The organism is Janthinobacterium sp. UMAB-56, from assembly GCF_900095265.1.
GTDB lineage: Bacteria > Pseudomonadota > Gammaproteobacteria > Burkholderiales > Burkholderiaceae_D > Janthinobacterium.
The window spans coordinates 140,672-188,368 of sequence record NZ_LT607651.1; the positions used below are offsets into that span (position 1 = coordinate 140,672).

Here is a 47,697-nt window from a genome sequence, read left to right on the forward strand (position 1 = left end):
CGCCGCTGTCATCGCCGATGGTGAAATAGCCGGGACAGGCCTGCGCAGTGTCATAGGTGGCATTGCGTTCCATCAAACTATCCGCGCCATACAGCAGGACCTGCTCGCCGTAGATGCCTTCCTGCCCATCCTGGAGAAAACTCAGATAGTAGGTCGGCAGGCTGCGGCCTAGCGATTGCTCGAACGCGTCGATATCTTGCCCGCTCACGCGGCGCCCTTGCGCCGTGCTTCCCACTCGCGTCGCAGCAAGCCGTACAGGGCAGAGTCGCTGACGTGGCCGGCCACGATCCAGCGTTCAGGCAGAAAACCTTCCTTGTTGAAACCCTGGCGTTCCAAGGCACTGGCCGAGCCGGCGTTGAGCGGGTCGATATCGGCTTCCAGGCGGTTCAGGTCGCGCTCGACGAAGGCGAATTCGATCAGCGCGGACAAGGCTTCGTGCATATAGCCCCGCCCCCAGTACGGGCGGCCCAGGGCGTAGCCGATTTCAGCGCGGCGGTTCTGGCGGTGCTCGGAAAACAGGCTGCAACTGCCCAGGTATTCGCCCGTCGCCTTCAGCTCGACGGCGAAGCGGAAAAATTCCTCTTTCTCGAAGGCGGCGCTGTCTTCGGCGATCTGGCGCGCGGCGCGGCCGACATCGGTCCACGGCGGCTCACTGAAATAGCGCATCACCTCCGGATCGGCATGCATGGCGAATTGTGCCGCTTCATCGGATGGCTGCGGCTTGCGCAGGATCAGGCGTTCGGTATTAAGGATTTTCGTGTAAGCCATGCGACTCCAATCGAAGGTGTATACGGGTGATGCTTATTATTCCATGCAACTATAACGATGTGGCAACTTTGTGGCACGGCTTTTTAATGTAGTATGGCAATGTATTTCCATATCATTGATACAACTCCAGCATCCACGGATGCACGCAGCAACATATGCAGCCAACGCCAACCATGTCCATCGCTAGAATCCACCTCACCCTGCCGCTCGCCATCATCGCCTTGGCCGTCTGGCTGGGCTTGAGCATGGGCGGCCGCTGGCTGGAATTCGCCGGCTACGCCTTGCCGGGCGCAGCCGTCACCGGCCGTATCGGTCTGTCGTGGGCGCTGGCCGCCCTGTTCGCGCTGGCGCTGCTGCTGGCATCCAGCCGGCGCCGCGCGGCGGGCCTGTGCGCGCCTCCGCTGAAAACGCTGTGGCTGGTCTGGCCGCCCCTGTTGTATGCCTTGCTGATGCTGTTGCTGGCCTGGGCCGGTGGCTGGCCGCAGCCGCGCGTGCTGCTGATCGTCGCCTGCAACGCGGCGCTGGTAGCCATCTCGGAAGAGCTGATGTTCCGCGCCATCTTGCTGCAAGGTATGCTGGACCGCTACGCCGTCTGGCCTGCCGTCTTGCTGTCCTCGGCACTGTTCGGCCTGGCCCATACGGCCAATGGCTTAACCACCGGCGACGTCAGTGGCGCGATGTGGCAAGCCATCGCCGCCACGCTGCAAGGCGTCGGCTATGCCGCCATCCGCCTGCGCACCCGCTCGGTATGGCCCATGGTCCTCGTGCATGGACTGTGGGACTACGCACTCGTGACGGCCACCTTGCCGCATCCGGCCGAAGACGGTGCGTCTATCCTGCCGACTATCGCCCTGCTGGCCGTGCTGCCCTTGTGCCTGTACGGCGTCTACCTGCTGCGCACCAGCCAGCGGGCGGTCCTGTCTCAACTGCCACTATAGGAATGTGCATGGCGTTTTTTTCACGTGATTACGAGGTATTCCTGCTACTGGCCGCGCCCGATGCACCGCCACTGTGGAATGCGGCGCAATGGATACCGTTTGCCGCCAGCCTCGATGGCCTCGTGGCGCAAGCGCGGGGCAAGGCCGGCGTGCGCAGCCATCAATACAATCCCCAGGGCAAGCCGATTGCCTTTGGTCGCCTGGGCTGGGATGAGAAATCGCACGCCAAGTGGACGCACACGCCGGAAACACGCGAAGCGCGCTTCATGAGCCTGGAAGCGTGGGCGCCCACCTGGACCCTCTGCGAAAAAGACAATCTGGCGCCCGATGTGTTCCTTGCCCTGGCCAATGAATCGCTGCTGGGACTGGAAAACAAACCCCTGCAGTTCGGCCAGCGCCTGGTGTGCGCCATCGCCACGGACATGGGTCTTGATGCGGCCGCTACCTTGCGGCAATCCCTGGCGCAACTGGCCACGCAGCAAGACGCCGTCATCTTCGCCCATACGCGGCGCCAGTGGGGCCGCGCCGCGTATGGCGGTTTCACGGGCGCCATCCAGGATATGCTGATCGGTGGCCTGTTCCAGCCAGACGACCCGCATGCGCGACCGCTCGATGCGGCCACGTTCCGTGAAAACTGGACCTTGCTCGACATCCCCCAATCCTGAACGGACTCCCATGCAACGCCTGACCTTCGCCATCGTGCTGTGCTGGAGCGTCCATGCGGGCGCCTTCGAACTGAGCGGCACCATCCGCAGCAACGGCCCACCGCTGCCGCCAGCCATCAGCATCGTTGCCGAGCGCATGCACGGCGAGCCGCAGATACATGGCACGGTCGAGAATGGCCGCTACCGCATTGACGTACCGGAAGGCGCCACACTGGCACTGTTCCTGCAATCGCCCGACTGGGAAGCGGAACCCAAGCTCATCTTCAGCGCGGCCACGGCGGACGCGCCGGACTTCCTGCTGTATCCGGCGGCAGTGCCCGAAGCGACGCTGGCAGCCGAATTGCGGACCATGGAGCTGGAAGACCAGGCCCTGCGCGCGGGATTCCCGCCAACGGGGCCGGACCTGGCCACACGCCAGCGCATGCTGGCCACGGATGGCGCACGCGAGCAACGCTTGCGGCAAATCATCGCCAGCAAGGGCTGGCCCACGCAATCGATGGTGGGCTACAAGGCAGCGGGCAGCGCCTGGCTGATTGTCCAGCACGGCTCGAAACATTTTCTGAAAAGCAGCCTGCCGCTGATGCGCGCAGCAGCGGCACGGGGGGAGATCACGCTATCAAAGCTGGCACTGGCGATCGACCGCGACCTGTGTAACGACAATCAGCCGCAGCTGTACGGCAGCCAGTTCCACACGGATAGCACCGGCAAGACGGTCCCCTTCCCCATCGACGATCCGCAGCGGCTGGATCAGCGCCGCGCCAGCATGGGGCTCGAACCCTATAGGCAATACCGGCAGCAATTCGAACAGGACAATTGACAACGCCATCGATTGCATTGCATGCTTACCCCATGCCATCGCCATTCCCGCCCCTGCCATCGATTATTGCCGCCATTCGAACCATGGTGGCTGGGCAGGAATGACATTGACCAAGCCGCCTGCAAGGCGGCTAGGCTTCATCTGGCGTCTCGCAGGCTGTGTTTCCCTCACCTGAAAGCGCGACCATGCAAGCCACTTCCAGTACCACCGCCGTCCCCACCACCACCGCCACCCTGCACCTGGTGTGCGGCAAGATTGCTTCCGGAAAATCCACCCTGACGGCCCGGCTGGCCAGTGCGCCGCAGACCGTACGCATCAGCGAGGACAGTCTGCTGGCGCAGCTGTATCCGGGCCAGATCGCCAGCCTGGCCGACTACGTGGCTTGCGCGGCGCGGCTGCGCGCGGCCATCGCCCCTTTGGCCCTGCAGATGCTGCAGGCAGGTGTCTCCGTCGTGCTCGATTTCCCCGCGAATACGCCGGCCAGCCGCGCCTGGATGCGCGCGTTATTCCAGCAGGCAGGCACGCCGCACGTGCTGCATTACCTCGACGTGCCGGACGACGAATGCAAGGCGCGCTTGCGCCAGCGCAATGAAAGCGGGCTGCACCCGTTCGCCACCAGCGAGGCGCAATTTGATGCAATCACGCGCCACTTCGTGCCGCCCGACGCATCGGAAGGCTTTCACATCGTGCGGATTGCCGCTTAAAACGTTCCCGGCAGCAGGATTTTCTTGTCCACATGCTGCAAGTCGCGCAAGCCGCAAAACGCCATCGTCAAATCGAGTTCATTGCGGATGATGTCCAGGCAGCGCGTCACGCCCGGGCCGCCCATGGCGCCCAGGCCGTATAAAAATGGGCGGCCGATGTACACGCCTTTCGCGCCAAGCGCCACGGCCTTGATCACGTCCTGGCCCGAGCGGATGCCGCCATCCATGTGCACTTCGATCTGCTTGCCGACGGCGTCGACGATGGCGGGCAAGGCTGCGATCGACGATTGCGCGCCATCGAGCTGGCGCCCGCCGTGGTTCGAGACGATCAGCGCATCGGCGCCGCTTTCCACTGCCAGGCGCGCGTCTTCGGGGTCCATGATGCCCTTGATGATGAGCTTACCGCCCCAGCGCTGCTTGATCCATTCCACGTCCGCCCACGACAGGCTCAGGTCGAACTGCTGCTGCGTCCAGGCCGACAAGGACGACATATCGGACACGGACGTGGCGTGGCCGACGATATTGCCGAAGCCGCGGCGCTTCGTGCCCAGCATGCCCGCCACCCAGCGCGGCTTGGTGGCCATGTTGAGGATGTTCGGCAGGGTCAGCTTCGGCGGCGCCGACAGGCCGTTGCGCAAGTCCTTGTGGCGCTGGCCCAGCACCTGCAAGTCCAGGGTCAGCACCAGCGCGCCGCACTTGGCCGCCTTGGCACGGTCGATCAAACGGTTGATGAATTCGCGGTCTTTCATCACGTACAGCTGGAACCAGAACGGTTTCGTCGTGTTCGACGCCACGTCCTCGATCGAGCAAATGCTCATGGTCGACAGGGTGAACGGCACGCCGAATTTTTCAGCGGCCTGGGCCGCGAGAATTTCACCATCCGCATGCTGCATGCCCGTCAAGCCCGTGGGCGACAGGGCCACCGGCATGGAAACCACCTGTCCGACCATGGTCGAGGCCAGGCTGCGGTTTTCCAGGTTGACGGCCACGCGCTGGCGGAACTTGATCCTGGCGAAATCGCTGTTGTTGGCGCGGTACGTCGATTCCGTCCAGGAGCCGGAATCGGCATAGTCGTAAAACATGCGCGGCACCCGTTTCTGGGCCAGCACGCGCAAGTCTTCGATGCAGGTGATGATACTCATGCGTTTCCTCGGTCGATGGCAAGTCGAACCATGATCGTGCATTTGCCGGCAATTGTCTATCCGACAGGCAAGACTGACGGACAGGGCGTGGCTTACCAGTCGCGCGCGCCGAGGATTTTCTCGCCCAGCACAGTCAAACGCGCCTGCGGATAGCGCAACTTTTCCTTTTCCTCGGGATCGCCGGGAAACGCGTAGCCCTGCGGCGCGCTGCGCTCGCGCCAGCTTTGCACGCGCCAGTCGCGCAAGGCTGGCTTGTCTTCCTGGGCGGGCGTAAAGGAAATGTATTGCGCCAGGCGCACCTGATCCGTGGAGGTGTTCGGACGGATGCCGTGCGCCAGCAGACTGTTAAAGATCAACAACTCGCCTTTCTTCATGGCGATGAATTGCACCGGGTACGGCACCGTCGCCAAGTCAGGCTGCCATGGGTTGCGATCAAGAGGCACGGTCTTGCGCCATGCCAGCAAGTTGTTGAACAGCTCCGGATAACATTGAAAACCGCCGCTCTCGAGGGAGGTGTCGGACAGGGCCAGCACGCCCTGCACGTTGACGGGCAGCGGGTCGAGCGTGGTATCGGCATCCCAGTGGATGAAGCCGCCAAACTTGCGCTTGCCCTTGTTCGGCGTGTTCAGGTTGGCGCGGTCGATGGTCACCCACAGGTCTTCGCGGTCCCAGATGTCGACAAAGGCGTCAACTACGCGCGGGGTCTGGCGGTTATCCCACAGGGTCTGGTTGTGATAGGCCTCGACCATGCCGGAACCGTTGAGCTCTTTCATCGCGTGGTCGCGCAACTGGTCCCGGTTCCAGGTGGAGGCATCATGCTGGTCGAGTCCCTGGAATTGCCACAGAAAATCCGTCGTGCGCTGTACTTGCTCTGGCGACACCGCATCCTTGACGATGACATAACCATAGGTTTTCCAGTGCAAAAAATCGCTGTCGGACAGCACGCGCAAGGGCAGCTGTTTTTGTATGTCGCGCAACTGGGTCTGTGCCGTATAGGCCACGGACGGATTGCCTGGACGGTCTTGGCCGTATTGGTATGGGTTCTGCATCGCTGTCTCCCGTGTTGGTGTGAGACAGATTGTGCGATGGCACGGCCAGCTGAAATACACGCCGAGCGGCCAATACTGATACTATCCTGACTATTGATAGCATCAAAACGTCATCATGACGCCTTTATTTGAACAAGTCACAATCCCGACAGGCCACTCCTGGGGCTTGCTGTGGCGCAAACTCGACACCATTCCCTTCCTCTGGCATTACCACCCGCAGTTCGAGCTGACCTTGACGGTCAATGCGCGAGGGCAACGCTACATCGGCGACCACTTGGGCGATTTTGAGCCTGGCGACCTGGTGCTGGTAGGACCAAATTTGCCGCACACCTGGTCGGCCAGCGAGCGCATCGACAGCGCGCAGCCCATGCTGGCGGTCGTCGTGTGGTTTTCACTCGAGTGGGTGGAACAGCTGGCGAGCTGTTTTCCGGAATTGTACGGCTTGCGCCAACTGGCGCGCCGCGCCGGCCCTGCCCTGCATTTTTCGCCGGCAGCGAGCGCGCGCAGCGCAGATAAACTGCTGCAATTGAACACGCTGGCTGTGCCGCAGCGCCTGCCGCTGTTGCTCGACGTGCTGCTGGACCTGGCGGGCGATGCAGACGCGCAACCGCTGGCATCAGCGGCGCAGGCGCCGATGCCCGATGGGCAGCACAAGCGCATGGCCGCCGTGTTTGACTTCATGCACGCGCATTTCCGCGAAGAGATCGCACTCGAGACCCTGGCGCAGCTGGCTGCCCTGTCGCTGGGCGCCTTCCACCGCTGCTTCAAGCGCCACGCGCATTGCACGCCGGGCGAATACTTGGCGCGGCTGCGCATCGGCCGCGCCTGCCAACAGCTGATAGAAGGCAATCTCGCCATCGCCGTCATCGCGCAAGAGGCGGGCTACCGCAACCTGGCGCATTTCAACCGCCAGTTCCGCGCCGCCAGACAAGTCACGCCGCGCGCGTTTCGCCGGCAATACCGGCGTAGCGCCACAGGCGCAGCGTAAATCCATGCAGAAACGAAAAAGGGGATCAGATTTTACAATCTGACCCCCAATATTCTGGTGCGGCTGGCAGGAATTGAACCCACGACCCCTTGGTTCGTAGCCAAGTACTCTATCCAGCTGAGCTACAGCCGCCTAAGACAAGATTATAGCAGGGCTTTGCAGAATGGCAAAGGGCGCCGTGTGGATATTTCACAATTGCCCAGGCCGCCAGCATGGCTCCTGCCTGCCCGATGTCATGACGAAAAAAAACCCGGAAAGCGAGCTTTCCGGGTTTTTTCTTTACTGCTAATACTGGTGCGGCTGGCAGGAATTGAACCCACGACCCCTTGGTTCGTAGCCAAGTACTCTATCCAGCTGAGCTACAGCCGCGCAGGCAAACATTATAGCGTATTCATTTCGCTTTGAAAAGTTCGATTTTTCAATCGCTTAGCTGATTTTGCAGAATACCGCCCCGCACCATCAAGCACCTTTTCACTACCGAAAAGCCGACGCCTTTCATCGATGGACGCAGCTGCTTTCACAGTGGCGTCCAGCGCATCGAGAAGTTGCTGTCTCGAAAGAAGCGGGATTATAGGGACTGCTTTACAACCTGTCCAGTGCTATCTGCAGGCGGCGCGCAAGCGTGCGGTGGGGCGCGCTGCTTGGGGCTACAATACCAGCCAGACAGGGGCGTTTGCGCGTCCCATCATTCATGATGGCTGGCAGTTCCATCATGCCCCACTAACTGAGCTCAGCGACGGCGGCCCGGCCGGGCAAAAGCCCGTGCGGCAGCCTCACTGTTGCAGGATGTCCGATGGCCAAGCATGACCGCAAGCAAAATCTGCTGCCCCCATCAGCGCCGCTGAGCCTGTCAAACGAGCGCCTGGTCAACTTGCTAGAGAGCATCACCGATGGCTTGTGCCTGCTCGACCGCGACTGGACCATCCGCTACCTCAATGCGCGCGGCGCTGACATGCTGGCGCCGCAGCACGCGCCTGGCGCCAGCCTGGCGGGCAAGAACTTGTGGCAAGCCTGCCCCGACCTGCTGGGAACGGAACTGGAAACGCAGTACCGGCGTGCCATGGCGCAGCAGCACAGCTGCAGTTTCGAGCTGCCATATCCGCTGCTGGGGCACTGGCTGGAAGTACGCGCCTTCCCTTGCAGCGATGGCTTGACTACGTATCTGCAGGACATCAGCCAGCGCAAGGCGGCCGAGGAGAGCTTGCGCCACAGCGAGGAAGACTTGCGCGCGCTGGCCAATTCCATCCCCCAACTGGCCTGGATCGCCAGCTTCGACGGCACCATTGCGTGGTACAACCAGCGCTGGCACGACTACACGGGCACCAGCGCCGAACAGATGGCGGGCGATGGCTGGAGCATCGCCTATGACGCGCAGTACCTGCCGCCCATGCTGCAAGCCTGGAAGGCCGCCTTGCGCGATGGCACGCCCTTTGAAATGGAATTTCCCATCCGTGGCGCCGATGGCCAGTACCGCTGGTTCCTGACGCGTGCCAATCCCGTGCGCGACCGTGGCGGCCAGCTGCTGCGCTGGTTTGGCACGAGCACCGATGTCGACCAGGTCAAGCGCGCGCAGGAAGCCTTGCGCGATGAGACGCGCGTGCTCGAGTTGCTCAACAATACGGGCGCGACCCTGGCCGGCACCCTCGACTTGCCGGCCCTGCTGCAGGCAAGCGTCGATGCGGCCACGCGCATCAGCGGCGCGCGCTTCGGCGCCTTTTATTATGACGATGCGGGAGAGTTCCACGACAGTCCCGCCGCCCTGCCCTTGGCGCGCGCCGTCAACGGCATCAGCCTGGGCCAGGCCGATGCCATTGCCACGGAACTGCGCCAGGGAGCTGCCATGCGCCAGAACGATTTGCTGGCCGCGCCTGACGCCAGCGCCGACGGCACGCCGGCGCTGCGCAGCTGTCTGAGCCTGCCCGTCAGTTCGCGCTCGGGCCTGTTGTTGGGGCGCTTGCTGCTGGGCCATCCGCAAGCGGGCATGTTCAGCGCACGCAGCGAGCGCATCGTCTCGGCCATCGCGGCCCAGGCCGCCGTCGCGCTCGACAATACGCGCCTGTACGCGGCCGCCACGCGCGCCGCCGAAGAGCGCAAGGTGCTGCTCGACAGCGAACGCGAAGCGCGCGCCGAGGCCGAGCGCACGAACCAGCTGAAAGATGATTTTCTCGCCACCCTGTCGCACGAATTACGCACGCCGCTGTCGGCCATCCTGGGCTGGGCCCAGGTGCTGCGGAGCGGCACGCGCGACCAGGCCGACCTGCACCGCGGCTTGCAAAGCATCGAACGCAATGCACGCGCACAGGCGCAGCTGATCGAAGACTTGCTCGACATGAGCCGCATCACTTCAGACAAGGTGCTGCTCGACCTGCAAACCATCGTGCCCGCCAGCATCATCGCCTCGGCCATCGAAACCCTGCGCCCGGCGGCCGACGCCAAGCACATCGCCATTCACACCAGCATCGCCAGCGATGCGGGCAGGATCACGGGCGACCCCAGCCGTATCCAGCAAATGATCTGGAACCTGCTGTCGAATGCCCTGAAGTTCACGCCGCAAGGGGGCCGGGTCGATATCGGTGTGCGCCGCGAGGCCACCCGCCTGCTCATCACGGTGAGCGACAACGGCGTCGGCATCAAAAAGGATTTCCTGCCCCACGTGTTTGACCGCTTCCGCCAGGCCGACGCCTCGACCACGCGCCGGCATGGCGGCCTGGGCCTGGGACTGGCCATCGTCAAGCATCTGGTGGAGCAGCATGGCGGCACCGTCACGGCCAGCAGCGCCGGCGACATGCAGGGCGCCAGCTTTACCGTCCGCCTGCCTCTGGGGACGCCGGCCGCGCCCGTGCGCCAGCCATGACTTGCGCGGCGTCACTGTGCTGCTGGTCGATGACGAAGCCGATGCGCGCGAAATGACGGCGCGCATCCTGCGCGAGCATCATGCCGAAGTGCATGGCGCCGGCAGTGTGGCGCAGGCGCTACAATTGCTGCAGTAGCTGCGCCCGCATGTGCTTGTCATCGACATCGCCATGCCCGATGCCGGGGCTGTCGACTTGCTGGCGCAGATCCGCGCGCACGCCTCCCCTGATGCGGTGCGGCTGCCCGCGCTGGCACTGACGGCGTTCACGCCAGCGCAGGACCGCCAGCGGGCGCTGGCCGGCGACTTCCAGTCCTGCGTCTCGAAACCGCCCGACCCGGACGAACTGTTGGCGGCCGTGGCGCAACTGGCCGCAGCGCGCGTGACCGACCGGCCGTCCTGACCGCCCGCGCACGTCGGCAAAAAATCCCGAGAAAAGATGGTGCAAAGAAATACATAGTGCAGTACAAAATGACTATTTTCATGGGTGAGCCTTCCTACTTTCAGACGCGGCACTGTCCTACAAGCAACTAAGCTGAAATTTGCTACACTTAAATGCAGAAGCACACCTGCACGGCAGGCAAGAGACCGGCAACCTTGGCTGCCCTCAGTGGCAGAAGCGAGTTCAAGCGCTGTTGTGCGCCCTATCTTGTTGCAAGGCGCTACTATCTTCCCCACTGCCGTCAGCCGCGCCGCCGGCCCTTGGCTGCGGTACAAGCCAGTGTTGCATAGACCGTATAACCGAGACCCTACATGCCCAGCCAAGATGAGATTTTGAAAGCCAAAATTTTGGTCGTTGACGATTCGCCCGACAATGTCGACCTGATGCTGGAAATCCTGCGCGATGCGGGCTATACCAACGTCATGGCCACCATGCGTCCGGCCCAGGTCTGCCCCCTGCACCGCGAACATTGCTACGACCTGATCTTGCTGGATTTGCAAATGCCGGAACTCAATGGTTTCCAAGTCATGAAAGGCTTGAAGGAAATCGAGCATGGCGGCTACCTGCCCGTGCTGGCCCTGACGGCGCAGCCGAGTTTCAAGATTGCCGCCCTGGAAGCGGGCGCGCGCGACTTCATCAGCAAGCCCTTCGACCTGATGGAAGTGCACAAGCGCATCCACAACATGCTGGAAGTGCGCCTGCTGTACAAGGAACTGGCGCAATACAGCAAGCAGCAGCAGGAATTGGCACTGCACGATCCGCTGACGGGCTTGCCCAACCGGCGCCTGCTGGAAGACCGCATAGAGCATACCCTGCAGCAATCGGCCCGCAGCCGGGGCAAGTCAGCCATCCTGTACCTGGACCTGGACGGCTTCAAGGCCATCAACGACAGTTACGGCCACGGCTATGGCGATGACATCCTGAAAATGGTGGCGGCGCGCCTGGTGGGCGCCTCGCGCAAGGAAGACACGGTGGCGCGCATCGGCGGCGACGAATTCGTCATCGTGCTGGGCAACCTGGCGGGCAAGGGCGACGCGCGCGAACCGGCGGCCAAGCTGATCGAAGTCATTTCCGATCCTTATTTCATCAACGACCTGACCTTGCGCCTGTCGACCAGCATCGGCATTGCAATCTACCCGGACGACGCCAGCACCGTCGAATCCCTGCTGGGCGTGGCCGACACGGCCCTGTATGAAGCCAAGCGCGCTGGCAAGAACCGCTTTTGCTGCTCGCCCCACGAAGTGCTCGCGTCGCAGGTGAACGTGCAAAAAAGCGGCATCCCCTCGATCGCCTGAACTTACTTTCCGTACGGCACAAAAAAACCGGCTAGCCCTCATCAGGCCAGCCGGTTTTTTATGTTCAGCAGGCTTTATTTCTTGCCAACCGACGCTTCTTGCTTGCCCGCGTGCTGGTGGTCCGTTTGCGCATTGACGGTTTCCGGCGGCACTTCGATGCGCGTGATGCCGGCATCGACGGAGATCGGGTCGCTGGCGGGGAAGGTCATTTCCACGGCGTCGTCGAGCAATTCTTCCTTGGCCCGCTCTTCACCGCTCATGCCCTCTTCATCGGCAAGGATGGCCAGCGCGCTGGCCCATTTGACGAAATTGAGGTTGGACAGTTCGCGCACGGTGTTCACGCCAAACGCTTGCTGCAAGGCCTTGGCGTCCTTTGCGCTGACGCCGCGCAGGGCGCTGATGGGGGCATTGACGATGTCGCGGAAGCTTTTGTCGGCGTATTCCTGGTCGACGATGGTATCGATATTCATGGCATGTCCTTTCGTTTCGGTAAGCGGGCCTGCGCTGCGCCCTGTGCCGCTGTGACGGCTATGCTGCATGGGGAAAATGCATGCCTCCACTATGGCAGCGCGCGGCGCCCCGGTATGTGCGCAGCCGTACGTAACGATGGGAACCGTGCGCACTGGCGTGAACGATAATCTTGCCTATGATATAAAAATGATGGAAGGAGATTAAAATTGCCGAAAAGACAGAAATTTTCCATCCATGCGCCCCGCGATGAAATCCTCATGTATGATCCACAACTTGAATTTGGTCCACCTTTCACCATTCACGGGGCGCTATGTCCGCACAAACAGATCCGAACAAGGAAGCGGCGCATGCCGATGCGGAACGCGCCGCCGACCTCAGCGAGTTGCTGGGCCATGTCAACACCAGCTGGGACAATGAACGGCGCGCCCTGTCGCGCCAGCTGCACGACAGCCTGGGCTCCTCGCTGACGGCGCTGACCATGCACCTGTCGCTGCTGACGCAAAAAATGCCGCAGGAAGCGGCCTTGCTCGACCGTGCGGCGACCATGAAGCAATTGCTGCTGAATGTGATTGAAACCAACCGGCAAATGCAGATGAAGCTGTGGAATGACAAGCTCGAGTTTCTCGGCGTGAACGTGGCACTGGGCGAGCTGGCCGCGCAATTTGCCGAACAACACAAGATTACCGTGCGCTGCAGCCTGCCCGAAGATGAACTGATTTGCCCCCGCAACGTGGGCGTGGCCCTGCTGCGCACCCTGGAAGAGGCGCTCAGCAACATCGCCACGCACGCCAGCGCCACGCAGGTGGACATCATCATCGACGACAACGACGAAGCGCTGATGATGACCGTCAAGGATAACGGCAGCGGCTTGCCGGCCAGCGAGCCCGTCGAAATGCACAAGCATGGCCTGCGCTCCGTGCGCGAGCGCGTGCAGTACCTGGGCGGCAGCCTGAGCCTGGCGGCCAATCCGCAAGGTGGTACGGCCCTGACCGTCGTCTTGCCGCGCATTAGCCCGAAAGAATAGTCATCGCGCGGCGGGACCGGGCCATAGCGCCGCCGGGCCGCCCTGCCCCGCTGAACGAGTCAACGACAGGAGATCGTATGCAACGATACGCAAGCACCCTGCTGGCAGCGCTGCTGGCCGTCGGCCCCGCCCAGGCCGCCGAAAAGGTCGTGGCGCCGCCGGAAACCGTGGACAAGCTGGCCTGGCTGGCCGGCTGCTGGAATGTCGACGGCGCCGAGCCTGGCTCCGGCGAACAATGGAGCACGGCCGCCGGCGGCACCCTCCTGGGCGCCAGCCGCACCGTCAAGGGCGGCAAGACGACGGCCTTTGAATTCGTGCAGATCCGCCTCACCGACCCGGGCCAGCTGGCCTACATCGTGCAGCCGTCGGGCCAGCCACCCGTGATCTTCAACCTGCTGCGCCAGGATAAGCCGAATGAATTCATCTTCGCCAACCTGGACAATGACTTCCCGAGCCGCATCATCTACCGCCACGACAGCGAACGCATCTTGCATGCCAGCATCACCGGCACCTTGAAGGGCAAGCTCACCACCATAGCCTTCCCCATGACGCGGGGCCGCTGCGAAACGGCGCCCAGCGCCCGCAGCAAAGTGCGCTGATGTAATAAAAAGGGGCCGCAAGGCCCCTGGTTTGCCACGGCGCCTAGCGCCTGCTGCAACTTGCCTAGTGCAGCTTGACCTGCGGCGTGCTGCGCTTGATGAGGAAGCGGCCCATGGCCAGGACGGCCGTGCGCACGCTGCCCAGCACGGCGTTGTGATGCATCAGGTGCAGGCTGACATACATCATGCGCGCGACAAAGCCTTCGACGAACCAGCTCAAGCCCTTCAATGAACCCATCAAGGTGCCCACCGAGGTAGTGCGGCCGAAGGAAACGAGCGAACCGTAGTCCAAGTATTCGTACGGCTTCGTTTGCGGCGGTTTGCCCTTCGCTTGCAGCAGAAAGGTTTTCAACAGGTAGTCGGCTTGCTGATGGGCAGCCTGGGCGCGCGGCGGCACCAGCTTGCCGTCCGGTCCCGCGCAGGCGGCGCAATCGCCGAGCGCGAAAATATTCGCGTGGCCTTGCACATTGAGCATGCCGCTCACTTCCAGCTGCCCGGCGCGGTTGGTCGGCAAGCCCAAGGTCGACAGGAATTCCGGCGCACGGATGCCGGCGGCCCACACGCAGATGTCGGCCGCATAGCTGGTGCCGCTCGCCACCGTCACCTTGTCGGCTTCGATCGTGGTGACGCGCGTATCGGTCACGACGGTGATGCCATGCTGGTGCAGCAGTTTCGAGGCGGCAATGGAGACGCGCTCGGGCAGCGGCGCCAGGATGCGCGGCGCTCCTTCTAGCAGGGTGATGCGCACATCCTTGATGGCGTTGAGACTCTGGAAACCATACGCGGCATACACGCCGCTCGCTTCGCGCAATTCGGCCGCCAGCTCCACGCCCGTGGCGCCGCCGCCGATGATGACGATGTCCACGCCCGGATGGCCCGCGTCGCCCTGGCGCTGCTCGGCCATGGCCAGCAGTTTGAGCAAGGTCAAGCGGAAACGTTCAGCGTCTTCCGTGGCATTCAGGGAAATCGTGTTTTCCCTGGCGCCGGGCACGCCGAAGTAATTCGAGGTGCTGCCCACGGCCAGCACCAGCTGGTCGTAGTGGATTGTACGCTGCGGCAAGAGCTGTTCATCCTTGTCAGTGGCGATGGCACCCACGGTGACGCTGTTCGACGCCGCATCGAGCGCGATCAAGGGGCCATAGACATAGGTAAAACCATTGTCATGCGCCAGCATCTGGTACGACAGGCCCTCTTGATGAATATCCAGGGTGCCGGCCGCCACTTCATGCAGGGACGGCTTCCAGATATGGTACAGGCGGCTGTCGACCAGGGTCACCTGGCCGGGGCCGAGCTTGCGGCTGAGTTTGCAGGCCAGCTCCAGGCCGCCTGCACCGCCACCTACGATAACGATTTTACTGTGCAAAGCTCCTCCTGCCTGTTAATCCCGGTGCCCGTTGCCGTGACCATTGTCATGGCCCTTGCCCGGTTTGTTGTCATGCTTGTCGCGCTTGTCAAAGTGCTTATCACGCTTATCATGCTTGTCATCATGACGGCCGCGGTCCGCATAATCGGGACGGCCATGCTCGCCATGCTGCTGGCGGTAGCGAGGCACATATTGATTGTTATACCAGCTATCCTGTACGAAATAGACCTCTTGGTTACAGGCGTTATACTTGCGGCAATGCTTGGACCAGTTCTTCGCATGGCCGGGCGGCACGCGCAAATAGATGGGACGGGCCGAATAGTATTGCGGACGCTGAACGATGACGGGTTGGGCATAGATCAGTTGCGGCGCAGGATAGTCACCCACGTCGATGCGGCCATAAAAGCCGGGCTGGCCGATGCTGACCGACACACCGACCTGGGCAACGGCGGCGGTGGCGGCCGACAGCAAGACGGCAGCAAGAATCAGGGTTTTCATGAGGACACTCCTTTTATCAGTTATGCCGTCATTGTAGACCTTGTACGCCAGGCTGTTTGTTCGCAAGGACACATAAGGAGCGCCGTGACCATCTCACCACAGCTTGCCCAAAGGCATGACCAAGCCGCTGAACAGCGACCAGTCCGGCGACGCCGCCGTCAAACCGCGCGCCATGCCGATATCGATGGCCAGCCGTGGCGTGGGACTGTAGGTGGCGGCCAGCAGCACCTGGGCCGTGGCTGGCGCGCCGTGCAAACGCGTGCCCGACACTTCCGCCGTGGCGCCCCAGCGATCGCTGACGGGCAGGGAAAAGGAGGCGGCCCAGCCCGTTTGCACCCTGCCCGCACCAGGGTCGGAAGCGCCCAGGCGCGTGGCGCTCACGTTGGCATCCACGTGCACGGCGCCCAGGTCGCGGCTGACGATGCCGTTCAGCGACACGTCGCTCTTGCCGCTGCCGATGCTGTCCTTGGCCGTCGGCAATTTCCAGCCCAGTTCCAGGCCCAGCGCCGTGGCGCTGTCGAGCAAAAAGGCGCGCTTGAGCACGAGCGTCGTGTCACCCACGCTCGTTTCGCGCCGGCCCGTGTCATCGCGCGCACGCACGTAGCCTTCGCCTGCGAGCAGCACGCCCCATTCCGGATTGAACGCCAGTTTGAAGGTGTATGGCAGGCTGGCGCGGCGCGTATCATCCGTCTTCGACAGCAGGCCGCCGGCCTCGAATTCCAGCTGGCCCGGCACAGGCAGCTGGGCGGGACTGGCGACGGAAGGACGATACGGCAGGACGGGATCGCCCTCCTGCGCCTGCGCCAGGGGCGCCAGGGCTAGCCACAGCAGGGAGAAACACAGCAAGCGGGGAGACGGCATGGAAGACCGGGAAGTAGTCAATACGCAATAGCGCAATAACGACAGCCTAGCACCAAGCCCGGGCGTCCGTGTTGCACAATCAAGCCAGGCGCCGCACACCCTGTCTGGCGGGCCGCACTGGCCGGCGCAGCGGCGTGACGTTGCTGGACGCTGGCACGGCGATGCGTTCGGCCTGGGCATGCAGGCGGAACACGCCCACCAGTTCCGTCAAAGTCTGCGCCTGGTCTTGCAGCGATTCGGCGGCGGCGGCCGCCTCCTCCACCAGGGCCGCGTTTTGCTGCGTCACCTGGTCCATTTGCAAGACGGCCTGGTTGACTTGCTCGATGCCGGCGCTCTGCTCGGCGCTGGCGGCCGTGATTTCCTGCATGATGTCGGCCACCTGGCGCACGCTGGCGACCACTTCATCCATCGTCTTGCCCGCGTCATGCACAAGTTTGGAGCCGACTTCCACCTGCTCGACGGAGTCGCCGATCAGGGTCTTGATTTCCTTGGCCGCCTGGCTGGACCTCTGCGCCAGGTTGCGCACTTCGGCTGCGACGACGGCAAAGCCGCGCCCCTCCTCGCCCGCCCGGGCCGCTTCCACGGCCGCGTTCAAGGCCAGGATGTTGGTCTGGAAAGCGATGCCGTCGATGACGCTGATGATGTCGACAATCTTGCGCGAGGATGCATTGATCGATTCCATCGTCTGCACCACCTGCCCTACCACGGCGCCGCCCTTGCCTGCCACGTCGGATGCGGCGCCGGCCAGCGCATTGGCCTGGCGTGCATTGTCCGCGTTCTGGCGCACGGCCGACGTCAGCTGTTCCATCGACGATGCCGTTTCTTCCAGCGAACTGGCCTGCTCTTCCGTGCGCGACGACAAGTCCAGGTTGCCCTGGGCGATTTCGCCCGAGGCCGTGTTAATGGTGTCCGTACCCGAACGCACTTGGCTGACGATGCCCACCAGTTTGTCGCGCATGCCTTTCATGGCAAACAGCAGGCTGGTGCTGTCGTGGCTGGCCGTGAGGATCTCCACGGTGAGGTCACCCTCGGCGATGGCGCCGGCGATCTTGACGGCATACGCCGGCTCGCCGCCCAACTGGCGGGTCAAGCCCCGCGTAATCAGCGCGCCCAGCGCCAGCCCGGCCGCCACGCTGCCCAGCACCAGCGCAATCATGAAGCTGCGGCTGGCCTGGTACACGCCGGACGCCTGGGCGGCGGCAGCCTTGGCACGTTCTTCTTTCTGCAGGGAAAGCTTATCCAGCACGCCGTCAAGTTCATCGGCATGCAGCCGCGTCTTGTTCAACAGCTCTGTCAACTGGGCGCTGCGCTGGGCCAGCGGCTCGCTTGCCGCCAGTGCCAGCGCCTGCTGCATGGTGGCGATATACTCCGCTTCCACGGCCGCAAAGCGGGCAAACAATTCCTTGGCGGCCGGCGTGACAAACAGCGGCTGTGCCTTGGCAAGATAGCTTTTGTTCAAATCGAGAAATTTGGCGATGTCGGCCTGGCGCGTGGCGCGCTCCTCGGCGGTGGTGGCCAGCAAGAAATTGCTGCGCGCGCGTCCCACCTTGATCAAGGCGATATTGGCTTCCTTGATGTACGACAAGCCCAGCAATTCTCCGGTGTACATCTGCCCCGCCATGGTATCGATCTTGCCCATGTTGAAGATGCCGATGCCCGCCACGATGGCCCCCAGCAACGCGACACCGAAAAATGCCGCCAGCAAGCGCGTTCCCACCTTCATCCGGTTCAACATGATTCCTCCCTAGACTCGCCGATACTCGATGCAACTGAAGCATGCTGGTCTGAATATAAAGAAAAAACACGGAAAAAAATACTCGGATTGTCACCAAACTACAATTCATTGATATGCAACAACATGCAAAACGGCTTGCCATGCTAGACAAGCCGTTCGCTGCTATCCCGTTAACGCCGGGACTTAATGCCCGCCATGGCCGGTCGGCTTGCGCACCGTCATTTGCACGCCGCCGGTAACCACCGGCTTGCCCGCCCCCTGGCCACGCACGGGTTCCGGCAAGGCGCCCGTCCATTCATAGGCCAGGCTGCCGGCCGGGTGCTTGTACCAGCCCGTGTCGCTGTAGTCGCCCGGCTTCTGATCCTTGCGCACCTTCACCGTGGTAAACATGCCGCCCATGCCGATGGCGCCGAAGGGCCCCTCGCCAGCCATCATCGGCAAGGTATTGTCGGGAATCGGCATCTGCATCTCGCTCATGTCGGCCATGCCCCGCTCGCCCATCACCATGTAGCCGGGCACGAGCTGGTTGATCTTCGCCGCCACGCCCTGGTGGTCGACGCCTATCATGGTCGGCACGTCATGTCCCATGGCATTCATCGTGTGGTGCGACTTGTGGCAGTGGAAAGCCCAGTCGCCCAGGTCGGTGGCGGTGAATTCCACGGCGCGCATCTGGCCCACGGCAATATCCGTCGTCACTTCGGGCCAGCGCGATTCGGGCCGCGTCCAGCCGCCATCCGTGCCCGTCACCTCGAATTCGTGGCCATGCATGTGGATCGGGTGATTGGTCATGGTCAGATTGCCCACGCGCACGCGCACCTTGTCGCCCTGGCGCACCACCATGGGGGCGATGCCGGGGAAGACACGGCTGTTGAAGGTGAACAGATTGAAATCCGCCATGGTCGTGATCTTCGGCGTGTAGCTGCCCGGATCAATGTCGTAGTTGCTGAGCAAGAAGACGAAATCGCGGTCCACCTTCATGAAGTTCGGGTCTTTCGGGTGCGTCACCCAGAAACCCATCATGCCCATGGCCATCTGCGTCATTTCATCGGCATGCGGGTGGTACATGAAGGTGCCGGGGCGCCTGGCGATGAATTCATAGACGAAGGTCTTGCCTGGAGCAATGCCTGGCTGGGTCAGTCCCGTGACGCCATCCATGCCGTTGGGCAGGCGCTGGCCATGCCAGTGCACGCTGGTGTGTTCCGGCAATTTATTGGTGACAAAAATACGCACGCGGTCGCCCTCCACCACTTCGATGGTGGGACCGGGCGACTGGCCGTTGTAGCCCCAGAGATTGGCCATCATGCCGGGCGCCAGTTCGCGCACGACGGGTTCGGCCACGAGATGAAATTCCTTGACGTTGTTGTTCATGCGCCAGGGCAATGACCAGCCATTCAGGGTGACAACCGGCTGGTAAGGGCGCCCGTTCGGCGGTGGCGGCGGCGCCTTGGTATCCGCGCCGGCCATGCTGACGGCTTCCGGCAGGGAAGCCGCGCCCACGCGGCTGACGGCCGCGGCACTCAAGGCGACAGCGCCCGCATTCATGAAAAAGTTTCTACGTGTAATCATCATTATTCCTTGTTGGCAGGGCCGCTGCCATTGATGGCCGATTGCAATGCCGTTTGGGCGATCCAGAAATCGCGCTGGGTCTCGATGGCGCTGTTCACGCTGGCAACTTGTTCGCGCGCGTCGGCCAGCAACTCGAACACGCTGGCCAGCATGCCGTTGTAGCGCAGCAATACTTCATGCGAGATGGCCTTGCGCAGTGGCACAACTTCATCGCGGTAGTGGCGCGCCAGGTCATAAGCCGTGCGGTAGCTCGAATACGCCTCGCGCACTTCGGAGCGGGCCCGCACCGCCGTGCCCGCCGTGCGCTGCAGCGACTGCTCATACAAGGCTTGCGCCTTGGCATTGCGCGCCGAACCCCAGTCGAACAAAGGCAGCTCCAGCGACACGGCATAGCCGTTCTCGCGCGGCGCCTCGCTCGTGCTCTTGTTCGTGTAGCCGACGTCGAGCACATTGATGAAACCCGTTACCTTCGACAGGCCCAGCGCGCTGGCCGTGGCGTGCGCGTCGAGCTTCGCGCTCTGCACGTCGAGGCGCTGCTCCATGGCTTGCGCCTCGATATTGCCGGCGTCCACTGCCTGGGCCGGCAAGTCGGGCAGGCGCGACGGCAAAGTAAAAGCCGTTTGCCTGCCCCACAGGCCCAGCAAGCGCGTCAGGTGCTCGCGCGTGGCGGTGGCCTGGTGGCGCGCGCGGGCCAGGTCGCCGACGGCGTCCGCATAAAACACTTGCTGGCGGGCCTGGTCCAGGCGGCTCCAGTTGCCCGCCTGCCGCAAGCGCGTGGCCAGTTCGGCACCCACCTCGGCCGACAGCAGCGCCCGCTGCATGAAAGCTTCCGTCTGCACGGCGGCCACGGCATTGAAGTAGGCGCGGCGCGTGTCTGCCGCCAGTTGCACGGCGCTGCTGGCGGCCTGCAGTTTGGCTTGCTGGAAACGGCCCCGCTCGATGTTCACGCGCAGCGGCATGGTCAGCAATCCGGCCAGGTCGAAGCTGACACTCCGGTCGATTTCATTGCCCTGGCTGCCATGCGAGCGGCCGAAGGACAGGCCAGGGTTGCGCAAACGCCCCGCTTGCACCAGATCCGCCTCGGACGCGCCCAGTTCGGCCAGTGCCACTTTCATGCCCTGGTTGTTCATCAGGGCAATGCGCACGGCGCTGTCGGCGTCCAAAGGCCGGGCCAGCAGGGATGCCAATTTTTCCTCGCCACCCTGGTCCGCCAGCGCTGCGGGGGCGCCCGTGCGGGCGTCGGCCAGCGCGGACACCGTCTGCATGCCGCCATCGGGGCTGAAGCTGGCGCAGCCGCCGAGCAGCAGGATGATCGCCAGCGCCAGCGGCGTGCGGCAATATGCTTGCTTGAAAGTGGCCATGTCAGTGTCCTTCATGCTGGTGTTGCGGGGCGGGCCGGGCGGCAGGTTCGGCGCTGGGCTTATCCATTGGCATTTTGTGGCCATCCATCTTGTGGCCCTTCATCTTCATCATGCCCATGTGGCCACCGGCCTTGCCGACTTTGTCGTTGCCGGCGCGCCAGGCCTGGTCGGGCGTGGCGTCGTCCTCGGCGGCGGGACGGTAGCCGGTGAAGGCGGAGCGGTAGGTGGCGGCGGGCACGGGTGCTTGCGCGTCTTGCGGGGCGGGCATGGTGGCGGCGGCCGGACTGGCGGCATTGACGGCCAGCGGCAGCGAAACGCAGGCGGCCAGCGCGAGGCTGAATAATTGCTTCATGGTATACCTTGAATAAGGGGTATGGCGCGGCGGGCGCGCGACTGGAACACTGGCGCAGCCGCTGCAAGTTGTTGTGACGTGCGACGGCAGCACCGCCAGGTTCAACGGGCGGTCAGGTGGAGCGCGTGCTTCTTGGGGGACGTTCCGGGCCGGACGGGATATGCCCGGCGAACAGGGAATCGGGCGCCAGGGCCGGCGGCGGCGCGCGCAGGGTCAAGGCTTGCAAGGCGGGCATGCCGGGCGGCGCCGTGGCGCCCACGGTGCACGCCCCATGGTTGCTGCAATCGTGGCCAGCGTGCGTGGCGCCGCCGTCGTCCATGGCCATCTTCATCTGCGCCGGCTGGTCCGCCATCTGCATGTCGGCCATGTCGTGGCATTGGGGTGCTTGTATCACCTGGACGGTGACTGCCGCCACCCGCTCATCCACGCAGCAGCTGCGCATGGCCGACGCAAAGCCCTGCAAAGGCAGCGTGACGGCAAGCAGCCAGAGCAGCGAGCGGGTGAAAAAGCGGAAAAAGGCACGGTTCATGGCAGGACTATAAACCTTCCCACATGGGGAAGGTCAAGTCCATATTAAGCGCGCCGGCCGTGCGTCAGCCAGATCACGTACACGCCGTAGTAGCCCTGCCCTTCAAAGATGGCCTGGCCATCGGAAAAATGTATTTTTTGCACTTCATTGATAGTGAAATAGGCGCGGCCATCGGCCGCCTCCACGTCGCCGCAGTAACGGGCGCGGGGCCGGCAGTAGCCGCTGGCGCGCCCAATGGCCGACATCAGGTCGCCGATCATGAAGTCGGCCATCATTTCGGCCAGCAGCGGCCGGTGGCCGGCCAGCATGCGCGTGATGTCGGGGTAGCCGGCGTCCCTGAGCGCGGGCAGGTCGCTTTCTTCGTACTGCAAATCGTCGACGCGGCAATCCTCGACGAAACTGTTGAACGGCTCGTCGAGCAGTCCCGCCAGCGCCTTTTCCGGCACGCTCAGGCGAAACGGGTGCAGCGGCAGCACGCTGTGCTGGCCGTAGTTGAGTTCGCGGCAGTCGAGGCAGGCCAGCGGGTGGAACTGAGCAGCGACTTCGCAGCGGATGCCAATTTCTTGCTTAAAAGTCATCGATATCCATCCCCGCCATGCCCCTGGTTCTCGTTGTACCGCATCAGGGCCACATGGTAAGCGCTGGCGGGCAAACGGGACGGCCCAGATACAACACGGCGTATCAGTGCATGCGGCGCGGCGCGCCTGTCAGGCGGGCTCCGTGATGCCCACGCGGTTGCGTCCATTTTCCTTGGCCACATACAGGGCAGCGTCGGCCGCCCGCAGCACGGTATCGGCGTCGCCGGCCTCCTGTTCCGAGGACACGACACCCAGCGACACTGTCACCGGGCCGGCGCCGGGAATGTCGGCGGCGGCCACCCTGGCACGCAGGCGCTCGGCCACCTGTAGCGCCACGTCCAGGTCGGCATCGGGCAGCAGCATGATGAATTCATCGCCGCCGTTGCGGCACAGCACGTCGGCATCGCGCGAGCAGGCGCGCATCAGCTGCGCCAGACGCAGGATGACTGCATCGCCCACGGCATGGCCCCAGCGGTCGTTGACTTGCTTGAAATGGTCGATGTCGAGGGCGATGACGGAAAACGGACGCGCCTGCGCCTGCCAGGCTCCCAGCGCCGCTGCCATGCCGCGCCGGTTCGCCAGGCCCGTCAGCGGGTCCGTCTGCACGTCGGTCTTCAACTTGCCGATTTTGTTCTGCAGCAGCCCCAGGCCCTTCAGCAAGGCTTTCTTGATCTGCGCCGCCTCCACATACCACGAGCGGATGGCGGCGATGTGCTCGGCCGTGCCAGGCGTGTCCATGCGCCGCGCGCCTTCGGCCAGCTGCACCAGGGGCCTGGAAATCAGGCTGGCCAGCCACCAGATGAATGGCAGGCTCAGCAAGGCGATCGGCAAGGAATACCACACCGTGTTGGCCATCAGCTGATTCAGCGGCGCCAGGGTCATGGCCGTCGGTCGTTGCGCGACGATGCCCCAACCCGTCGACGGCATGACGGCGTAGCCGGCCAGCATGTCCACGCCCAGGCTGTTGTGCATGCGCCGGTTGCCGCCGCCCTGCTGCGCAATGATGGTGTCGATGACGGCATTGCTGCCAGCCACGTCGCCCAGGCGCTCGGGGTCCGGGTGGTATAGCAGGCGCCGGTTCTGGTCGACCACGTACAGATACGAGCCGTCGCGGTAGTAATGCTGGCCCAGCATGGTGTACAGGATGTTTTTCTGTTTCAGGTAAATGCTGCCGCCCACATAACCGAGGTAGCGTCCATCTTTGCCCAGGATGGGATGCGAAATGAAGACCACCAGGTTACCGGCCGAGGACATATACGGCTGCGTCACCAGCGGGCGCCGTTCGCGCAAGGCCTGCACGGCGCCAGCCGAATCGAGCGTGCGGTTTTTCAAGGCCAGGGTTTCCGGCGACACGCCCAGCACCTTGCCACGGGCATCGACGATGAGCACGGAATTGAAGCTGTTCGTTTGCAAACGCAGGCGCTGCACCTCGTCCGTCAACCAGCGCTCGTCGGCCATGCGCGATGCCAGGCTGCCGGCGCTGTAGGCCAGTTGCTGGCGCGCCGATTGCAGGAAATCCTCGGCCGTGCTGGCCAGTTTGCTCGCGTACGCATGGTTCGCTTGCAGGGTGGTATCGATCAGCAGTTGGCGCTGCACGCTGTAGCTGGCATAAAACGTATTGACCAGGGACACCAGGGCGCTGGCAAAGGCCACGAGCACGATCAAACGGCGCAAATTCATGCGCAGAAAAGGTTTAGTCCACATGGCATCGGCAAGAGGGGCAATATTGCGCTAAAGAAAGGGCGCATTATACCGAGACACCCGTGCCAAACTTGAAATGTTGACACGCATGGTCAAAGAAAGTGTAGCGGCGGCAACGCAGAGCGCTGCCGCCCTGGCCTGCATCAGGCGTGGACGGCGTGCTTGCGTACCCAGTCCGTGTAGCGCTGCATCCAGCCCTGGAAGAAGCCGAGGCTGGCAGGGCCGATGCCGCCGTGCTCGTCAAACAGGCCTTCCTTGGCCTGGATAAACATTTCCGGCTGGCACAGCAGCGGCACGTCCAGGTAGGCCAGCACATTGCGCAAATGCTGCTGCGCCAGGGCCGTGCCTGTCGCTCCCACGGAGACACCCAGCACGGCGCCCGGCTTGCCACCCCATACGCTCTGGCCATACGGGCGCGAGCCGTGGTCGAGGGCGTTTTTCAGTACGCCGGGGATCGAGCGGTTGTATTCTGGGGTGAGGAAGAGCAAGGCTTGCGAAGCGGAAATGTCGGATTTGAGGCGCAGCACTTGCTCGGCTTGCGCGCCATCGTCATCCTGGTTGTACAGCGGCAAGTCACCGATGTCGATATGTTTAAAAGAAAACTCGGGCGGCGCCAGCTTGACGATGGCGTCAGCCAGCTTGCGGTTGAAGGAATCCTTGCGCAGGCTGCCGACGATGATTGCGACTTGATATTGACTCATGAAAGTCCCCGATAACGGTTAAAAGAAAGCCCTGGAGTGAAGCTCACACCAGGGCTATCTTGCCACACAATCATCGGTTTTGCGCTGCCTGGCGTGCGAAGCCCGCGCGCCTGAAAAAATGCTCAGGGCTAGGCGCCTTGCCGAAGACAGTACGCATGTACGGCAAGGCAAGGCAACAACGCCATGGGCGTTTTGGCAGGTGCGCTAACGTGCTAAGCCCCGGTACTCGCGGTAATAGCGTCCGCCCAAGTTAGTCAACACCTCATAGCCGATGGTGTTGGCCATGGCCGCCACGGCATCGACCGGGTGTTCGGCGCAGATCAGGTCGACCAGGCTGCCCGGCGCGACGCGCTCCTGCGCAATGGCGCTCACATCCAAAGTGATGGAATCCATCGAGATGGCGCCGATCTGCGGCACTTTCACGCCATCGACGATGGCCAGGCCCTGGTTGCTCATGCTGCGCAGCCAGCCATCGGCGTAGCCGACGGAAACGGTCGCTACCTGGCGCGGCTCGCTGGCCGTGTAACGGCGGCTGTAGCCTACGTGGTCGCCGGCGGCAATCGTGCGCGTCTGCAGGACCTTGCCTTGCAGGCGCACCACGGAGCGCAGGGGATTGGGTTCGCCGCCCTGCGGCGCGATGCCATACAGGGCCGCGCCCGGGCGCACCAGGTCGAAGTGATAATCGGGCGACAGGAAGATGCCCGAGGAATTGGCCAGGCTGGCACGGTACTGCGGCAAACGGGCGCGGATGGCGGTAAAACGAGCCAGCTGCTCGCCATTCATGGGGTTGCTGCGCTCGTCGGCACACGCCAGGTGGCTCATGATATAGCGCACCTTGATGCCGTCGAGAAAGCTATCATCCGCCAACCAGGCGTCGATTTCCTGCGGCGACAAACCCATGCGCGACATGCCCGTATCGACCTGTACGATGGCGTCCAGGGTTTTCCCCAATGCCCTGGCGTGCTGGCGCCAGCCCGCCACCTGTGGCTCGCTGTTGAGTACGGGTATCAGGCCATGGGCCGAGAATGCGCCTTCCGTGCCGACGGGCGGGCCGTGCAGCACGAAGATATCGGCGTCCGGCGCCACATGCGGGCGCAGGCTGATGCCCTCTTCCAGATGGGCCACAAAGAAATGGCGGCAGCCCTCTTCATACAGGGCCGCACCGACCTGGGCGGCGCCGAGGCCATACGCGTCGGACTTCACCACGGCCGAGCAGGCGGCCGGATGCGCCTTGTCGCGCAGCAAGCGGTAGTTGGCGCGCACGGCGTCGAGGTCCACCGTCAGGATGGCGCCGCTACGTTCTTTTGCAGGCATGCTGGCCCCCATCTCAAGCCACCGCGTGTTGCAGTTTGCCATGGGCCTGCGCGCCGCGATAGCGGCTGACGGACAAGTCGTCGGCCAGGATAGCCGGTTTTTTCGACGACATCAGGTCGGCCAGCAATTGCGCCGAACCGCAGGACATGGTCCAGCCCAGGGTGCCATGGCCGGTATTGAGGAACAGGTTGCGCAGCGGCGTGCGGCCGACGATCGGCGTGCCGTCCGGCGTCATCGGGCGCAGGCCCGTCCAGAAGGTAGCCTCGGCCGTGTTGCCGCCGCCAGGGAACAGGTCGTTGACGACCATTTCCAGGGTTTCGCGGCGGCGCGGGTTCAGCTTCAGGTTGTAGCCGGCGATTTCCGCCATGCCGCCCACGCGGATGCGGTCATCGAAACGCGTCACGGCAATCTTGTAGGTTTCATCGAGGATGGTCGACACGGGTGCCTTGGCCGCGTTGACGATCGGCACGGTGATCGAATAGCCCTTCAGCGGATACACGGGAATATCCAGCAGCGGCTGCATGAAGCCGGTCGAGTAGGAACCGAGCGCCACCACATAGGAATCGGCCTTGACGATTTCCGCGCCGCATTGCACGCCGGCGATTTCGTCGCCTTGCGTCAGCAGCGCGTCGATCGACACGCCATAACGGAACTTCACGCCCAGCGCCACGGCCATCTCGGACAGACGCGTGGTAAACAGCTGGCAATCGCCCGTTTCATCGTTGGGCAGGCGCAAGCCGCCAAACAGTTTATCCTTGACCGCTTCGAGGGCCGGTTCGGCGCGCGACAGCTCGTTGCGCTGCAGTACTTCATACGGCACGCCCGCGTCTTTCAACACTTCGATATCTTTGGCAGCGTCGTTGTATTGCTTTTCAGTACGGAACAATTGCATCGTGCCTTGCTGGCGGCCTTCATACGTGATGCCCGCCTCGGCGCGCAGCACCTTGAAGCAGTCGCGGCTGTATTCAGCCAGGCGCACCATGCGTTCCTTGTTCACTGCATACGCTTCCGGTGTGCAATTACGCAACATCTGCCACATCCATTTGAGCTGGGCGGCGCTGCCGTCGAGCGAGATGGCCAGAGGCGCGTGGCGCTGCATCATCCACTTCACGGCTTTCAGGGGAATGCCGGGCGCGGCCCATGGCGAAGCGTAGCCAGGCGAGATCTGCCCCGCATTCGCGAAGCTGGTTTCCAGTGCCGGGCCCGGCTGGCGGTCGATGACGGTCACCTCATGTCCTGCCTTGGCCAGATAGTAAGCACTGGTGACGCCGATGACGCCGCTACCCAGAATCACGATACGCATAGTTTCCTCATTATATTTTTTAGGCTGATGCCAGATTAACCGCTATCATATTGGGAAAGAGCCAGTATTTGTTCACGTATAAATCGAGATATTCAGCAATAAATCATGAGAATCCTTAAAGAATCGGCACGTGGCCTGGACAAGCTGGATCGCCACATCCTGCGCATCCTGCAACAGGATGGCCGCATCTCGATGAAAGACCTGGGTGAACAGGTGGGCCTGTCGATCACGCCCTGCATCGAGCGGGTCAAACGCATGGAGCGCGACGGCGTCATCACGGGCTACCATGCCAAGGTGAACCCGGCCGCACTGGGCGCCAAGCTGCTCGTTTTCGTAGAGATTACGCTCAATCAAAAATCCGCGTCTGCCTTCGAGCAATTCCGCCGCGAAGTACTGCAAATTCCCGAGGTACAGGAATGCCATCTGGTGTCGGGCGACTTCGATTACCTGATCAAGGCGCGCATCCATGAAATGGCCGAGTACCGCAAACTGCTGGGCGACATGCTGCTGCAGCTGCCCGGTGCCGCGCAATCGAAAAGCTATGTGGTAATGGAAGAAATCAAGGAAACGCTGGCGCTCTCGACCGACGTGCTGCAAAAGCGCTGAAGGTAGCACCAGCCAGTACCAGTGGCATCGAATTATGCGTCTTTGTATAATCTTGTAGCACATTCGTGGCAACACAAGCACACTCCAGTCCTGACATCACGCCCGTCCCCTCTGAGATTGGAAGCAGTGATGCACACTGGGAGTCCATATGAACACATTGATTAAACTGGCAGCTTCCTGCCTCGCGGGCATGGCCGTGGCCATGTGCACCGCCAGTGAATACAAGGTCAACCGTGCGCCGGACAACGGTGCCATCTATCAGAACATCAAGGTCGGCAAGACCACCCGCCTCGACCTCGACGCGGCCCTGGGCAACGCCACCGTCGTCAGCTTCGACCCCGGCTATGAAGTCTGGGTCTACAAGAACCAGCTGCAAGCGCCCAAGGTGACGCGGCTGATCCCCCTGCTGGGCGAAAAAGGCACGCGCGAAGTGGCCGTCATGTTCGACCAGGCGGGTATCGTCAGGAAATTCCGGATACACGAGCCGCGCAAGTAAATCACGCAAATAAGCCGCACAAGCAAGCCATGGGGAACGCGCCAGCCGCGCCCTCTTGTTCTACACTGGCGTTTTTTCTTCCGGTGCCCCATGCAACGACCTGCTAACTTCGCCCACATTTCGGCAGAACAAGACTGGCAACACACGGCAGCGTACCCACCGCTCGGCTTCACACCGTTTTCCGAAGGCGCCCTGGGCAACGGCGACACTTTCGGCCTGTACTGGCCCATCGGCCGCGAAGCGTTCGAACCGATCGTGGTCGAGACGTGGCACGACGAATGGCGTATCCAGCCGCACTTTTCCAGCCTGGCGGCGTTTCTGCAAGCCCATGCAGCCGCTGAGGACGAGTATATCGCCACGCCCTCGCTGGACGACGATCCCGCCTCGCCGCGCGCCGCCTTCCTGGCAGCCAAGGAATGGATTGCGCAGCGCAACCCGGACGCTGCCATCGCGCTGCTGGAAGCGGCGCTGGCCATCCTGCCCGAATACACTGACGCCCTGGTGCTGCTGCATGGCCAGTATGTGCGCGCGGGAAGAATCGATGCCGCCGCCAAGGTGGCCATCCAGGCCATCATTTCGCCACCGTCATTGGGCGGCCCGCCGCTGAAAGCCTTGCAATGGCTGCGCACGCAGGCGGTGCCGGACGGGGAACCTGACCCCATCTGGCGCGCCTGCGGGCAGTTGTCATTCAGCTTTGGCGGCAGCAAGGAAAATGCCGACTATCCCGTGCTGCTGGCCGCCATCGCCAGCTATCTGGAGCAAGGCAAGCATGTTTCCGCCTCGACCCTGATGCAGACGTATGCCGAACTGATGAGCGCTGAAACCGTCTCCTTCCAGGAGCGCTACGCCTTCGAGCCGACCGCCTTCCTGGCGCGGCAAATCGCCGTCAGCGCGAAGCTGCCGCACGGCAGCCGGGACACGTCAGGGCTATGCTTGCCCGACCTGGCCTGATTGCTGCCGGAACAGCTTGCGATACGCCGAAGGCGACGTCTGCAAGGTCGCCCGGAAATGCTGGCGCAGCGACAGGGCCGTGCCGAAGCCGGCCTCTTGCGCCACGACGTCGATCGACGCCGTGCTCTTCTCCAGCATGCCTTGCGCATGCGCAAGGCGCTGGTTCAGCAGCCACTGCTTGAAGGACGTGCCCGTGGCCTGGCGAAAATGGCGCGTGAAGTTGCGCCGGCTCATGGCGGCCCGTTCGGCCAGCGCGTCGATGCTGTGCGCCTGGCCCAGGCTGGCCGTCACGCAGGCGAGCACCTCGGCAAAGCGCCCTTCACTGCCGGACACGGGCAGCGGACGCTCGATGAATTGCGCCTGCCCGCCCTGGCGGTGCGGCGCCACCAGCAGCCGGCGCGCCACGCGGTTGGCCACCTCGGCACCCGCCAGCTGGCGCAGCAAATACAGGCAGCAATCGAGGCCGGCCGCCACGCCGGCCGACGTCAGCACGCCGCCATCATCCACGTACAGCACTTCCCGGTCCACCCTGACCTTGGGATAGCGGGCCGCCAGCCCGTCCGCCATGCCCCAGTGCGTGGCAGCGCTCTTGCCATCCAACAAGCCCGCCTGCGCCAGGGGAAACGCGCCCAGGCACAGGCCCACCATGCGCGCACCGCGCCGGCTGGCCGCCTGCAGCGCCGCGATCAATGCTGGCGCGGCGGCGCGACAATCGTCGTGCCAGGCGGGCATGATGACGATATCGGCGCCGTCCAGCCCTTCCAGTGCGAACTCGGGCGTGATGCAAAAGCCGGCCGCCGTGCGCAAGGGCGCGGGATCGGCGGCGCAGACGCGCACCTGAAAAGGCGGCAGATCGGCCTCGTCCGTCTGCGCGCCAAACACAAGGCAAGGCACGGACAAGTGAAACGGCGTCATGCCATCGAAGGCGATGACGGCCACGCGCAAAGGGGAGGCAGATGCAGGAAGTGTAGACATGGCCCGATTTTATCGCACATCGGCCTTCAGGCCACTTTTTATTTGCGCCGCGCGGCCCGAGAATGGCCTTATCGAGGAGCTGTTTCCTCTTTCACCCACTCAGGAGACCCCATGTCCACTACCCCACGCCGCGCCCTGCTCGTCATCGATGTGCAAAATGAATACTTCACGGGCGACATGCCCATCGAGTATCCGTCCGTCGACATCTCGCTGCCGCATATCGTTACCGCCATGGCCGCCGCCCGCGCCGCCGGCGTGCCCGTGATCGTCGTCCAGCACGATGCGCCGGAAGCCTCTCCCATCTTTGCAAAAGGCAGCGATGGCTGGCAGCTGCATCCGCAAGTGGCCGCCTTCCCCGCCGACCACCGCATCAACAAGAGCATGGGCAGCGCCTTTGCGGGCACGGACTTGCGCGCCTGGCTGGAGGACCACGCCATCGACACCTTGACGGTGATCGGCTACATGACGCACAACTGCGACGCCGCCACCATCTACCACGCCGCGCACGAGGGCTTGCAAGTGGAATTCCTGCAAGACGCCACCGGCACCCTGCCCTACGCCAACGCAGGCGGCACGGCCAGCGCCGAGGAAATCCACCGCGTCTTTTGCACCGTGTTTCACTCGAATTTCGCCGCCGTCGTCAGCACGCAGGCCTGGCTCGATGCCGTGCGCGAGGGCAAGCCTTTGGCAAAGGACAATATTTATCTGTCGAACCAGCGCGCGCGGCTAGCGCAGGCGAACTGACGCCGGCAGGAATGGACGGGTATCATGCCTCCATTGCCTACTTGTTGATGATCGATGCGAAAAATAATACTGCTGGGTTCAAGCACTGTTGGTGCTTTCCTGCTGGCCACTACAGCGCTGGTGCTGGCGGGACTGCACGACAAACTGGCGCCCGCCGACGTCATCGTCGTGCCGGGCAACACCATTGCGCCGGATGGCAGGCCCGGTCCCCGCCTGCAGGCGCGCCTCGATGTAGCCCTGGTGCAATTCCAGGCGGGCCGGGCGCCGCGCATCCTCGTCAGCGGGGCGACGGGCAAGGAAGGTTTCGACGAAGCCGCGTCCATGGCCCGCTATCTGCAGTCGCGCGGCGTGCCGACCAGCGCCATCATCGAGGATAATCAAGGCTGGACCACGGACGCCACGGCCCGCAACGCGGCGCTTCTCATGCGCACACACGGCTGGAAGAGCGCCATGATCGCCACGCAGTATTTTCACGTGCCCCGCTTCCGGCTGGCGCTGGAGCGCAGCGGCATCGCCGTCAGCGGCAATGTGCATGCACCGTATTTCGAGCTGCGCGACCTGTATTCCGTGCCGCGCGAAACCGTGGGCTACGCCGTGTATTACGTGAGGCACTGAGCCCGGTTTATTGGCCGACTTACTCGCTCCAGTCGCGCGAACGCTCCACGGCGCGCTGCCATTTGTGCAGCCGCGTCAGGCGTTCGTCGGCCGCCATGGCCGGTTCGAAACGGCGCCCCACCTGCCACTGGGCGGCGATTTCTTCCTGCGACGCCCAGAATCCCACGGCCAGGCCCGCCAGGTAGGCGGCGCCCAGGGCCGTCGTTTCCGTCACCACGGGACGCACCACGGGCACGTTCAAAATGTCGGCCTGGAACTGCATCAGCATGTCGTTGCGGGCGGCGCCGCCATCGACGCGCAATTCGGATAGCGCGATGCCGGCATCGTCCTGCATGGCGGACAGGACGTCCACGTTCTGGTAGGCCACGCCTTCCAGCGCGGCCCGGGCGATGTGCGCCTTGCCCGTGCCGCGCGTGATGCCGATCAGGGTGCCGCGCGCATACGGGTCCCAGTACGGCGCGCCGAGCCCGGCAAACGCGGGCACGAAGACCAGGCCGCCCGAATCGGGCACGCTGGTGGCCAGCGCTTCCACTTCAGACGAGTCGCGGATGATGCCGATGCCGTCGCGCATCCATTGCACGGCCGCGCCTGCGATAAAGGCGCTGCCTTCGAGCAGGTAATCGGTGTTATCCGTTCCCGGCCCCAGGCTCCAGCCCACCGTCGTCAACAGGCGGTTTTTAGAGGGCAAGGGGCGCTTGCCCACGTTCATCAGCATGAAACAGCCTGTGCCATAGGTATTCTTTGCCATGCCCGGTTGCAAACAGGCCTGGCCAAACGTGGCGGCTTGCTGGTCGCCCGCGATGCCGGCGATCGGCACGGAGACGCCCAGCAGTGCCGCATGCGTGTGTGCGGCCACGCCGCTCGATGGCACCACGTCGGGCAGCAAGGAGGCGGGGATGTCCAGCAGCGCCAGCAAATCCGTGTCCCATTGCAGGGTATGAATATTGAACAGCATGGTACGCGACGCATTGCTCGTATCCGTCAAGTGGGCGCCGCTCATTTTGTAGATCAGCCAGCTGTCGACCGTGCCGAAGGCCAGCTCTCCCCGCTCGGCGCGCGCGCGGGCGCCGGGCACATTGTCGAGCAGCCATTTCAGTTTGGTCGCGGAAAAATAGGCGTCCAGCACGAGACCCGTCTTGCTCTGGATTAAGTCCGCCTTGCCCTGCTCGACCAGTTGCGCGCAATAGGCCGCATTTCTGCGGTCTTGCCAGACGATGGCGTTGGCCACGGGTGCGCCCGTGGCGCGATCCCACAGCACCGTCGTTTCGCGCTGGTTGGTCACGCCGATGGCGGCCACGTCGGATGCCGCCACGCCGCTATCGCGCAGCACCTGCTGCAGCACGCCTTCCTGCGAGGCCCAGATTTCGTTCGCGTCATGTTCGACCCAGCCCGGCTGGGGGAAAATCTGGCGAAATTCGCGCTGTGCGCTGGCGTGCGGCCGGCCCGCATGGTCGAACAGAATGGCGCGCGAACTGGTGGTGCCCTGATCTAAAGCAAGTATGTATTTGGTCATGGTCGCTACTACGTCAATAAAGTGAAAGGGGCACGGGCGTGGGCCCGTGCCCCGGGACAGCGGCGGCAGCAGTTTACACGACTACCTTACCTTGCCTTCTTTCCAAGCTTGCAGCAACTTATCGTAGGCAATCGTTTCACCCTTCGGTTTTTCATTCGCCAGCTTTTTCCATGGAGCGTGCAAGTCCGACAGATACTGGTTCGGATTGACCTTGGGATTGAGCTTGGGCGCGCATGCCTTCATGCCTGCCCGCTGCAGGCGCGCCATGACCTGATCCATTTCCTCGGCCAGGTTATCCATGGCCGCTTGCGGCGTCTTTTCCGCCGTGATGGCCGTGGCCACGTTCTTCCACCACAGCTGCGCCAGCTTCGGATAGTCGGGCACGTTGTTACCCGTCGGCGTCCACGCCACTCTGGCAGGGCTGCGGTAGAACTCGATCAAGCCGCCGTATTCGTTTGCATGCTTCGTGAAGTAATCGTGGCGGATGTCGGAATCGCGAATGAAAGTCAGGCCGACGATGGATTTCTTCAGCGAGACGGTTTTCGAGGTGACAAACTGCGCATACAGCCAGGCGGCGGCCTTGCGGTCGTCCGGCGTGGACTTGAACAGGAACCAGGAACCCACGTCCTGGTAGCCGTTCTGCATGCCCTCTTTCCAGTACGGACCGTGCGGCGACGGCGCCATGCGCCATTTCGGCGTGCCGTCCTTGTTGACCACTGGCAAGCCCGGTTTCGTCATGCCGGCCGTAAACGCTGTGTACCAAAAGATTTGCTGGGCGATTTCGCCCTGCCCAGGCACGGGGCCCGATTCCGAGAAATTCATGCCGTTCGCCTGCGGCGGCGCGTATTTCTTCATCCAGTCGATATATTTCGTCAGCGCAAATACGGCCGCCGGCGAATTGGTGGCGCCGCCGCGCGACATCGACGCGCCCACGGGTGTGCACTTGTCGGCCGCCACGCGGATGCCCCATTCATCGACGGGCATGCCGTTCGGAATGCCCTTGTCGGCCGCGCCAGCCATCGACAACCAGGCATCGGTGAAGCGCCAGCCCAGCGACGGGTCTTTCTTGCCGTAATCCATGTGGCCATAGACTTTCTTGCCGTCCAGTTCCTTCACGTCATTGGTGAAGAAGTCGGCGATGTCTTCATAGGCGGACCAGTTTTGCGGCACGCCCAGCTCGTAGCCATATTTGGCCTTGAACTTGGCTTGCAAATCCTTGCGCGCAAACCAGTCGGCGCGGAACCAGTACAGGTTGGCGAATTGCTGGTCAGGCAATTGATACACCTTGCCATCGGGCGCCGTGGTAAAGCTGATGCCGATGAAATCCTTCAAATCCAGGCCGGGATTGGTAAATTCCCTGCCCTTGCCAGCCATATAGTCGGACAGGGGTTCGACGGCGCCATAGCGGTAATGCGTGCCGATCAGGTCGGAATCGGAAATCCAGCCGTCATAGATGCTCTTGCCCGACTGCATGGAGGTCTGCAGCTTTTCCACCACGTCGCCTTCCTGGATGATGTCGTGGCGCACCTTGATGCCCGTGATTTCTTCAAAGGCCTTGGCCAGGGTCTTCGATTCGTAGACGTGGGTATCGATGGTTTCCGAGACCACGGAAATTTCCTTGATGCCCTTGGCTTTCAACTTGGCCGCCGCATCGATGAACCATTTCATTTCAGCAAGCTGTTGCTGCTTGCTCAGGCTGGATGGCTGGAATTCCTTGTCGATCCAGGTTTGCGCCTGCCTGGCATCAGCCAGGACTGCATTCGACACGAGCATGGCCGCAGCCGCGAAGACCGTGAACTTCAATTTCATCGTGAATCTCCTTTTATTTTATTGCCGGCCGCCTGCTGACGGTCCGGCCTCCATCAACACCGGCAAGCCGGCTCACCCCCACCGCATGACAAGCAACAACAAGACAAAACTGATGGCAGCACCTATCGCCTGCTGCATTTCCGTGAAACCGGCCCAGGCCAGGTTGACATAGGCCGCCGTGAGCAAGCCGATGAACAAACGGTCGCCGCGCGTGGTCGGCATGGGCAAGAAGCCCTTGCGTGCGATGCTGGGCGAGCGGATTTCCCACACTGTCATGCCCGCCAGCATCAAGCCGATACAAATGAAGAAAATGGCCACTTCCGGCGTCCAGGCCATCCAGCCGAACAGGCTGGCTGTGCTATCGGTATTTTCCATGTCACACCCTCCCCATCGCGAAACCCTTGGCAATGTAATGCCGCACGAACCAGATCACCAGCGCGCCGGGTACGATGGTCAGCACGCCGGCGGCGGCCAGCACGCCCCAGTCCATGCCGGCGGCAGAAACGGTGCGCGTCATGGTGGCGGCAATCGGTTTGGCATTGACGGAAGTCAAGGTGCGCGCCAGCAGCAATTCCACCCAGCTGAACATGAAGCAGAAGAAGGCCGTCACGCCCACGCCCGACTTGATCATCGGCAAGAAAATACGGATGAAGAAGCGGGGGAAGCTGTAGCCGTCGATATACGCCGTCTCGTCGATTTCCTTCGGCACGCCGGACATGAAGCCTTCCAGTATCCACACGGCAAGCGGCACGTTGAAGACCATGTGCGCCAGCGCCACGGCCAGGTGGGTATCCATCAGGCCCACCGTCGAATACAGCTGGAAGAAGGGCACGAGAAAGACGGCCGGTGGCGTCATGCGGTTGGTCAGCAGCCAGAAGAACAAATGTTTGTCGCCGACGAAGTTGTAGCGCGAGAAGGCATAGGCAGCCGGCAAGGCGACGGTCACCGACATCACCATGTTCAGCGCCACGTAAATCATGGAATTGATGTAGCCGCTGTACCAGGACGGGTCCGTGAAGATCGTGTGGTAATTGGCGAACGTCAGTTGCTCTGGCCACAGGCTCAGCACGCCAACGATTTCCTCGTTGGTCTTGAGCGACATATTGAGCATCCAGTAGATGGGCAACAGGGATGCCAGTAAAAAGACGACGAGGATGGCGCTGCTCATTTTCTTGTGCATCATTTCTGGTCTCCCGTGCCGACGCGCTGCATCCACGTGTACAGCACAAAGCAGAACAGCAGGATGATGAGGAAATAGATCAGTGAGAAGGCCGAGGCCGGCCCCAGGTCGAACTGGCCCACGGCCTTTTGCGTCAGGTATTGCGACAAAAAGGTGGTGGCATTGCCGGGCCCGCCGCCCGTCAGCACGAACGGTTCCGTGTAGATCATGAAACTGTCCATGAAGCGCAGCAAGACGGCGATCATCAGCACATTGCGCAGTTTCGGCAGCTGAATGTAGCGGAACACGGCCAGGCGCGAGGCACCGTCGATGCGCGCCGCCTGGTAATACGCGTCGGGAATGGCGCGCAAACCCGCATAGCACAGCAGCACCACCAAGGGCGTCCAGTGCCAGATATCCATCACCATCACCGTCAGCCAGGCGTCGAGCGAATTGCCGTTATAGTTGTAATCAAAGCCCAGCTGGTTCAGGGTGTAGCCCATCAGGCCGATATCGCCACGGCCAAAGATTTGCCAGATGGTACCCACCACGTTCCAGGGAATCAGCAAGGGCAGCGCGATCAGCACCAGCGCCAGCGAGGCCTTCCAGCCATCGGCCGGCATGCACAGGGCAATCAGAATGCCCAGCGGAATCTGGATCGCCAGCACGCAGCCGGAAAACAGCAACTGGCGCAGCAAGGCGCTGTGCAAGTCGCCGTCCAGCATGACCATGCGGAACCACTCGGTGCCCACAAACACCTTTTGCGTGGGACTCAAAATATCCTGCACGGAATAGTTCACCACCGTCATCAGGGGCAGGATGGCGGAAAAGGCCACGCACAGCAGCACGGGCAGTATCAGTAGCCAGGCGCGGCGGTTATTGTCGGTTTTACCGTTATGTATCATCAGGCCACCCGCTTATCGTTGACGTAGAACAAAGTGCGTTGCTGGGGAAAGCGCAGCCGCACAGCCTGGCCAGGCTGGGCCTCGATGGCGCGCAGCTTGGCCGCCACCGTGGCGCCGCCCAGCTGGAATTCCGCCAGGTAATGCGTGCCCATATTGCGCACGGCAGTGACGCTGGCAGCCAGGGTGTCATCGCCCCCTTCTTCCGCCTTCAGGCACTCGACAAACTCGGGCCGCACGCCCACGGTGATCTTGCCTTGCGCGCCAGACAAGGCCGCGCGCGCCGTGCCGGACAGGGCCAGCGGCTGGCCCGCCACCCTCGCCACGCCATCGTCGAGCGTGCAATCGAGCAAGTTCATGCCCGGGTTGCCGATGAAATAACCGACAAACGTGTGTTCCGGCTCTTCGAACAGCGCTTGCGCGCTGCCTGTCTGCACCACTTCGCCCTGCGTCATGACGACCACCTGGTCGGCAAAGGTCAACGCTTCCACCTGGTCGTGCGTGACGTAGATCAACGATAACTTCAATTCGTGGTGGATTTCCTTCAATTTCCTGCGCAGCAGCCATTTCAGGTGCGGGTCGATCACCGTCAGCGGTTCGTCGAACAGCACGGCCGCCACGTCGGGACGCACGAGGCCCCGTCCCAGCGAAATTTTTTGCTTGGCATCCACGGACAAGCCGCTGGCACGCAATTTCAAGTCGCCCGTCAATTCCAGCATCTGCGCCACCTGCTGCACGCGCTTTTTCACTTCGCTCTCTTTCCAGCCGCGATTGCGCAGCGGAAAGGCCAGGTTATCGTGCACGGTCATGGTGTCGTAGATGACGGGAAACTGGAACACTTGCGCGATATTCCTCGCCTCGGTGGGCAGCTGGGTCACATCCTTGCCGTCGAACAGCACCCTGCCATGCGACGGCTTCACCAGGCCAGAGATGATATTGAGCAAGGTCGTCTTGCCGCAGCCGGACGGCCCCAGCAAGGCGTAGGCGCCGCCGTCCTGCCATGCCATGCTCATGGGCCGCAGCGCATAATCGGCGGCTGCCGTGGGGTTCGGTTTGTAGGCGTGAGCCAGGTCGACCAGTTCGATGCGCGCCATGTCAGATGCTCCCTGGTTGAGGGGCGAACAGCAGGCCGCCATCGTCCGCGAAGATCAGCAGGGCATGCGGCTGGCAATACACGGTGCAGGCGCTGCCGATCTCCAGATTGTGCACGCCGCCAAGCTGCGCCACCAGGGCCAGATCGCCGCGGCGCGCATGCACATACGTTTCCGAGCCGCTGATTTCCGCCAGGTCCACCTGCGCCGCGATGGCCACGTCGCCATCGGACTGCGGCGACAAGTGCAGGCTGTGCGCGCGCACGCCAAGTATCACTTCCGTGCGGCCCGCCAGGCGGGTGCGCTGCTCGCCGCTCAGGTGGATCGCCAGGCCGTCGGCTGCCTGCGCCACGCCCTGCGCATCGACGCGCGCGGGGATCAGATTGATGGGCGGGTCGCTGAAAGTGCGCGCCACGGCGATGGAATTGGGGGCATTGAAGACGTCCAGTGTCGACCCCTGCTGCAACAAGCGTCCCTCGTGCAGCACGGCCACGTGGCCGCCCAGTTGCAGCGCTTCCAGCGGTTCCGTGGTCGCGTACACGACCGTCGTGCTGCCGCTGGAAAACAGTTCCGTCAGTTCGCGGCGCAATTCCTCGCGCAATTTGTAATCGAGGTTGACCAAGGGCTCGTCGAGCAACAGCAAGGAGGCATCCTTGATCAGCGCGCGCCCCAGCGCCGTGCGCTGCTGCTGGCCACCCGACAATTCTCCCGGCGTGCGCTGCAGATACGGCGTGATGTGCAGGCGCTCGGCCAGCGCCAGCACTTTCGCGCGGATCTGCTCCTCGGGCACCTTGCGCAAACGCAAGGGCGAAGCGATATTATCGTAGACGGTAAAGGCCGGATAATTGATGAATTGCTGGTACACCATGGCCAGGTTACGTTTACTCACGGGCACGCCCGTCACGTCGACGCCATCGGCCGTCACGGTGCCCCCGCTGGGCTTGTCCAGGCCAGCCATCACGCGCATCAGGGTGGTCTTGCCGGCACGCGTGGTGCCCAGCAAGACGTTGATGGCGCCCGGCACGAGGGCCAGCGACATCGGATATAAAAAGTCGTCAGCCCCCTGCTTCCTGCTGATCTTGTCCAGTACCAGTTGCACGCGCTTCTCCTCCAGTGAATATTCTTATTCTTCGCCGCACCCTCTGCGGGGCGCGGTCGCCAACGTGACGTTCTTACGGCAACAAGGGGTGCTGCAACAGCCAGGCATCGAGCCTGCCTGCCGTCTCGCGCGGCAGGTGCAGGCCCAGCTTGGAGCGCCGCCACAGGATGTCGGCCGCGCCGACAGCCCATTCATGGCGCCGCAAATAATCGACTTCCGCCGCATACAGGCCGGCGGCAATTTCCTCGCCCATGGCCGCCACGTCCGTCCGCCCGTCGAGCAGCAGATGGATGCGCGTGCCGTAAGCGCGCGCATAGCGCGCCACCAGCGCCGCCGGCAGCCATGCATAGTCGCGCTGCAAGCCTTGCACGAACTGGCCGAATTCGCGCACCGACCTGTTCTGCGGCGTGCTGCCGAATACGTCGCCGCCGGGCAGGCATGCGTGTTCCGTCCAGGCTGGCCGCGTGCTGCCCAACAGCGGCGCCAACATATCCAGTGCTTCCTCGGCCAGCTTGCGGAAGGTGGTGATCTTGCCGCCGAAAACGCTGAGCAGCGGCGCCCCTTCCTGGTCCAGCTCGAAGCGGTAATCGCGCGTGACAGCCTTGGCATCGGCCGCCGCGTCTTCCACCAGCGGGCGCACGCCCGCATACGTCCAGACCACGTCGGCTGGGACAATGGGATTGCTGAAATAGTAACTGGAAAGCTCGCACAAGTAACGAATTTCCTCGTCATCGATTTCCACCTTGCCGCTGTCGCCGTGGTAATCGAGATCGGTCGTGCCGATCAGGGTGAAGTCGTGTTCATACGGAATGGCAAATACGATGCGCCCGTCCGGATGCTGGAAGATATAGGCATGATCATGCGCGTACAGGCGCTTGACGACGATATGGCTACCCTTGATCAGGCGCAAATGCCGGCCCTGTGCGCCGGGCGCCGCCTGCTGCAGGAATTCGGCCGTCCATGGACCGGCCGCATTGACGACGCTGCGCGCGCGCACCAGCGTCTGCCTGCCGCCGGCATGGCGCAAAGTGGCCAGCCAGGAATCGTCCTCACCCTCGCCCTGGCGCACGAGCGCCGTGCAGCGCGTCTGCGTCAGCACGTGCGCGCCCTTGTTGGCCGCGTCGATGGCGTTCAAGACCACCAGGCGTGCATCGTCGACCCAGCCATCGGAATACACGAAGCCGCGCTTGAATTCGGGTTTTAACGGTTTGCCGGCCGCGTGGCGCGCAAGGTCGACGCCGTGCGAGGCAGGCAGGATTTCCCGCTTCGCCAGCATGTCGTAGAGGAAGAGGCCGGCGCGTATCAGCCAGGCCGGGCGCTGGCCCTGCGCGTGCGGCATGACAAAGCGCAGCGGCCACATGATGTGCGGTGCCGAGCGCAGCAGCACTTCGCGCTCGATCAGCGCCTTGCGCACGAGGCCGAATTCATAGTATTCGAGGTAGCGCAGGCCGCCGTGTATCAGCTTGGTGGAAGCCGACGAAGTATGCGCGGCCAGGTCGTCCTTTTCGCACAGCACCACGGACAAGCCCCGTCCGGCCGCGTCGCGGGCGATGCCGGCACCATTGATGCCGCCGCCCACCACCAGCAGGTCGCACTCCATCGCCGATTCCTGCGCTGCGTCGTTTCCCTGCTGTACTGAGGCCATCGGGACTCCATCGTTATCCAGGACAGGCGACCAAGAAAGACTAGGCACGCCCGGCGACTGTGGTTAAGATCAATACGGATGTCATACGAATGCAATATGGATAAGATTACGCCATAAATCGAACTCATAGCAACATATTTTCACCCAAATTTGTTCGATTTTGTTCGCTTGTGAAAATTTAAAGAGACACACCCATGAATTTGAATCCCCGCCAGCGCCGCTTGCTTGAAGTGGTGCGTCAGAAAGTCACCATGTCGGTCGAGGAGTTGGCCCAGCAACTTGACGTCACACCGCAAACCGTGCGGCGCGACGTCAAGCAGATGGAAGAAGCGCGCCTGCTGGCCCGCTATCACGGTGGCGTGGGCTTGCCCTCATCCGTGGAAAACATCGATTACAACCAGCGCCAGGTATTCAACAGCGAAGCCAAGCGGCGCATCGCCAACGCCGTGGCGGCGCAAGTGCCGCATGGCTGTTCGCTCCTGATCAATATCGGCACCACCACCGAGGAAGTGGCGCGCGCGCTGGGACAGCACACGGGCTTGCACGTGGTGACGAACAACCTGAACGTGGCCGCCATCCTGGCCGACAACGCCGCCTGCGAAGTCATCGTGGCCGGCGGCGTGGTGCGCGGGCGCGACCGCGGCATCGTGGGCGAGGCCACCATCGACTTCATCCGCCAGTTCAAGGTCGATATCGGCATCATCGGCATTTCCAGCATCGACGAAGACGGCAGCTTGCGCGACTTCGATGCGCGCGAAGTGAAAGTGGCGCAAGCCATCATCGAGCAGTCGCGCGAAGTGTGGCTGGTGGCCGACCAGCATAAATTCGGCCGCAAGGCCCTGGTGCGCCTGGCCGACCTGGCGCAAGTCGACATCCTGTTTACCGATGCGCCGCCGCCGGCCCGCTTTGCCGAAGTACTGCGCGAAGCGAGCGTGAAGGTGGTGGTGGCCGTCTGACGACGAGCATCCCACGGCTGGTGGCGGACGCCATCGTCGGGCAAGACCGGACCTGCCCGGCTCAGTGCGCGATGGCAAGCTTGCCGAAGTGGCGCCCGCCGGCAGCCAGTTCCGCATACGCTGCGGCCGTGTCGTCGATGCTGAACACGCGGTCGATGACGGGCACGATGCGATGTGCGGCGATGGCCTGGGCCGCCTGCGCCAGGTCGGCCACGGAACCGGTATTGTTGCCGACGATGCGCAAGGCCTTGACGATGACTGGCAGCAAGTCGATGCTGGCGGCCGTGCCGCCGACAAAGCCCACCGTGAAGATCGTGCCCCCCACCGCTGCCGCGTTGAGCGAGCGCACGATGGTGGCGCCGCCCACGGTCTCGACCACCAGGTCGGCACCCCGCCCACCGGTCAGTTTCAGCACCTCCGCGTCCCAGGCGGGCGTGGCCCGATAGTTGATCAGGTGATCGGCGCCCAACTGGCGCGCACGTTCCAGCTTTTCATCGCTGGACGACGCCAGGATCACCGTGGCGCCCGACGCCTTGGCGAACTGCAAGGCAAACAGGCTGACGCCGCCCGTTCCCAGCAACAACACCACCGATCCGGGGTGCACTGGCGCAGAACGCACGGCGTTCCAGGCCGTCGTCGCCGCGATGGGCAGCGCCGCGCCCTGGACAAAATCAAGGTGGGCCGGCAAGGCGACCAGGCTGGCGGCGGGAACGGCCACGTATTCGGCCAGCGAGCCCGGCAAGGTGACGCCGCGCATTGCACCCACCATGTGCGGCGTGATGGCACCGCCCTGCCAGTGCGGCATGAAGTGCGGAATGACGCGATCGCCGACGGCCAGGCCGCTGACGCCCTCGCCCAGCGCCGCCACCTCCCCTGCGCCGTCGGCGACAGGGATCAGCGGAAAGGTCGCGCCGGCAAAGTTGCCCGTCGCAATGGCCACATCCAGGAAGTTGAGTGTGGCGGCGCGCAAGCGCAGCAGCACCTCGCCCCGGCCGGCCTGCGGCTCGGGCAGCCCGGTCGGGCGAAACGCGGTGAGGGAAGGAGCGGTCAGTTGTATGGCTTTCATGGTCTGTTCTCGGGCGAAGTTTGTCAGGATGGCCGCACGCTGGCGGGAAACAATCAGTGTCATTTAAAATCATTCGTAGATAAACTATGGTTTGATTCAATGATTTGACACCGAGGATTACCAATGGATTTGCTCGACAGCATGAAGGTGTACGTACTGGCCGTTGAGAAAGGCAGTCTGAGCGCTGCCGCAGCCACCTGCGGGATCTCCGCGACGATGGCCGGCAACCACCTGCGCACGCTGGAAAAACGCCTGGGCATGCAACTGCTCCACCGCACCACCCGGCGCCAGCACCTGACCGCCTTCGGCGAGGATTACTATGCGCGCTGCAAGGAAATCCTCAGACTGGTGGCAGAAACCGATGTCCAGGCGCAAAACCTGCAACTGGCGCCCGCCGGCAAGCTGCGCGTCACGGCGCCCCTCACCTTTGGCGCGGAAGCGCTGATGCCCGCCATGGCCGTGTACCTGGAGCGCTATCCCGAAGTGAGCATCGATGTGGCCCTGAGCGACCGCGTGGTCGATCTGGTGGAGGAAGGCTTCGAAGCCGCCATCCGTATCGGCCAGTTGCCCGATTCGTCGCTGATCGCCAGGCCGCTGGCGCCCTACCGGCTGATGATCTGCGCCTCGCCCGACTACCTGGCGCGCAAGGGAACGCCGCGCCAGCCGGCCGACCTGAGCCAGCACGAATGCCTGTCCTTCTCGCCCGCCGCCCTGGCGCACTGGCGCCTGACAGGCGAACAGGACGACGTATGCAGCGTGCCCGTCTCGGGCCGCCTGCAAGTCAACCACGGCCAGGCGCTGCGCGTTGCCGCACTGCATGGCATGGGCATCGTGCTGCAATCGGCCTTCCTGCTGGAAACGGACGTGCGGGCGGGCCGCCTGGTTCAGCTGTTTCCCACGCATGCGCTGCCCAGCCGCCCGCTCAGCGTGGTCTACTTGCCGGACCGCTACCGCTCGCCCAAGTTGCGCAGCTTCGTCGATTTTCTGGTGGAACGGTTCAGCTAAACGGCACCCGTCACAAGCGGCCGTCATTCGCCATCATCGCCGTTGAAATATTTATCAATTCGGCAAAATTCATGTTACTATTGATGCAACATGCGTTATTTTTTTAATCTTCCTCTCCGGCAATACGATTATTTGCTTGATATTGCTTTTCATCTATCCAGAAGCAAGAAAAAAGGAAAACTCTTCGCCATTCAGTGATTTCCTGTGAAAACAGTGTTAGAACCACCTCAAGCACGATGACTGTTCCCAAACAAACCACTCGCCAGCAAGCGTGACGGCCTTGACCATGCCGCTAACGTCGCCCAGTGAAGGAAAAGAAATGAGCCCAAATTTTGAAACGGCCGCAACGCCGCAAACCGTCCATCCCAATAACGTCTCCGTCAGCGAGCTGGAAGCCCACCTCGGCTACTGGCTGCGTTTCGTTTCCAACCACGTGTCTCACGGCTTCCAGAAAAAAGCCGAGGCCAACGGCGTAACGGTGTCCGAATGGGTGGTGCTGCGCGAAATGTTCCGCCTGGGTTGCACCTCGCCCACGGTGCTGGCGCAAGTGTCCGGCATGAGCAAGGGTGCCGTGTCGAAACTGATCGACCGCCTGGAAAGCAAGGGCATGGTCAGCAAGTCGATCCTGCTGGCCGACCGCCGCCAGCACTCGATCGAGCTGACCACGGAAGGCGAAGCGCTGGTGCCCGTGCTGGCCGAGATGGCCGACCAGAACGACGAGGAATTCTTCGGCAAGCTGCCGCGCGAGCTGCGCGACGACCTGCTCGAGGCGATGAAGGAAGTGGCCCGCACGCATCAGCTCAAGAGTGCCCCGCTGAACTAGCAGCGTTCACACGCCCGGCAAGGGTGACACGGTGGCACGGTCGCTTCAGCTATGATGCTGGCCTGACCGTCTACCAGGAACACGCATGGCCCTGCACATCGAAACCCCCTTGCTCAATTCGCGCGCCCTGAGCCTGCACAGCGAACGCGCCATCTGGCTCAAGCTCGAAGCCTTGCAGCCGCCCGGCTCCTTCAAGATCCGCGGCATCGGCCTCGCCTGCGAAGAATACGCGCGGCGCGGCGCCAGTCGCTTTATTTCCTCTTCCGGCGGCAATGCCGGCATCGCCGTCGCCTATGCGGGACGCCAGTTGGGCATTCCCGTCATCGTCGTGGTGCCGGAAACGACCAGCGAACGGGCCAAGGCACTGATCGCGCAGGAAGGCGCCGACGTCATCGTGCACGGCGCCGCATGGCAAGAAGCGAACGCGCTGGCGCAATCCATGCTCACGCCGCAAGACGCCTTCTTGCATCCCTTCGACGACCCGCTGTTGTGGCAGGGGCATGCCGGCATGATCGACGAAGTCGCCAGCGCGGGCCTGAAGCCGGACGCGGTGGTGCTGTCGGTGGGCGGCGGCGGCCTGCTGGGCGGCGTGGCCGAAGGCTTGCAGCGTAACGGCTGGGACGACGTGGCCCTGGTGGCCGTGGAAACCGAGGGCGCTGCCTCGCTGGCGGCTGCCGTGGCCGCGCGCGAGCACGTGGCCCTGCCTGGCGTAACGAGCATCGCCACTTCGCTGGCCGCGCGCCAGGTATGCGCGCAAGCCTACGCCATCAGCCAGACGCGCCTGCTGCACAGCGTGGTGGTGTCGGACCGGGCCGCCGTCGACGCCTGCCAGCGTTTCATTACCGACCAGCGCCTGGTGGTGGAGCCGGCCTGCGGCGCGGCCCTGGCGGCCGTCTACGGCAAGGCGCCGGAACTGGCGCCCCACGGCAAGGTGCTGGTCATCGTCTGCGGCGGCGTGACAGCCACCACGCAACAGCTAGACCACTGGAGCGCTACACTGTAATAGCTACGGCGCTGCATCGAGCAGCGCCACGCCATCGCGGCCCTGCCCCTTGGCGGCATACAGGGCTTGGTCGGCCAGGTCCAGCAACTGCGCCGGCGTCAGCGCGCCTTCGCGGAAGATGGCGATGCCGATGCTGGTCGTCACCGGTAGCGGGCCGCTGGCCAGGTCGAAGGGATGGCGGATGGCGTCGATGATTTTCGCGCCGATCTGGCGCACTTCGGCCGCGCTGTTGACGCCTTCGAAAATGATCACGAACTCATCGCCGGCCAGGCGCGCCACCAGGTCGCTGGCGCGTACGCTGCCTACCAGGCGCGCAGCGAATTCCTTCAGCACCTCGTCGCCCGCTTTATGTCCCAGGCTGTCGTTGATGGCCTTGAAACGGTCGATGTCGAGATAGGCCAGCGCCATCGGCGTGCGCGCCACGCGCGTGCGCTGCATGCTTTGCCCCAGTTGCTCGTCGAAGCGGCGGCGGTTGGCGATGCCCGTCAGGGTGTCCGTGGCGGCGGCAAACTGCAGCGCCGTGTGCGCCGCCTTGGTCTTGGTGATTTCGTGGATCAGGCCATACACGCCTTCCACCATGCCGCTCTCGCCCACGTCGGGCACGTAACTGGTCTGGAAGGCGCGCCGGCCGGCGTCCCCCTCCGCGCCGATGGTAAATTCATATTCAACTTCCTCGCCCGCAAAGGCGCGCAGCAGGTGCTCCTCGCGCAATTGGTAGGCTTCCTCGCCCAGCACCTCGCGGATCGACTGCATCAGGCTTTCCTGCCGCGACCTGCCGAACCATTTTTCAAACGTCGCGTTGATGAACTGGTAGCGGTGCTCGCGGTCGATATAGACGATCACCACGGGCACGTGGTCAGTCAGCAACTTCAAGCGCCGCTCGCTGCCGCGCGTCTGCGCCTCGGCGCTTTCACGCTCGGCCACCAGCGAATAAAAATCCCGGCTCAAATCGCCGATCTCGTCGCGTCGCTCGATTTGCAGCGCCTCGATGCCAAGACGCTGGCGACGGATCTGGTGCACCTGGCGGCGCAAGCGCTCGAGCGGCTGCAACAGGCGCAGCACCACGCGCCAGCCGGCCAGCCCAGCCAGCGCCGCCAGCAGCACGGCAGCCAGCAGGATCTTGCTGCGCATCGCATGCAATGGCGCGAACGCTTCGCGCATCGGATAGACCGAGGCCAGTATCCAGCCCGTGACGGCGATGCGGTGGTAGGCGAACATGGCTTCGGTGCCCTGCCTGGTGGTGCCCGTCAGCCAGCCCTCGTAGCCCTGCATGGCGCGCCGCGTCGGTTCGCTGACGGCGCCCTGCGCTTCGATATGCTGCATGATGCGCGCCTTGTCGGGATGCTCGACGATGACGCCTTCGCTGGTCATGATGTACAGGTAGCCGCCCGTGCCCGGTTTGAGCGCGCCAAGGCGGCCCAGGAAGTCGGGCTGGCGCAGATTCACGCTGGCCGCCAGCACATAGCGCACGGCGCCCTGCGCGTCGAACACGGGCTGTGTCACCACCACCAGGGGCATGCCGGAAATGCTGCCGTTGAGCGGCTCCGAAATGACGGAGCGGCGGGTCGCCAGCGTCTGTTCGAAATAGGAACGACCTTTCAGGTTCAGCCCCGCCTGCGGCTTA

General features: G+C 63.1%; 49 protein-coding genes and 2 tRNA genes. 20 read left to right on the top strand and 31 right to left on the bottom strand.

The window, feature by feature from the left end; genetic code table 11:
• Nucleotides 1-208, bottom strand: a 208-nt coding sequence (locus K0F85_RS00670; protein ID WP_219114095.1) for an SMI1/KNR4 family protein, incomplete at its 3' end; no start/stop codon positions are given.
• Nucleotides 205-768: a GNAT family N-acetyltransferase gene (locus tag K0F85_RS00675; RefSeq protein WP_219114096.1), complete on the bottom strand. Its 564-nt coding sequence runs from the start codon at nt 766-768 to the stop codon at nt 205-207. The genes K0F85_RS00675 and K0F85_RS00670, both read right to left, overlap by 4 nt.
• Before the next feature lie 173 nt (nt 769-941).
• Between K0F85_RS00675 and K0F85_RS00680 the strand changes: the two genes are divergently transcribed.
• The 4 genes from K0F85_RS00680 (at nt 942) to K0F85_RS00695 (ending at nt 3,892) form a co-directional block, all read left to right on the top strand.
• Nucleotides 942-1,706, top strand: coding sequence for a CPBP family intramembrane glutamic endopeptidase (locus tag K0F85_RS00680; protein ID WP_219114097.1), 765 nt, complete (start codon nt 942-944; stop codon nt 1,704-1,706).
• An 8-nt stretch (nt 1,707-1,714) separates the two neighbouring features.
• Nucleotides 1,715-2,371: a hypothetical protein gene (locus K0F85_RS00685; RefSeq protein ID WP_219114098.1), complete on the top strand. Its 657-nt coding sequence runs from the start codon at nt 1,715-1,717 to the stop codon at nt 2,369-2,371.
• 10 nt (nt 2,372-2,381) lie between these two features.
• Complete coding sequence (locus K0F85_RS00690) at nt 2,382-3,188, top strand: DUF6624 domain-containing protein (protein WP_219114099.1); 807 nt, start codon at nt 2,382-2,384, stop codon at nt 3,186-3,188.
• A 185-nt stretch (nt 3,189-3,373) separates the two neighbouring features.
• Nucleotides 3,374-3,892, top strand: coding sequence for an ATP-binding protein (locus K0F85_RS00695; RefSeq protein ID WP_219114100.1), 519 nt, complete (start codon nt 3,374-3,376; stop codon nt 3,890-3,892).
• On the opposite strand, the gene K0F85_RS00700 is transcribed toward K0F85_RS00695, so the two are convergent.
• Together K0F85_RS00700 and K0F85_RS00705 are read right to left on the bottom strand one after the other, a co-directional pair.
• The gene (locus K0F85_RS00700; RefSeq protein ID WP_219114101.1) at nt 3,889-5,034 is read right to left on the bottom strand and encodes an alpha-hydroxy acid oxidase; all 1,146 of its coding nucleotides are present in this window, start codon (nt 5,032-5,034) and stop codon (nt 3,889-3,891) included. The genes K0F85_RS00695 and K0F85_RS00700 overlap by 4 nt on opposite strands.
• Nucleotides 5,035-5,126: 92 nt before the next feature.
• Nucleotides 5,127-6,083, bottom strand: a complete 957-nt coding sequence (locus tag K0F85_RS00705; protein WP_219114102.1) for a phytanoyl-CoA dioxygenase family protein — start codon at nt 6,081-6,083, stop codon at nt 5,127-5,129.
• A 115-nt stretch (nt 6,084-6,198) separates the two neighbouring features.
• On the opposite strand from K0F85_RS00705, the gene K0F85_RS00710 reads away from it, so the two are divergent.
• Nucleotides 6,199-7,071 (top strand): AraC family transcriptional regulator, encoded by an 873-nt coding sequence (locus tag K0F85_RS00710; protein WP_219114103.1) that lies wholly within the window; start codon nt 6,199-6,201, stop codon nt 7,069-7,071.
• A gap of 55 nt (nt 7,072-7,126) precedes the next feature.
• Here the strand turns inward: K0F85_RS00710 and K0F85_RS00715 are convergent.
• Both K0F85_RS00715 and K0F85_RS00720 read right to left on the bottom strand, forming a co-directional pair.
• A tRNA-Arg gene (locus K0F85_RS00715) sits at nt 7,127-7,203 on the bottom strand.
• Between the two features lie 160 nt (nt 7,204-7,363).
• Nucleotides 7,364-7,440: transfer RNA gene (locus K0F85_RS00720), tRNA-Arg, on the bottom strand.
• A gap of 424 nt (nt 7,441-7,864) precedes the next feature.
• Between K0F85_RS00720 and K0F85_RS00725 the strand changes: the two genes are divergently transcribed.
• The 4 genes from K0F85_RS00725 to K0F85_RS00730 all read left to right on the top strand — a co-directional run bounded on the left by K0F85_RS00725 (nt 7,865) and on the right by K0F85_RS00730 (nt 11,659).
• A complete protein-coding gene (locus K0F85_RS00725) occupies nt 7,865-9,925 on the top strand; it encodes a PAS domain-containing sensor histidine kinase (protein ID WP_257572434.1) in 2,061 nt (686 codons plus the stop codon).
• A 1-nt stretch (nt 9,926) separates the two neighbouring features.
• The gene (locus K0F85_RS28475; protein ID WP_257572435.1) at nt 9,927-10,061 is read left to right on the top strand and encodes a hypothetical protein; all 135 of its coding nucleotides are present in this window, start codon (nt 9,927-9,929) and stop codon (nt 10,059-10,061) included.
• Between the two features lie 12 nt (nt 10,062-10,073).
• Complete coding sequence (locus K0F85_RS28480; RefSeq protein ID WP_257572436.1) at nt 10,074-10,325, top strand: response regulator; 252 nt, start codon at nt 10,074-10,076, stop codon at nt 10,323-10,325.
• Between the two features lie 350 nt (nt 10,326-10,675).
• On the top strand, nt 10,676-11,659 hold the full coding sequence (locus K0F85_RS00730; protein ID WP_219114104.1) for a diguanylate cyclase domain-containing protein: 984 nt from the start codon (nt 10,676-10,678) through the stop codon (nt 11,657-11,659).
• A gap of 74 nt (nt 11,660-11,733) precedes the next feature.
• Here the strand turns inward: K0F85_RS00730 and K0F85_RS00735 are convergent, their stop codons facing one another.
• On the bottom strand, nt 11,734-12,129 hold the full coding sequence (locus K0F85_RS00735; RefSeq protein ID WP_219114105.1) for a hypothetical protein: 396 nt from the start codon (nt 12,127-12,129) through the stop codon (nt 11,734-11,736).
• 311 nt (nt 12,130-12,440) lie between these two features.
• On the opposite strand from K0F85_RS00735, the gene K0F85_RS00740 reads away from it, so the two are divergent.
• Entirely contained in the window at nt 12,441-13,154 is a 714-nt protein-coding gene (locus K0F85_RS00740) for a sensor histidine kinase (protein WP_219114106.1), read from the top strand.
• Nucleotides 13,155-13,231: 77 nt separating this feature from the next.
• Nucleotides 13,232-13,753, top strand: a complete 522-nt coding sequence (locus K0F85_RS00745; protein WP_219114107.1) for a DUF6265 family protein — start codon at nt 13,232-13,234, stop codon at nt 13,751-13,753.
• 64 nt (nt 13,754-13,817) lie between these two features.
• On the opposite strand, the gene K0F85_RS00750 is transcribed toward K0F85_RS00745, so the two are convergent.
• From K0F85_RS00750 to K0F85_RS00810, 13 genes are all read right to left on the bottom strand, one after another.
• Nucleotides 13,818-15,116: an NAD(P)/FAD-dependent oxidoreductase gene (locus K0F85_RS00750; RefSeq protein WP_219114108.1), complete on the bottom strand. Its 1,299-nt coding sequence runs from the start codon at nt 15,114-15,116 to the stop codon at nt 13,818-13,820.
• Nucleotides 15,117-15,131: 15 nt separating this feature from the next.
• Nucleotides 15,132-15,614, bottom strand: a complete 483-nt coding sequence (locus K0F85_RS00755) for a hypothetical protein (RefSeq protein WP_219114109.1) — start codon at nt 15,612-15,614, stop codon at nt 15,132-15,134.
• A 93-nt stretch (nt 15,615-15,707) separates the two neighbouring features.
• The gene (locus K0F85_RS00760; RefSeq protein ID WP_257572437.1) at nt 15,708-16,475 is read right to left on the bottom strand and encodes a transporter; all 768 of its coding nucleotides are present in this window, start codon (nt 16,473-16,475) and stop codon (nt 15,708-15,710) included.
• A gap of 79 nt (nt 16,476-16,554) precedes the next feature.
• Nucleotides 16,555-18,210, bottom strand: coding sequence for a methyl-accepting chemotaxis protein (locus K0F85_RS29095; RefSeq protein WP_219114110.1), 1,656 nt, complete (start codon nt 18,208-18,210; stop codon nt 16,555-16,557).
• A 183-nt stretch (nt 18,211-18,393) separates the two neighbouring features.
• On the bottom strand, nt 18,394-19,776 hold the full coding sequence (locus K0F85_RS00770; protein WP_219114111.1) for a multicopper oxidase family protein: 1,383 nt from the start codon (nt 19,774-19,776) through the stop codon (nt 18,394-18,396).
• A 2-nt stretch (nt 19,777-19,778) separates the two neighbouring features.
• Nucleotides 19,779-21,137: a TolC family protein gene (locus tag K0F85_RS00775; protein WP_257572438.1), complete on the bottom strand. Its 1,359-nt coding sequence runs from the start codon at nt 21,135-21,137 to the stop codon at nt 19,779-19,781.
• Between the two features lies 1 nt (nt 21,138).
• Complete coding sequence (locus tag K0F85_RS00780) at nt 21,139-21,489, bottom strand: hypothetical protein (protein WP_219114113.1); 351 nt, start codon at nt 21,487-21,489, stop codon at nt 21,139-21,141.
• Nucleotides 21,490-21,601: 112 nt separating this feature from the next.
• A complete protein-coding gene (locus K0F85_RS00785; protein ID WP_219114114.1) occupies nt 21,602-22,018 on the bottom strand; it encodes a hypothetical protein in 417 nt (138 codons plus the stop codon).
• A 44-nt stretch (nt 22,019-22,062) separates the two neighbouring features.
• A complete protein-coding gene (locus tag K0F85_RS00790) occupies nt 22,063-22,596 on the bottom strand; it encodes a hypothetical protein (RefSeq protein WP_219114115.1) in 534 nt (177 codons plus the stop codon).
• Between the two features lie 129 nt (nt 22,597-22,725).
• Nucleotides 22,726-24,300, bottom strand: a complete 1,575-nt coding sequence (locus tag K0F85_RS00795) for a sensor domain-containing diguanylate cyclase (protein ID WP_219114116.1) — start codon at nt 24,298-24,300, stop codon at nt 22,726-22,728.
• Between the two features lie 140 nt (nt 24,301-24,440).
• Entirely contained in the window at nt 24,441-24,998 is a 558-nt protein-coding gene (locus tag K0F85_RS00800; RefSeq protein ID WP_219114117.1) for an NADPH-dependent FMN reductase, read from the bottom strand.
• A gap of 204 nt (nt 24,999-25,202) precedes the next feature.
• Nucleotides 25,203-26,312, bottom strand: coding sequence for an alanine racemase (gene alr / locus K0F85_RS00805; RefSeq protein WP_257572439.1), 1,110 nt, complete (start codon nt 26,310-26,312; stop codon nt 25,203-25,205).
• 13 nt (nt 26,313-26,325) lie between these two features.
• Entirely contained in the window at nt 26,326-27,615 is a 1,290-nt protein-coding gene (locus K0F85_RS00810; RefSeq protein WP_219114119.1) for a D-amino acid dehydrogenase, read from the bottom strand.
• A gap of 105 nt (nt 27,616-27,720) precedes the next feature.
• Here K0F85_RS00810 and K0F85_RS00815 point away from each other — a divergent pair, with 105 nt between their 5' ends.
• The 3 genes from K0F85_RS00815 to K0F85_RS00825 all read left to right on the top strand — a co-directional run bounded on the left by K0F85_RS00815 (nt 27,721) and on the right by K0F85_RS00825 (nt 29,668).
• Nucleotides 27,721-28,221: an Lrp/AsnC ligand binding domain-containing protein gene (locus tag K0F85_RS00815; protein WP_219114120.1), complete on the top strand. Its 501-nt coding sequence runs from the start codon at nt 27,721-27,723 to the stop codon at nt 28,219-28,221.
• Between the two features lie 148 nt (nt 28,222-28,369).
• The gene (locus K0F85_RS00820; RefSeq protein ID WP_219114121.1) at nt 28,370-28,717 is read left to right on the top strand and encodes a hypothetical protein; all 348 of its coding nucleotides are present in this window, start codon (nt 28,370-28,372) and stop codon (nt 28,715-28,717) included.
• 90 nt (nt 28,718-28,807) lie between these two features.
• Complete coding sequence (locus K0F85_RS00825; protein WP_219114122.1) at nt 28,808-29,668, top strand: tetratricopeptide repeat protein; 861 nt, start codon at nt 28,808-28,810, stop codon at nt 29,666-29,668.
• Here K0F85_RS00825 and K0F85_RS00830 read toward each other — a convergent pair.
• On the bottom strand, nt 29,645-30,643 hold the full coding sequence (locus K0F85_RS00830) for a GlxA family transcriptional regulator (protein ID WP_219114123.1): 999 nt from the start codon (nt 30,641-30,643) through the stop codon (nt 29,645-29,647). The genes K0F85_RS00825 and K0F85_RS00830 overlap by 24 nt on opposite strands.
• A 111-nt stretch (nt 30,644-30,754) precedes the next feature.
• Here K0F85_RS00830 and K0F85_RS00835 point away from each other — a divergent pair, with 111 nt between their 5' ends.
• Both K0F85_RS00835 and K0F85_RS00840 read left to right on the top strand, forming a co-directional pair.
• Nucleotides 30,755-31,387 carry a cysteine hydrolase family protein gene (locus K0F85_RS00835; RefSeq protein ID WP_219114124.1) on the top strand — a complete coding sequence of 211 codons (633 nt, stop codon included), beginning with the start codon at nt 30,755-30,757 and terminating at the stop codon, nt 31,385-31,387.
• Between the two features lie 54 nt (nt 31,388-31,441).
• Complete coding sequence (locus K0F85_RS00840; protein WP_257572440.1) at nt 31,442-32,002, top strand: YdcF family protein; 561 nt, start codon at nt 31,442-31,444, stop codon at nt 32,000-32,002.
• A gap of 19 nt (nt 32,003-32,021) precedes the next feature.
• On the opposite strand, the gene glpK is transcribed toward K0F85_RS00840, so the two are convergent.
• The 8 genes from glpK to glpD form a co-directional block, all read right to left on the bottom strand.
• Nucleotides 32,022-33,515: a glycerol kinase GlpK gene (gene glpK / locus K0F85_RS00845; RefSeq protein ID WP_219114125.1), complete on the bottom strand. Its 1,494-nt coding sequence runs from the start codon at nt 33,513-33,515 to the stop codon at nt 32,022-32,024.
• A gap of 81 nt (nt 33,516-33,596) precedes the next feature.
• A complete protein-coding gene (locus K0F85_RS00850) occupies nt 33,597-35,324 on the bottom strand; it encodes an ABC transporter substrate-binding protein (RefSeq protein ID WP_219114126.1) in 1,728 nt (575 codons plus the stop codon).
• Nucleotides 35,325-35,396: 72 nt separating this feature from the next.
• Nucleotides 35,397-35,699, bottom strand: a complete 303-nt coding sequence (locus K0F85_RS00855) for a DUF2160 domain-containing protein (protein ID WP_374198628.1) — start codon at nt 35,697-35,699, stop codon at nt 35,397-35,399.
• 1 nt (nt 35,700) lies between these two features.
• A complete protein-coding gene (locus tag K0F85_RS00860; RefSeq protein WP_374198629.1) occupies nt 35,701-36,507 on the bottom strand; it encodes a carbohydrate ABC transporter permease in 807 nt (268 codons plus the stop codon).
• Entirely contained in the window at nt 36,504-37,388 is an 885-nt protein-coding gene (locus K0F85_RS00865; RefSeq protein ID WP_219114127.1) for a carbohydrate ABC transporter permease, read from the bottom strand. The genes K0F85_RS00860 and K0F85_RS00865 overlap by 4 nt, the downstream gene beginning before the upstream one ends.
• Nucleotides 37,388-38,479, bottom strand: coding sequence for an ABC transporter ATP-binding protein (locus K0F85_RS00870; protein WP_219114128.1), 1,092 nt, complete (start codon nt 38,477-38,479; stop codon nt 37,388-37,390). Before K0F85_RS00870 ends, K0F85_RS00865 begins: the two co-directional genes overlap by 1 nt.
• A gap of 1 nt (nt 38,480) precedes the next feature.
• A complete protein-coding gene (locus tag K0F85_RS00875) occupies nt 38,481-39,575 on the bottom strand; it encodes an ABC transporter ATP-binding protein (protein ID WP_219114129.1) in 1,095 nt (364 codons plus the stop codon).
• A 73-nt stretch (nt 39,576-39,648) separates the two neighbouring features.
• Complete coding sequence (gene glpD / locus K0F85_RS00880) at nt 39,649-41,220, bottom strand: glycerol-3-phosphate dehydrogenase (RefSeq protein ID WP_257572441.1); 1,572 nt, start codon at nt 41,218-41,220, stop codon at nt 39,649-39,651.
• A 194-nt stretch (nt 41,221-41,414) separates the two neighbouring features.
• Between glpD and K0F85_RS00885 the strand changes: the two genes are divergently transcribed.
• Nucleotides 41,415-42,176 (top strand): DeoR/GlpR family DNA-binding transcription regulator, encoded by a 762-nt coding sequence (locus K0F85_RS00885; protein ID WP_219114130.1) that lies wholly within the window; start codon nt 41,415-41,417, stop codon nt 42,174-42,176.
• 61 nt (nt 42,177-42,237) lie between these two features.
• Here K0F85_RS00885 and K0F85_RS00890 read toward each other — a convergent pair whose 3' ends face one another.
• Nucleotides 42,238-43,242, bottom strand: coding sequence for an NAD(P)-dependent alcohol dehydrogenase (locus K0F85_RS00890; protein WP_219114131.1), 1,005 nt, complete (start codon nt 43,240-43,242; stop codon nt 42,238-42,240).
• Between the two features lie 123 nt (nt 43,243-43,365).
• Between K0F85_RS00890 and K0F85_RS00895 the strand changes: the two genes are divergently transcribed.
• The 3 genes from K0F85_RS00895 (at nt 43,366) to K0F85_RS00905 (ending at nt 46,073) form a co-directional block, all read left to right on the top strand.
• Complete coding sequence (locus K0F85_RS00895) at nt 43,366-44,247, top strand: LysR family transcriptional regulator (RefSeq protein WP_219114132.1); 882 nt, start codon at nt 43,366-43,368, stop codon at nt 44,245-44,247.
• Between the two features lie 319 nt (nt 44,248-44,566).
• Entirely contained in the window at nt 44,567-45,070 is a 504-nt protein-coding gene (locus tag K0F85_RS00900) for a MarR family winged helix-turn-helix transcriptional regulator (protein ID WP_219114133.1), read from the top strand.
• 85 nt (nt 45,071-45,155) lie between these two features.
• Nucleotides 45,156-46,073 carry a pyridoxal-phosphate dependent enzyme gene (locus K0F85_RS00905; protein WP_219114134.1) on the top strand — a complete coding sequence of 306 codons (918 nt, stop codon included), beginning with the start codon at nt 45,156-45,158 and terminating at the stop codon, nt 46,071-46,073.
• Nucleotides 46,074-46,076: 3 nt separating this feature from the next.
• Here the strand turns inward: K0F85_RS00905 and K0F85_RS00910 are convergent.
• Nucleotides 46,077-47,697: diguanylate cyclase domain-containing protein (locus tag K0F85_RS00910; protein ID WP_219114135.1), on the bottom strand; the 1,621-nt coding region annotated here is incomplete at its 5' end.

Bases quoted from the DNA above. Each gene is read 5' to 3' on its own strand.
- K0F85_RS00790 (WP_219114115.1), bottom strand. From the start codon at position 22,596: ATGACTTTTAAGCAAGAAATTGGCATCCGCTGCGAAGTCGCTGCTCAG.
- K0F85_RS00830 (WP_219114123.1), bottom strand. From the start codon at position 30,643: ATGTCTACACTTCCTGCATCTGCCTCCCCTTTGCGCGTGGCCGTCATC.
- K0F85_RS00770 (WP_219114111.1), bottom strand. From the start codon at position 19,776: ATGATTACACGTAGAAACTTTTTCATGAATGCGGGCGCTGTCGCCTTG.
- alr (WP_257572439.1), bottom strand. From the start codon at position 26,312: ATGCCTGCAAAAGAACGTAGCGGCGCCATCCTGACGGTGGACCTCGAC.
- K0F85_RS00835 (WP_219114124.1), top strand. From the start codon at position 30,755: ATGTCCACTACCCCACGCCGCGCCCTGCTCGTCATCGATGTGCAAAAT.
- K0F85_RS00730 (WP_219114104.1), top strand. From the start codon at position 10,676: ATGCCCAGCCAAGATGAGATTTTGAAAGCCAAAATTTTGGTCGTTGAC.
- K0F85_RS29095 (WP_219114110.1), bottom strand. From the start codon at position 18,210: ATGTTGAACCGGATGAAGGTGGGAACGCGCTTGCTGGCGGCATTTTTC.
- K0F85_RS00890 (WP_219114131.1), bottom strand. From the start codon at position 43,242: ATGAAAGCCATACAACTGACCGCTCCTTCCCTCACCGCGTTTCGCCCG.
- K0F85_RS00680 (WP_219114097.1), top strand. From the start codon at position 942: ATGTCCATCGCTAGAATCCACCTCACCCTGCCGCTCGCCATCATCGCC.
- K0F85_RS00695 (WP_219114100.1), top strand. From the start codon at position 3,374: ATGCAAGCCACTTCCAGTACCACCGCCGTCCCCACCACCACCGCCACC.
- K0F85_RS00725 (WP_257572434.1), top strand. From the start codon at position 7,865: ATGGCCAAGCATGACCGCAAGCAAAATCTGCTGCCCCCATCAGCGCCG.
- K0F85_RS00705 (WP_219114102.1), bottom strand. From the start codon at position 6,083: ATGCAGAACCCATACCAATACGGCCAAGACCGTCCAGGCAATCCGTCC.
- K0F85_RS00865 (WP_219114127.1), bottom strand. From the start codon at position 37,388: ATGATACATAACGGTAAAACCGACAATAACCGCCGCGCCTGGCTACTG.
- K0F85_RS00870 (WP_219114128.1), bottom strand. From the start codon at position 38,479: ATGGCGCGCATCGAACTGGTCGACCTGGCTCACGCCTACAAACCGAAC.
- K0F85_RS00815 (WP_219114120.1), top strand. From the start codon at position 27,721: ATGAGAATCCTTAAAGAATCGGCACGTGGCCTGGACAAGCTGGATCGC.
- K0F85_RS00745 (WP_219114107.1), top strand. From the start codon at position 13,232: ATGCAACGATACGCAAGCACCCTGCTGGCAGCGCTGCTGGCCGTCGGC.
- K0F85_RS00675 (WP_219114096.1), bottom strand. From the start codon at position 768: ATGGCTTACACGAAAATCCTTAATACCGAACGCCTGATCCTGCGCAAG.
- K0F85_RS00775 (WP_257572438.1), bottom strand. From the start codon at position 21,137: ATGGCCACTTTCAAGCAAGCATATTGCCGCACGCCGCTGGCGCTGGCG.
- K0F85_RS00820 (WP_219114121.1), top strand. From the start codon at position 28,370: ATGAACACATTGATTAAACTGGCAGCTTCCTGCCTCGCGGGCATGGCC.
- K0F85_RS00900 (WP_219114133.1), top strand. From the start codon at position 44,567: ATGAGCCCAAATTTTGAAACGGCCGCAACGCCGCAAACCGTCCATCCC.
- K0F85_RS00905 (WP_219114134.1), top strand. From the start codon at position 45,156: ATGGCCCTGCACATCGAAACCCCCTTGCTCAATTCGCGCGCCCTGAGC.
- K0F85_RS00755 (WP_219114109.1), bottom strand. From the start codon at position 15,614: ATGAAAACCCTGATTCTTGCTGCCGTCTTGCTGTCGGCCGCCACCGCC.
- K0F85_RS00735 (WP_219114105.1), bottom strand. From the start codon at position 12,129: ATGAATATCGATACCATCGTCGACCAGGAATACGCCGACAAAAGCTTC.
- K0F85_RS00710 (WP_219114103.1), top strand. From the start codon at position 6,199: ATGACGCCTTTATTTGAACAAGTCACAATCCCGACAGGCCACTCCTGG.
- glpD (WP_257572441.1), bottom strand. From the start codon at position 41,220: ATGGCCTCAGTACAGCAGGGAAACGACGCAGCGCAGGAATCGGCGATG.
- K0F85_RS00855 (WP_374198628.1), bottom strand. From the start codon at position 35,699: ATGGAAAATACCGATAGCACAGCCAGCCTGTTCGGCTGGATGGCCTGG.
- glpK (WP_219114125.1), bottom strand. From the start codon at position 33,515: ATGACCAAATACATACTTGCTTTAGATCAGGGCACCACCAGTTCGCGC.
- K0F85_RS00810 (WP_219114119.1), bottom strand. From the start codon at position 27,615: ATGCGTATCGTGATTCTGGGTAGCGGCGTCATCGGCGTCACCAGTGCT.
- K0F85_RS00840 (WP_257572440.1), top strand. From the start codon at position 31,442: ATGCGAAAAATAATACTGCTGGGTTCAAGCACTGTTGGTGCTTTCCTG.
- K0F85_RS00690 (WP_219114099.1), top strand. From the start codon at position 2,382: ATGCAACGCCTGACCTTCGCCATCGTGCTGTGCTGGAGCGTCCATGCG.
- K0F85_RS00885 (WP_219114130.1), top strand. From the start codon at position 41,415: ATGAATTTGAATCCCCGCCAGCGCCGCTTGCTTGAAGTGGTGCGTCAG.
- K0F85_RS00800 (WP_219114117.1), bottom strand. From the start codon at position 24,998: ATGAGTCAATATCAAGTCGCAATCATCGTCGGCAGCCTGCGCAAGGAT.
- K0F85_RS00850 (WP_219114126.1), bottom strand. From the start codon at position 35,324: ATGAAATTGAAGTTCACGGTCTTCGCGGCTGCGGCCATGCTCGTGTCG.
- K0F85_RS00760 (WP_257572437.1), bottom strand. From the start codon at position 16,475: ATGCCGTCTCCCCGCTTGCTGTGTTTCTCCCTGCTGTGGCTAGCCCTG.
- K0F85_RS00740 (WP_219114106.1), top strand. From the start codon at position 12,441: ATGTCCGCACAAACAGATCCGAACAAGGAAGCGGCGCATGCCGATGCG.
- K0F85_RS00685 (WP_219114098.1), top strand. From the start codon at position 1,715: ATGGCGTTTTTTTCACGTGATTACGAGGTATTCCTGCTACTGGCCGCG.
- K0F85_RS00785 (WP_219114114.1), bottom strand. From the start codon at position 22,018: ATGAACCGTGCCTTTTTCCGCTTTTTCACCCGCTCGCTGCTCTGGCTG.
- K0F85_RS00780 (WP_219114113.1), bottom strand. From the start codon at position 21,489: ATGAAGCAATTATTCAGCCTCGCGCTGGCCGCCTGCGTTTCGCTGCCG.
- K0F85_RS00895 (WP_219114132.1), top strand. From the start codon at position 43,366: ATGGATTTGCTCGACAGCATGAAGGTGTACGTACTGGCCGTTGAGAAA.
- K0F85_RS00860 (WP_374198629.1), bottom strand. From the start codon at position 36,507: ATGATGCACAAGAAAATGAGCAGCGCCATCCTCGTCGTCTTTTTACTG.
- K0F85_RS00825 (WP_219114122.1), top strand. From the start codon at position 28,808: ATGCAACGACCTGCTAACTTCGCCCACATTTCGGCAGAACAAGACTGG.
- K0F85_RS00700 (WP_219114101.1), bottom strand. From the start codon at position 5,034: ATGAGTATCATCACCTGCATCGAAGACTTGCGCGTGCTGGCCCAGAAA.
- K0F85_RS00795 (WP_219114116.1), bottom strand. From the start codon at position 24,300: ATGTGGACTAAACCTTTTCTGCGCATGAATTTGCGCCGTTTGATCGTG.